Below are 57,289 nucleotides of genomic sequence, written 5' to 3'. Positions count from 1 at the left end.
TTAGCCACCACAAGGTAGGGTGGAATCAGTGCATCCAGCGCTTCCAGATCGACCTGACCCATGCGATAACTATAAGTAAGTTGCAAGGGATCGAGGGTCAAACTTTGCTGTCTTCTACTTTTCTCGTTGGTATGGAAGAGTGCAGCGAGTGCGTCCTTCACCTCGGTGTCATCAAGTATATTTTCGCTCCATGTTCTGGAAGCTACCCAGGCACTCAGATGATTTCCCGGATCTTTCAGCTTTATCAGCTCGCGCCCCCGCTTTTTATTCACAAAGTTTGCAAGGCGGTTATCAATAGCATTCGAATCGCCAACCATAAAACGGGAAGGTACATTCAATTTCATCGAGAGCGTCACCCGACATCCTACAAATTCTGTGTACCGTATCTCCCCGGCGTATTTTGTTCTTTTTAAGGGTTGAAACCACAGCTCTAACGGGCCGAGCTCAGTTTCCCGCACAAATTTTAGCCGTTTATCTCCTTGAACAAAGTGATTTTTTTCTAGAAATGAAGTGAGGTTTGGGTTGCTCATGATTCTATCTTTTAGAGAAGTATAGAAAGTACCCCTAAAATAGACTTTCTTGTCAATCTCACCCAAAACAGTTAGTAAACGGTTGGCAATGACCGAAACTACCTGCCAAAAGACCTTATTTCTCCCCTAACGACTTCACAAACAGTATCACCGATTCAATATCCGTGTCGGACAGAATCCCCTGAAATGACGGCATTTCGGGATTATAGCCCTTAACAATTTTGGCGGTTGGATTCAGGATGGACTCCCGCAGGTAGGCGTCGTCGGCGATCACGGTGGAGCCGTCTTCCAGCGGTCGTTTCGCGCCATACAACCCCTGGAAAGGCGGACCGTACATGCCCTTGGTGCGGGTACCTTCCGAGTGGCAACCGGCACAGGCCGTTTTGGTGAAGATTGCCTTGCCCTTTTCCGCCGAAGCTACCTCTTTGGGTTTTTCCAGAACGTTCCGGCGGGCTGTCAGTTGCGTGTAGTCCACATTGGTAAAACCATACTTTGCAGGAGCAATATCTTCCAGATAATTGACGGTAAACCAAAACTCATCGGCGATTTTGTGCCCGTCTTTGGCCGTTATCTGGTAATTCACTTCCATTTGCATTACCTCTTTCATTTCCGGTACCAGCAGAAGTACCTTTCTTCGGTCGGGCGACAAGTAAGCGGCCGAAACAAACATCGGCTCTTCGCCCGTCGAGCCGTCCAGCTTGTAATGGCCCGAACCGTATTCTTCGGTGCGGAGGTAGTTGTAGCGTTTAATCTGAAAATTGTCGGGATTAGTGGCCGTAACGGCGTCGAGTTCGGAGTCGAAGCTCAGCACGATGCCCTGCTTACCCGCTTCGAATTGATCGACCATATAGCTGGGCTTGCCCGTATAACGCAACCGCAGCAGCGCGCTCAGCCCCTTGGAGTTGGAGCCCCACAGATTGAAACCGGCTACATAAATCTGGCCATCCTGCGGATTAGTCGTTCCTTTGGACGTAGGAGCCGGATAGTCGGCATGAATCATGGAAAGCCCGCCCTGAATGCCTTGAGAAGTACTATCCATCAGTACCCGGAACAAACCGGGACGACCATAGGAAAAGTGAATCAAACCACCGCTTAAAGGTCCCATTTTGTCGCTGGTCACCCAGGCTTGGCCAATGCTGGACTGATCGATGTGATGAGGAATCCAGGTGAGCGGCGGGGCGATCGGTGGATTGTCCGTTCGGTGCTCCGTGGGACTTACGCCGTAGTAATCGCCCTTTTTGACCAGATAAATGGGAGATGAAGGCACAAAATTTCCCTGTTGGTCAGAGGCAGTAAGCACGCCCGTTTTGGGATTAATACCCAGATAAGGCCCGCGAAAGCCCGTCGCAATCACCTCCGCCTCGCGACCGTCGGGTGAAATTTTCAGGATGGTTCCGTTGTGCTTCGAGCCTTTCCGGAAGCCTTTGGCAACCTGGGGAGTGACGCCGGGGCCGTTGCTCAGGCTGCCGCCCTTGGCGATGTAAAATCCACCCTCGGGCACGGGAACTACGTCTCCAGCCCATTCTCTACCCTCGGGCGACTGCGACATGACGTTGGAGAAATTTTCGTAATAATCAGCCACATCGTCGCCGTTGAGATCGTGCAATCGGACAATGCCTTCCCGGCCGAAAATATAAATTTCGTCATTTACGACTTCGATGCTCATGGTCTCGTGCAGACCGGACGCGAAGCGTTTCCATTGGATATTTTGCAGGTTTCGGTCGATGCCGTCAATCAGCCAGACATCGCCCTCGAAGGTAATTACCGCCGCGCGACCGTTTTTGAAGAAAGAGACATCGGCCACCCGGACATTCCGCCTCCAGGGATTGGGTAGCGGCAGGGTGAGCTTATCCGTCACGAAGGCTGCTGTGTCGGGCGAAAGTACACCACGCGTTGTTACCTCTTCCTTCCAGTAGGCCGGACCGCCTTTCTGGACATCAGGAAACGCAATGCGAGCAGATTTACAGGCTTTCTCGAATTGTTTGATCATCCGGGCCGGACCTTTCCAGACCATCACCGTCGCTTCGGTCCCCTGAGCGGAAGGCGCAAAGCGTACTTTCAGATGGCTATTGTCCGAAACATCGGGTTGCAGCAATTTCGTGTTCTTGCCCACCAACCCGATGGCCGTGACGGTATCCTGATTAGCTCCCTGGTAGACATAGGCAAATTTTGAATTCTGCTGCGTCTTCGTCCCGTTCGTCACCTCCGCCAGTACGAGGCCCAGTGCGTCGGTCGAGCTGCCTATTTTGAAAGTGCGGACGAAGGCCGTTTCTCCGTTGAAATCCAAACTACCCGGCATTTCCATCACCTTAGTCTGCCCGACGGTGTAGTTCAGGACGACTTTATCGCCATGCGTATAGATGCCATTCCAGCGCGCTTCGGCGGCGGGTAGCGGCATCCAGTCGTTTTTGGGAGTGGGTACGGCAAAAGTCGGTGGGTTGCCTTGCAGGGCTACCCATCCCGCGTAGCTGCCCGTCGCGATCTGGGGTGCTCCCGCTATGGTGGCAAGCTTGTTGTTTTTATTGGAAAAATCGTCGTACGAAACCTGATGCATCAGGGTCATAGGCATGAACTTTCGCGTCCAGGCCACCGACCACCGCAGCAGATCGGTATCGAAGCAGACGTAGGCGCTGTCGCCCAGCCGGATGGCGAGCGTTCGCGCGGCCTGGTTATCAGTGGGGAAACCGGTGCCTAGTTTACGTGCATCGATGGAAGTGGAGATGAAGGGAAAATCAGGTTCGACGAAAGGAGCGATTTCCAGGGAGTCGGGGTTGCTGGTAATCAATTTTTGGTAGCCTGAACTACCCGACAACAGTACGAAAGCGATAAGTAGAACGCCGAACGTAATCAGACCGTAGATTTCACGCGATAATCTCAACATTGAAAAATTCCATTAAAAGTAAAATGTCTTCGTACTTAGCAGACGGAGAATATGGGGGAATACCCTAAGGACTGTCCTACTCCTTCCCAAAAAGACCCAGGTCCGACAGTTTCTCCCCGCCCTTGATCCCGAAATCCAGCGTACGGATCGGGAAGGGTATCATGATGTCGTTGGCATCGAAGGCTTCTTTGATGTGCATGATGGCCTCGTGACGACCTTGCAGAAAGGTAGGCTGGGCAGTGTCCTGCATCCAGATGCGAATGCTGAAATTGATGGAACTGTCGCCGAACTCATTGTAAAAGAGCGTGATTTCCTCATCCCTCGCCCTCACGCTCACTTTTGCGGCGGCAGCCAGGGCAATTTCCTTTACTTTCTGCAAATTATCCCCGTATGATACGCCAACGGACAAATCCAGCCGCCGTTTTCCCAAAACGGTAAAGTTTTCGATGGTATTTTGAAAAACGTCTTTGTTCGGAATAATGACCCGCTGCCCCTGGAAAGTCCGAATCATCGTGTCGCGGAGGTTGACTTCCTCCACGATCCCCATATGGTCGTTGGACTGGACGATGTCGCCCACAGCAAGCGGACGGCGGAACGACAGGAAAATCCCCGACATGAAGTTGGCCGCAATATCCTGAAAGGCAAAGGCCAGCGCCAAGCCCAGTATCCCCGCGCCCGCCAGAATGGAGGTTACGGCTTTATCGAGATTCAACACGCTAAGTACCACGAAAAACACCACCCCAATGGCAATGGCGTAAATCACCGAACCGAAGAGCGTATTGATGGTTTCGATGTGGGAAACCTTACGAATCAGTTTCAGGGCCAGCTTGCGGATAAGTTTGGCAAGGTAAAGGCCGAGCACCAGAATAACGGCAGCCAGCACGATGTTGGGCAGCAGACGGATAAATTCCTTAGCCCAAAGAGTTAGTTTGCTTGTGAGTAAGTCTACCGCTTGGTTAATATCGAGATTCATGAAGTGTGTTGCAATTTTTTATTTGAAACCTAATTTCAAACGTGTTCCGCCGCTAAATGTTTCAGCTGGTGACACATACAAAGAAAGGGGAAGTGATGGCTTCCCCTTTCTTTTATTTAAAATTCAAACTATGAACAATGTGCCATATCTGATTCATTGTCAACTGTCAATTAATCAAAAGGGGAGATCATCGTCTGAGCCGCCACTGGGTGCAAAAGCCGGGTTGGGCGGCGGGCCGAAGTCGCCGGGTGCATTGTTGGGCGTGGCAGGTTGGCCGCTGCCCGCCGCGCCTTTCTCCACTTTCCAGGCTTTCAAATCGGTGTACCAGCGCTGGTTGTATTCGCGGCTTTCGGCGTCGATGGATGCGGTCACCAATTCACCCTCAGACAAGGCAAACTGATCGATCTTGTCGCCCCACATGGTGATGCATACTTTCTTTGGGTATTGGCCTTCGGTTTCGAGAATAAACTCCTGCTTGCGCCACGTACCGTTCTTGCCTTGACCGTTTATTTCCGGCAGAATCGAGACTACGGTTCCTGATATTTCCATGAATATGATTTTTTACAAAAAATTGAATTGATACCTTGCCAAAAGTAAAAGATTTGCCCCTCATATCAAAAAAAGTGTTATTCTGGCAGGACACCTGCCCTTTGTGCTCATGAAAATTAAAATCAATGCGAGTAAGTCAGCCTGTTTAGTCCTGTTGGGGCTGGTCATGGCCTGTGCCACGGCGTCAAAAAAGCCGACTTCCGGCAGAGAAATGGATCTTTTTCTGCTGATTGGCCAATCCAACATGGCCGGCCGCGGACCGCTGGATGCTAACCCAAAATCCGCGAATCAGAATATTGCGGTGTTGAATGCCGAAAATGAATGGGTAGTTGCCCGGGATCCGCTGCACTTCGATAAGCCTACGATGGTAGGCGTGGGGCCGGGGCTGGCCTTCGCCGAGCGTTGGCTGGAGCTGAACCCGAAAACTCAAATCGGCCTGATTCCCTGCGCCGTAGGCGGCAGCGGCATCGACGACTGGCAGCCAGGCCAAAAACACGCTCAAACGGGTATTTACGCGTACGATGCCATGCTCCAACGGGTGAGCGAGGCCCAAAAGAAAGGTAAAATCAAAGCGATTCTCTGGCATCAGGGCGAGTCGGATAGTAATCCGGTGCGAAACAAAGTTTACGAAGAGAAACTCGACGAATTTTTCAGCAGATTGCGCCGCGACCTCGACGCACCCAACACGCCTATCATCCTGGGTACCTTGGGCGATTTCATCGTTAAAAAGAATCCAAATGCTTTACCAATCAACCAAATCATAACCAACTTTCCCCAAAACCACCCGAATGTGTACGCGGTGTCGTCGGCAGGTCTGAGCCACAAAGGCGACACGACGCACTTCGATACGCCTTCGGCGCGGGAATTGGGCAAACGCTACGCCGAAAAACTATGGGAAATACAGAAAAAATAGACTTCCTGGGCATCGATCACCCCGCTGTGGCGGCGGACGACGTGGAAAAACTCGCCGACTGGTACTGCGACTTTCTGGGGTACGAAAAACAGCATTGTGACTGGAACGCCCGTCCGCCCAAGCCCGTCTGGATTTTGAAAGCACCCGATGGTACTTTGCTGGAAATCATGCCCAAAGACGACACACCCCGCCAAACGCGCACCACCTGGACGCCGGGATGGTCGCACGTGGCGTTTCGGGTACCCAATCTGGAAGAAGCCGTGGCTATCCTTGATCGCAAGGGGATTGCGTGGAGTAGCGAGATTATCGATGCCATCGGCGGCGGCAAAGTGCGCTCGGCGCTGGACGGAGAAGGGAATATGATTCAGTTTTTGGAAAGATAAATCCGCTCAGAACGCTTTGTGAATGATTTGGAATAGCTTTTTTTGCTTAAAAGAATCATCGTGGTGTTGCGCAAAACGCGCAATCAAGATTATGTATGGTAAATGCTAAAACCCAAGACCACATACAGCGTACTTCCCAGGTGGCTTGATCGGCTGGACTTTTTGGGTCTGTTCGAGAAAGATCCGTTCGGCAACCTACTGATCGTGCGACGGCTGGCGATTATGATCATCGGCTGGTTTACCTACTACCGCTACACGGCGGTGAACAAAATCCGCATCAAAGGCACCGAACACCTCCTCAATCTGCCCGACCATGGGGTACTTTTCCTATCTAATCACCAGACCTACTTTGCCGACGTCATTGCTTTTTACCACATTTTCTGCGCTGTGAAATGGGGCTATAAGGATAGTATCTCACCGCCTTTTTACCTGTTCTCGCCCCGCGTCCGCAACTACTACGTGGCGGCCTCCGAAACCATGAAAGAGGGTGGTATTCTGCCCCGGCTGTTTAGTATTGGCGGGGCCATTACGGTGGAGCGTTCGTGGCGGGCCCAGGGCGAAAACGTCAAACGCAGTCTCGACAACAGCGCCCAGGACAAAATCGGCATGGGCCTCGACCACGGCTGGGTTGTGAGCTTCCCGCAGGGAACCACCAAGCCCTACGCACCCATCCGCAAAGGCACGGCTTACCTCATCAAAGAACACCAGCCTATCGTGATCCCGGTGGAAATCAACGGATTTCGTCGCGCTTTCGACAAAAAGGGCCTGCGCTTCAAGAAGCGGAATACCAAACTCACCGTGCAATTCAAGCCACCCATGCACTTTCTGCCCGACGAGTCGGTCGAAAGTATGGTCGCGCGGATCACAACCGCCATCGGGCAGGATATTCCGAAAGAAAGGATGACGTGGCTGGGGGAAGAGTAGGTAGGGTGACCGGAAAGTTCTCTTCGAGCTACCAGCTTGTCCTTTTAATTGCAGCTTTTAGAACAAAAAAAAGGCAGTCACGATTTTTACATCGCAACTGCCTGATTTTCTGAGTGGTGATGGACGGAATCGAACCGCCGACACAAGGATTTTCAGTCCTTTGCTCTACCAACTGAGCTACATCACCGCGCTCACTGGCCCCGTTTGGGACTGCAAAAATAGGTGGCCGTTTTGGATTGCCCAAACATTTTTGACAAATCTTTCAAAAACTTTTATCAAATCTGCGGCTTGGTGCGCCGGATGGCTACCTTCTCCGGCTACGGCGGTCTTCACGACGGGACTTTTTGAGGTCGTCGATCGCTTTCTTGGCCTCCTTATGCTGGCTCGACTTCCGGTCGGCCTTATCGAGGGCCAGTTTGTAGTAGCGTTGGGCTTCTTCAATGTCTTTCCTTGCCTCAGCCACTTTGCCTAGTCCTATCAGCGAGGATACGTAGTAGCCAGCGTCCAGCGACTTAGTCTGCACCGAGAAGTTGATGGCCTTTTGGTAGTAGTCGGCGGCTTCATCGTAGTTCTTCTCGTAGTTGAACTTATAATATGCCAGCACGTAGGCCGCGTTGCGTCCGCTTACGCCTTCGTAGCCCGGCATGCGGCGCTCGATCTTATCCAGCATATTGCGGGCGGCCTGCTGCGCCTCGGCAGCATGACCAGTCACGAAGGCCGAACGGCAAAAGTACCGCTCGAAGTACGGGTTGTCCGGGTAAGTTTGCCACATGTACTTGGCCATGTCGTAGGCCTTACCATACTGGTTTTCCAGGCTATAAATCTGCAAAAGGAAGTAGCGGGCCTCCACCCGGGTGTAAAAAGCATTGTTGGCCACTTTCTCCAGTTGCTGAATCCCCAGCTTCTTGTTTCCCTTTTGAAAGAAAATCAGGACCGGTTTCAGGATCGGGTACTCCTTCGGAATCCACTCAGAATAGTAGTTGTAAATTCCGTCGCCGAAGAGCAGCTCCGGACTCAGGTCGCCGTAGCCTTTACTCTTTTCGAGGTACTTCAGGGCATTTTTTCCCGCAAAAGTGGCTTTGGTCCACTGCCGCCGCTCGGCGTAGAGCCTGCCTTTGAAAGCGTAGGAAGCGGCCAGAAAAAAGGCAGGTTCCACTTTGTTTTCTTTCTGGTCGTAGAGCTTCTCCGCCAGATAAATACATGAATCCATGCGGGCCAGGAAGCGATTGTCGTAGGCGGTATTGTCGGTATTTGGTACAATCTTCCACCAATCGGCCAGGCCCATCAGGAACTGCGGCATGGGGTGGTTGGGGTAGCGGTACCTCAACCAATTGAACTCTGCCTCCGCATCGCCAAATTTGTAGTTGTACAGTTTGTTGATGGCCTCGGTCGCTTCGATCTGCACGCCGGGATTTGCCAGCAGCATATCGTAGTTCTTGTCCAGATCAGACTGCGAATAAGGCGACTGAGCCCGCGCCGAGGGCAAGGCCAGAAGCCCCAAAAACAGCAATATGAGGGAATATTTAATATTTATTTTTGACATAAAATCGGACAAAAAATCTTGTCCTAAGTAACGCAGGATCGTAATTTTCCGTTTGCGGTGGGGAGTAATTTTAAAAAAGGCGGTAATTTGGGCATCTCTGCCAAACACGTTTATGATTACCATAAAAGATAAAACCTTTGTCCCTTTTCTGGAACCTGTCGAGTTGGAAAAACGGATTGTCGAACTGGCTCGCGAACTTGATAAAGACTACGAAGGTAAAAACCCGCTGTTCATCGTGGTGCTGAAAGGCGCTTTTCTTTTTGCCGCCGAGTTGTTCAAGCACTTAAGTACCCCCTGCGAAATCACGTTCGTGCGGCTTTCCAGCTACGAGAGCATGGGGTCGTCAGGCCGCGTGAAACAGATTATCGGCCTGGAAGAATCGGTTCAGGATCGCCACGTCGTCATTGTGGAAGATATTGTAGACACCGGCTTGACGATGGCCCAGCTCACCGCCCAACTCAGCGGCCAGGGAGCTTCCAGCGTAGAAATCGCGACCCTGCTTCACAAGCCTGATGCCCTGCGTGAAGACGTGCGCATCCGGTACCTCGGCTTCAAGATTGAAAATCGCTTCGTCGTCGGCTTCGGGCTTGACTATGAAGAACACGGCAGGAATCTGGCCGGGATACATGTCTTGTATGAAAAAGGGGCAGAGTAACAAAGCGGCACGGCGCTCCGGCACAAAGTGAGTATTTGCCGAATGGCTGATCAGTCTAAGCAAGAAAATCATCTGGAATTAAAGTACCCATCATGAAACTCGTCCTCCTTTTCTCTGTCATCCTGAGCGTAGTCGGAGGACTCCTTTCTTCCTCAATGAAAGCCCAGCCCCGCCCCCGCGAGTTAAATATTAAAATTGGCGTACTACCCACCGGAAAGCTGAACGCCATTACCGACGTGGCGGGTGTGAAAGTCGGGCAGGTGACGCTGGTGCAGGGGCAGGACGTCCGCACGGGCGTAACGGCCATTTTGCCCCATGATGGCAATGTGTTTCAACAGAAAGTACCAGCGGCAGTGTATGTAGGCAACGGCTTCGGCAAACTGGCCGGCTCCTCGCAGGTCGAGGAACTGGGTACACTCGAAACACCGATTATCCTGACCAACACCCTGAGCGTACCCACCGCCGCCGATGCGCTGCTCGACTGGACGCTCGGGCAGGCAGGCAACGAAAACGCGCGCTCGGCTAATCCGGTGGTAGGCGAGACCAACGACGGCTACCTCAATGATATTCGGGGTCGTCACGTGAAAAAGGAACATGTGCTGGAAGCCATTAAAAAGGCGCAAAGCGGCGCCGTGGCTGAGGGCAACGTCGGGGCCGGAACGGGCACCGTTGCTTTCGGCTGGAAGGGCGGCATTGGTACTTCTTCCCGCAAACTACCCGAAAAACTGGGCGGCTACACAGTGGGGATTCTGGTGCAGAGCAACTTTGGCGGCGTGCTGCAAATCAACGGCGTTCCGGTAGGCGAAGAATTGGGTCAGTATTCTTTCAAAGAAACGCTGGACAAGTCGTCGGACGGATCGTGCATGATGATCGTGGCGACAGACGCCCCACTCGACGCCCGCAACCTGAAACGACTGGCCAAGCGGGCCATTATGGGCCTGGCCCGCACGGGAGGCATCGCCTCCAACGGTAGCGGAGATTACGTCATCGCCTTTTCCACCGCTTACCGTATTCCGCACGATACCGATCAGCCCACGGCGGCGGTGACATTGCTGCATAATGACTACATGTCGCCACTTTTCCTGGCGGCAATTGAGGCCACGGAGGAAGCCATCGTCAATTCTCTCTTCATGGCCACGACGTCCGAAGGTACCCAAGGCCACAAAATTCAGGAGCTTTCACGCGAAAAGGTGATGGAACTGATGAAGAAATATGGGCGGGTGAATTGACCATCCCATTCATTTATTTTCCCAGAATCATATCTGCTCCCTTCTCGCCGATCATGATCGCGACAGCGTTGGTGTTGCCCGCCACGATGCGGGGCATGATGGAAGCGTCCACCACCCTTAGCCCCTCGATGCCTCGGACGCGCAGTTTTTCATCTACAACGGCTCCTTCATCCACACCCATCTTGCAGGTTCCCACTGGGTGGTACACGGTTTCCAGGCTTTTTTTGATATGCAGAATCAGCGCCTCCTCCGAACTCAAGTCGGGCGGAGCAATGATTTCCTGGCGATAGTCGTCGAATGCCTTGGCCTGCACAATCTCCAGCGCCTTTTTAGTACCTGCCAGAAGCATTTTCAAATCGTCCTCTTCCGAAAAAAAATTGGGTTGAATTCGTGGCGCATCGGCGGCGTTGGCAGATTTCAGGCTCACATAACCGCGGCTTTTGGGTTTAAGCAAAATGGGCATCACCATGTAGCCGCCCGTGCGTGGCAATGTGTCAAGGTCGTACAGGTCGGCTACGTAATCTCTACCCAGGTGAACGGGTGAAAAATGGAACTGCATATCCACCGGATCAGGCGAGTCGGTCACTTTCAGGAAGGCGACTGCCTCCAGCGGGCTGATCGTTAGGGGGCCGCTCTTGAACAGGGTGTACTGCAGGAAGCCCCGTAGTTGGCGGGGCAAAGTCAGCTCATTATTAATCAGGGGAATTTTTGACAGGGTAGTTATCGGGAAAAACAGGTGGTCCTGTAGGTTTTGACCAACGCCGGGTAAGTGTTTTTTAACCGCAATACCGTTTGCTTTCAGCATTTCGGCGTCGCCCACGCCTGACAACATCAACAGCTGGGGCGAGTTAAAGACGCCCGCCGACAGAATCACCTCCTTGCTGGCCATCGCCTCTTGCTGCCCCGACCGGGCCGACCGGAAAACTACACCGACTGCTCTATCATTCTGGACAATAATGCGTTCCGTCAAGGCATGGGTGATGATCGTGAGATTGGGCCGACTCATGACGGGCCGCAGAAAGGCCGCCGATGCGCTATGCCGTTTCTGATTTTTGATCGTGAACTGAAGTAACCCCGCACCGCGCTGTTCGGCCCCATTGTAATCCCGGTTTTCGGGTAACCCATTCTCTACGCAGGCCGCCACAAAAGCCTCCGCGACGGGCGTCTGATACCGCTGGGCAAAAGTCACATTCAGTTCGCCGTCGTGGCCATGATACTGATTGGTAATTTGTTCATTATGTTCCGAACGTACAAAGTAAGGAAGTACCTCTTCGTAACTCCATCCGGGATTACCCAGCGCAGCCCACTCGTCATAGTCGGCCCGATTGCCGCGCACATAGGCCATTGCATTAATGGAACTACTTCCACCCAGCGTTTTGCCACGGGGCAAATACAGCCGGCGGTTCAATACGTGTTCCTGCGGTTCGGTAGAGTAGCCCCAATCGACCTCGGTGCGATTCAGTTTGGCATAAGCTGCCGGGATATGAATCTCCATTTTTCGATCCGGCCCGCCTGCTTCCAACAGTAGCACCGTAACCGCAGGGTCAGCCGAAAGTCGGTTGGCCAGAACGCAGCCTGCCGAGCCTGCCCCCACGATGATGTAGTCGAATTTCATGATTGGATATGGATGGTAAAGTAAGTCAATCGGTCGGGCTGAGGATCGAGCTGAAGCTGTACAGCCTGGCATTTCGCCAAAAATGATATCGCCCTGAATTTAGGCAAAAAACTCCCGAATCCGTCTTTTTTCCGTTCCGGCATTTATGAATACTCATCACGACAAAGCTACTGAACAAGGTACGCTTGTTTTGTCGCTTGGCAGCTTTGTACCTTTGTACATCAACTTCACCACTTTTTAATTAAAAACCCCTATGTACTTCCTTGGATTCGACGTCGGTAGTTCGTCCGTGAAAGCCTGCCTGCTGGCTGCCGACACGGGACAAGTGGTAGCCTCGGCTTTCTTTCCCGAAACCGAAATGCCAATGGATGCCCCGCAACCGGGCTTCGCCGAACAGCAACCCGAACAGTGGTGGGCCAACGCCTGCCGGGCATCGAAAGCCGTAATGCAGAAATCGGGACTTTCGCCCGATCAGGTGAAAGCCATCGGCATTTCCTACCAAATGCACGGCCTGGTGGTGGTGGACAAGGAAATGAATGTACTGCGCCCGTCGATCATCTGGTGCGATAGCCGCGCCGTGGAGATAGGCAACGCCGCCCTGGAAGCGATGGGCCCCGAGATAGTGCTGCCACATCTGCTCAACTCGCCGGGTAATTTTACGGCTTCCAAACTGGCATGGGTCAAGCAGAACGAACCGGAAGTGTACGCGAAAGTCCACAAGTTCATGCTCCCCGGCGACTACCTGGCCGCCCGCATGACAAATGAAGTAGCCACGACGCCCTCGGGATTGTCGGAAGGGATTTTCTGGGATTTTCTGGACGAACAGCCCGCCGGATTTTTACTGGATTACTTCGGTTTTGAGGCCGACTTATTGCCGCAGGTGTTTCCTACCTTCGGCAATCAGGGAGAACTTACCAGTTCTGCCGCCGAAGCTTTGGGCCTGGCAGAGGGAACACCCGTCACTTACCGTGCCGGGGATCAGCCTAACAATGCCTTTTCGCTGAACGTACTGGAACCGGGCGAGGTGGCTGCCACCGCGGGTACTTCGGGCGTAGTTTACGGCGTGAGTGACCAGTCGAAGTTCGACGCCGAGTCGCGGGTGAATACTTTTTTGCACGTCAACCACAAGCTGGGTACGCCGCGCTACGGCGTGTTGCTGTGCGTCAACGGCACGGGCATCGTCAATAGCTGGTTGCGGAACAATATCCTGAACCGTCGTTTGTCGTATCCTGAAATGAATGACCTCGCCGCGCAAGCCCCCATCGGCTCCGATGGCCTGCTGTGTCTTCCCTTCGGCAACGGCGCCGAGCGGATGCTCTGCAACAGCGATCCTGGTGCCACCTTCCAGGGTTTGCAGTTCAACCGTCACGGCCTGAGTCACCTCATTCGGGCGTCGCAGGAAGGCATTGTGTTCGCTTTATACTACGGAATGCAGTTGATGGAAAACCTGGGCGTGTCGCTCAAAAACATTCGCGCCGGGGAGGCCAATATGTTTCTCAGCCCGATTTTTCGCGAAACCTTTGCCAGCGTTTCGGGGGCAACGGTGGAGCTTTACAATACTGACGGTTCTCAGGGTGCCGCCCGGGGTGCGGGCATGGGCTTAGGCTACTATAAAAATCGCGAGGAAGCTTTTGTGGGTCTCACCGCCACGCATACTATTGAACCCGATGCCGGGCGGGTAGAAGAATACCGGGACGCTTACGGACGCTGGAAAGAGGCAAATGGTGAATCCGGCGGTGAAATTTCAAATATTTAAAAAAACGCTTGCAGATTTCATTTGCATCCACCTATCTTTGTGGCCCAATCTGGCGGAGTGGTGGAATTGGTAGACACGCACGTTTCAGAGGCGTGTGCCTAACAGCATGCGAGTTCGAGTCTCGCCTCCGTCACATTTCAAATGCAAAAAGCCTTCGCAAATGCGAAGGCTTTTTTGTGTGGTACGGCCAGCCTGACCGTAATTTATGCGCCAGCAAAAAAGCTAACAGCGACTAAACAGACTTCTTCTCACGCGCCTTTTTTGCCATCCGCACCGCTCCCATAATTACTACTGCAAAAATCAGCAGACCTACAACGCCCCAAATCCACTGCACCGCACTTTTCAGCACGACCAGGAAGACGATGGCGAACAGAAATACCGTCGCCACTTCATTCCATAACCTGAGTTGAAAAGAAGAGAACCGGAATCGTTCGGCTTTCAATTCGTAAAGCAATTTGCGGGCACCAAAATGGTAAACAAGCAGCCCGGCCACGAAACCAAGTTTAATCTGCATCCAGCCCTGGCTCAGCCAGGCCGGACTCAGGTACAGCATCGTAAAGCCCGTAGCCAGCGTAAGCCACATCGCCGGCACCATAATGGCGCGAAACAGAAGCCCTTCCATCTTGACAAACTGCCGGAACAGAATCCGGCGCTCTTCCTCGGGCCGCTCGTTGGCCTCGGTATGGTACACAAAGAGGCGCGGGATATAAAACAACCCCGCAAACCAGCTCACGATGAAAATGATATGAAGAGATTTGACGTAGAGGTACATGGTGGGCGGGCGGCTATCGGTGCTATATGGTCAGTTTCTGGATCAAAAACTTCAATTTAAAGGGCAAGGTTGTCATCGGTCAACAAAACTACCACAAATAACGCCGACGGCGTTCCACTCCAAGTTTACTTTTCCTCCCACTCCCGCCCCGTACAATAGATCGCGTTCCTGCCGTTTTTACGAATCAACACGTAAACCCGGTACCTGCCTGGTTCGACGTTGGCCTGATGAAACGATCCTTCGAAGCCCCGTGAAAAGTACCTCTGCATGTTCAGGAAGGTATCGAAGGGCAGCGCGTGCTGATTGGGCGGCGAGGCGTACACGTGGCTATCTGATTTGAGCAAAAGGTAAGGGCCGTCGGTATAGTCGCGCTCGGCGTCGATGAACTCTTTGGAATTGTACACGTGGATTTCATCACTGTGAGGAAACAAGCTGTCCAGCGCGTAATCGCCCGCACAGGCAAGCTGGTCGGTGGCAGCGTTAGGATTCCATCCCTCGGCCAGCGGGTCGGCGGACTGGTAATAGGCCCGGATTTTCTCGTAATGCGCCTGATCCATGTCGAACATGCGTACTCCCAGCCAATCGGTGTTGTAGCGGGCATTGAATTCCTGCACGATGGCTGTTCGGCGGTTGTTCACGGCCCCGGCAAAATTGGCGTAAAGAATTGCTAGGTTCAAGAAAATCCCCAAAGGCACAGCCACCAGTCCCCAGCGACGGCGCCTTGACGGTACCAGCCATGCCAAGGCGCCAAAATGCAACGACACCAGCGCCAGTGCGGTGTACATGCGGTAGCGGCCTTTAAACAAAGATTCGAAGCCTCCCAGCGGAATGCGCTTGTAAATAACGGCAAAGGACGTGATCGCCACGAACACCATCAGGATTAGGGCAAACTGCCCGGCCGGGCTAAGTATCAGCGGCTTCCCCAGCACCGAGCGGAATAGGGGCAAAATATCCCGGCGAAATAACCATAGAAATAACCCGACGATTGCTATGCCCGCTACCACGGCCAGCCCCAATGGTACGGGGTCGGTAGTGTAAGCATCCAGCGCGGCAATGGAGCCGATGAAGCCAAAAAATCCCGCCAGTCCCTCTTTCACTTGCTGGAAATCGGAAAAATCGAGGCTATCGGTTTTCTGGGGAAAGCCCAGAAAGTAGACATATCCGACCAGCAGCGCCACGCCCGCCGTGAGGAAAAATTCGCGTCGCCGCCCGGTTACCCAAAGTAAAAAAATAATAACGGGAAACACGGCGATGCCGTTTCCATAGGTATAGGTAGCCGCCAAGGCAAAAAGCCACGAAGCCCAAAGCTGGCGGGGCCGATGCGTAGCGAAGTAAAAAGCCAGCATCGCGAACAACAATAGACCGAAATTGCAAAGCGAACTCACACCCCAGAACATGTTTTCGAAGGAGTGAATGGTAAACCAGAGCCAGACAATTGGGACAAAGTACCAGAGCGATAGCCGCAGCCTGCGGAAGACGGCGTAGAAAACCGCCGCGCAGCCCGCCCAGCACAGATTACCGATGACCATCAGGCTGACCAGGTTCACTTTGCCGAAAACATAGTAGGAAAGCAGCACGAGCGAGCGGGAAAAAATCAGGCGGTGCTCGGGAAAAGGATCAGTAAGTCGTTGCCAGCGTTCGAGCCAGGAAGCATCCTCAAAACCGGGGATTATGCCCAGAATCAGGATATCGTCAAAAGCGACGTAGTTGACATTGAGGGCGATTTGCGAAAAAACAAGGCCGTAGACAAAAACCGGCAGCGCACACAGCAATGCCGCCAGCCAGGTGTTTTTTTGCAGAAAAGTAATGAATGAACGGAGAAAGGTCATGGATGGGCGTCAGCGAACAGGGAAAATCGACGCCAAAATTAGGAAAGATTCCAAGAGAACGATCATTTTGGATCGTCATCGTCCACCTCGGCGGTGGCGCGGGGGTCTTTGCTGCTATCAAAAATGAGCTTATTTTTTTCGTCCCACTCGCGTAGTACGAACGGCTCGAAGTCCTCGTCCCAGCGGCTCTTGCGGTATTGAATTTCCTTTTTACGGGCTCGGCGGTATTGGTAGTACTCCACCCAGCGGCCCACTTTTACGCCGCCGTCGTACTTGCCTTTTTGCATTAGCTGCCCCTCGTCATAAAATGAAAGATAATCACCATCAATTTCCTCAAACTGCACGGGAACGACTTCCTTGATCTTGGTGTGCGCGGAATCGTAGTAGGTAATCCGCGACTCCGCCGGGAACCCCCGGTACCAGTGCGATTTGTCCACAAGGTCGTAATTGGCATCGTAGGTCACCCAGCGCCCATCCTTGGTACCTTTGTAATAAAACCCCTCTTCGATCAAGTCGCCCGCCACGTAGCGCTTATACGGCCCGTGCAACGGCAGAGACTTCTCTTTATCCTTGATAACCGACGAGCTCAACTGCTTCTTTTTCAAATCGTACCAGCGATTGTACGGCGCGTAAGGACTAATAGGTTCGTACGCTTTCAGCACGTGAAACTCCTCGATGCGGGCGCGGTCACCGCTGCCGTACTTCACCAGTACTTTTTGCATCGGGATACCTTCATATTGTACCCGAGCCAGGCGACCTTTTTTGGCTTTACGGCGGCGTTCGGAGCGCCGGCTCTTGAATTCCTTGGCTTTCAGACCAAGATCAGGGATGGTTTCGCCCAGTAATTTGGAGAGGCTTTCCGACTTTCCCTTTCCGCCGGGCAGCGACACACTGGCCGAGGGGTCCAGTCCGGACACATCGAGTCCGGTGGATTTTTGTAATTTGGCCCGTAGCGAATCCGCCTTCGACTGCGCGTTCTGCACCCGGTCTTTGGCGGTACGCCCCCCAGCCGATTTGTTTTTCGTATCGGTTTGCGCCCAGGCCGGTGACATGAGCGCGATCCACAAAATACCCAACCCGAAGGCCGCCCTTTGTATCATGTTTTTATTCTTTTTGGCGTTCTCTCTAACTGATCGTTGCCAATTTAGGTAACGAAAACCGCCGTTCGTTATTGATTTATGAGGAGAATTTCTGGTTTGCTACTGCTTTTTGCGCTGCTTTTTTTCAGGAATAGTAACACGGTGGCCCAGAAAATTCCGCCGGGCGACGTTCCGCTAGGTGGCTGGCAGACACACTTCAACTACCGCTCGGCCCGGCACATCGTACAAGTACAGGACCGCTTCTTCTGTGCTACCTACAACGGCCTGTTCAGCTACCGGCCGTCAGACGACAGCACTTTTATTTATTCAAAAATCAACGGACTTCACGACACGGGTATCAGCAGCCTGGCCTACGAGCCAGCCAGCCGACTACTACTGTTGAGCTACCGCAACGGCAATATAGACCTTGTCGAACTTGATGAGAACGCCAAGGTACTAAATACCAGCGAATGGCCGATCCTGCGTGATGCTCCAAACCTCCCGGCCAACCGCCGCAGTTACCAAACTACCTTTCGGCAAAATCTGGCCTATGTCAGCACTGCCTTCGGCGTGGTGGTGCTCGATCCATTCCAGCGCGAGGTCCGCGAAACGTACCGCAACATCGGACCAGGCGGTTCGGAAGTGGCCGTTTTTGGTGTCGCCTTTTCCCGCGATAGCCTATTCGCGCTCAGTTCACAGGGAATTCTGCGGGCTTCCCTGAGCGAAAACGTCAACCGCCAGTTTTACGGCAATTGGCAGAAAGTACCCGCGCCTGCCGTCCTTACGTCCATCGCTGTTTTGCAGGAAAAACTGTACGCGGGAATACCCGGCCAGGGAATATTCCGCAAAGAAAAAGAAATAGACGCCTGGCAAATCGTTTATCCTGCCACCAGCCAGCGCTTTCAATTCCGTGTCGTGAACGACCGCCTCGTGACCGCGCTCGACAACCGCGTCGTGACGCTCAGCCCGCAGGACCAGGCTACCGGCTTCCGCGATCCTCTGCTGGTCGCGCCGCAGGAGGCCATTCTGGATGCGGCCAGTAATCTGTGGGTAGCCGATAGCCAAAGTGGTTTGGTCAGTAATTTCACGGGTAGTTACCAATCGTATAGCCCCGTGGCGGCGGCATCCACCGTCGGAGATACTACCATCAACAACCGTACCGACTCCGTCGTCGTGGATCGAAATGGGTTGCAGTGGATTCGGCTGCCAAATACTTTGGGAGGCGGCATTTTGGTAAAAAATCCAACGACCCAACAACAAAGGTACTTGTCAACTTCGCCCAACAACGGTGGGCTGCCCTCCTCCCGCGTCAATAGTTTGTCGCTGGACCGCAATGGTCTCGTTTGGTTCGCCGCCGACCAGGGCGTGGGGTACTTTGTGCCGGAGAGTGATCTTCTTTCGGGCGGAGCGGTCAACGCGGTGTTTCCGCTATTTGGTCAGAGGCGTTTGCTGCGCGACGCATTCAGCACGGCTATCGTTACCGAGCCGGGCAACCGCAAGTGGGTAGGAACGCGCAGTGGTCTGTACCTTTTTAGCCCCGACGGCACCCAACTCATCCGGCAATTCACCGCCGCCGATAGCCCGCTGCCTGCCGATAATATTTTGGCTCTGCAATTTGACGAGGCCACCGGGCGACTCTACGTCGACACGCCCAACGGGATGGTTTCCTACCGCTCCGATGCCACGGCTCCCAGTACTACCTTGCAGGAAATCACGATTTTTCCCAACCCCGTGCGACCCGGTTACGCGGGCGTAGTCGGCGTTAAAGGCTTGCGGGACGAAACAGTGGTAAAAATCACCGATCTGGCCGGAAGGTTGGTGTTCGAAGCCCGCTCTCAGGGCGGCACGGCCAGCTGGAATTTGCTGGATTACACCGGGCGCCGCGCCAAAGGCGGTATTTACCTGGTACTTCTGATCTCGCCCGATGGCTCAGAGAGCGTAGCGGGGAAGTTGGCAGTTGTGGAGTGAATTCACGCCTTACTGAAACTTCCCTCCTTCTGTTTTTCCTTTCCAGTCGTCCGTCCGAAACGGCACTGCGGGCAATCCTTCGGCATTGAACAGGTTGTTGTCGATAGGAGAATTGGCCCAGCCGTAGCGCACAGCGACGGGTTCCGGCACATCGGGATGCGACACGACTACCTTATCGCCCTCGATGCGGGCGGGAGCATAGTAAAACGTATGATCGCGCCCGGCGATTTCGAAGCCTTTGAGGTAGCCGTACTTTTCCTTCACCATCAAACCGCCGCCGACGTGGTCGAAAGAGATGATTGCTTTCTGGCCGCTAAATTGTACCTCCTTTAAAGTCGGACCGCTAAAAACGATATCATCCTTGCCATAAGCAATCTTCATGGCCGCCAGCGCGAGGCGGTGGCCGACGTCCTGCTTGTTGGTAGGGTGAATATTGTCGGGATTACCGATGTCGGTCGTGACGGCCATGCCCGTCTTGGGCAGGCTGAGCGTCATCGTTTGGGCTTCGCGCAGTTCGGCCCAGTCGCTGCCTTCGTTACTATTCTGGAACGGCCCGTAAGTGGCAAGTTGCACGAACAAAAACGGAAAATCGTAGCCCCAATCCTTGCGCCAGCTTTCGATCAGCAGCGGAAACGACTTGCGGTATTGGTAGGCCCGTCCGGCGTTGGTCTCGCCCTGGTACCATAGCGCTCCGGCGATAGTATAGGGAATGAGCGGGGCGATCATGGCATTGTAGATCGTGGTGCCGACGTTATTCATAAAATGATCGTAGGTACGCGGTGACTTCAATGACGGGACCATTTTCCAGCGTTCATCCACCAACGGGAGGCTTTGGCCCGCTCCCTTTACAGAGAAATCAGCCGGGCTACCCATGAACCCCATCCCGAAATAAGCGGGTTCGCGCATTGGGCCAAGTTTCACTAGCAGGGCATTTTTGCCCGACCTCCAGGTTCCCGCCGGGAGTTTCAGCGCAATGGCATCCTGGGTACTTCCCTCAAAAACTTTTTTGCCATTGATGTAAAATATAAGGTCGCCGGTATTGCGCCCGAAGTGCAGGGTAGTTTCAGTATTGGCCATTTCGGCGGGGATTTCTACGGTACGCTCGATGAAGGCCGTACCCCGGTAGCCACCAATCCCCTGCCACACCCATTGGCCCTGAGGATTTACTTGTATTTTCCACTGATTGAAGTCGTAGTCAGGGGAAAGGTACTTGCTCTCATCCACTGATTGCGGATCGAAATCAGCCGATCCATAGGCCTGAGTAATTAGCTTTTTTTCCTGCTTTTTGGCATCATCGTCCCAACTACGCGCCATCGTTTCGGGGTAATAGTTCAAGACATCCGACTCGCGCATGGCTTTTTCGCTAATCCAGCCTTCGATCTGTGAGCCGCCCCAGGATGAATGCACCAGGCCCACCGGAACGCCCAGCTGTTGGACAAGGTCCCGCGCAAAAAAGTACCCCACCGCCGAGAAATCGCCCACCGTGGCGGGAGAAGCAATTTTCCAGTCACCTGAGTTCAGGTCTTTTTCGGGCGTAAAGGCCAGTTCGTGTGCCACCTCAAAGTGCCGTATGTTGGGGTAGTTGGCCCGTGCGATCTCGACTTTCGCACTATCGGAGTTCTTTACCCGCCACTCCATGTTCGACTGCCCCGACAGCAGCCAAACTTCTCCGACCAGAATATCCGTCAGCTTCACTTCGTCCTTCCTGGTCTTTACCACCAGCTCGTAGGGACCACCCGCAGGCATGGCGGGCAGTTCGGCCATCCACTTGCCGTTGGCGTCGGCTTTGGCGGTGGCTTTCTGCTGGTTGAAGGTTAGTTCAACTTTATCGCCCTTATCTGCCCAACCCCAGACTTGAACCGGCTTCTCGCGCTGCAGCACCATGTGGTCGCCGAAGATGCGGGCCACTTTGAGTTGAGCCGTGGCAAGGGTAGTGGTAAGGAGCAGGAAAAAAATTGGAATAATCGTTTTCTTTAACATGATAAAATATTGGGTGGGTTTTGAAATCTGTATCAATTATGAAAGCGGGAATACAATAAAACCTCCTGATCTCGACTAGGATCAGGAGGTTTTACCATGCATAAATTTCGTTGCTTCAATCCGCCACTTCCGCGTTTTCCAGCACGTAGTTCATCTGGTAAATATCGTCTGCATTTAAAGCCAAAGTACCCTTAAACGTCAGCCGCTCGTCGGTCTTGAACTTGCGGGGATTTTTCTTGAACTTTAGGGCCATGACCGACTCCGGTCCCGCGCCGCCGCAGAAGAAACACGCACTGTAAGGAAAGGCCGACAGTACGTACATATTGGCATCGAGGTCAATGGGTAGAATATAGCCCGTAATACTCACCTCCTTCCCTTTCACCTTTTGCACCGCGGGACCGAAGGTCGGGTAGAGCATATACACCGCCTCGTCGGGATACCATTTTTTCTTGAAGGTAACGTCCCGCAGCGTTTCCCAGGTAAGTTTGACGGGATTGGCCGCCGGTGCGAAGGAGAGCAACGAGAAAGCGAGTATGGAGCAGAGAACAGTACGTTTCATTTTGAGTGATGAGTAGTGGCAGCATTTGCCTGATTATAAAGACTGAAACAACTTCATTGATCGAATGTTATAGCAAAAGTAAAGTCTTTTTTGTTCAAAAATCAAATACGAATGGTCCCAAAACTGGCTCAATCCTCGGCCAGGGTTCTCGAAATATTCAGGCGGTACACGCCCAGCGAAGGCAACGCTGCCGCCAATAATCCGATCACTAACGCTCCTCCCAGCAGATAAATTTCCTCCGGCAGGATGCCAAACTGATTGAGCGAATAGTGCAAATCCTGCTCGGCGGCCCTGCTAAACAACCACAGACCCACGCGACTCAGCGAGATTCCGGCCACATAGCCCATGACGGCCAAAAATAACCCTTCCAGCAATAATAACAGGAAAAGCCGGGTGCGCGAGGCGCCCATCGATAGCATGAGTGCCATCTCGTACTTACGGTCTTTCAGGGAATTATACAAAGAAACGAAAACGCTGGCTCCGGCAATGAGCATAATGACAAGCGCCAATGCCCGTAAGGTTTCTATTCCTACGCCCAGCAAAGAAAACAGGCGATTGATTTCTATGCTCGGCAGGGCAGCCTGCATGGAAGTGTTGGCGTTGATCTGCCGGGGCAGAGCCACCAACCCCATCGGGCTACGAAACTTGATGAGGGCGCTCGTCACTTCTTTTTCGTCGGCGGGACTGGGTGCCCCTTCCGCGTCGAATTCCTCGTGGGCGGGATCATTTTCTTTCACGCCCGGTGGTGGTAGTTCGGCGTGTTCGTGGATGGCCCATATGCTGCTCAGGTCAGTCAGGATGAGCTGGTCGATGACCGAGCCGTTGATTTCCAGGATACCAACGACTTTATACATTGTTTCGCCGTGGGAGTCGCCTTCCTCGTCCAGCCCGTGGGCACTGGCAAAAGTGTCGCCGATTTTCAGGCCGGAGGCTTCGGCCACTTTGCCACCCAGCGTAGTTTCCAGCGTGGTGGTGAAGAGTTTGCCTTCGGCGACCTTGCCCTCAAAATGCTGCACATAGGCGGGTGTGGTACCCACAACCCGGAAACCGCGGTAGTTGTCGCCCAGCGAAAGCGGGATGACCGTCTTGACAAATGGATTTCTTTTGAGTTGGTTGACCTCCGCCAGTGGCACGTTGCCCGTAGGCGCATCGATCTGATAAATGCTCGACAGAATCAATTGCAACGGACTGCCCTTGGCTCCTACCACCATGTCGATCCCCCGAATATTACGTCGGAACTGTGCGTCGAGTTGCTGATTCAGAAGTAACAAAAGTGAGATAATTCCGATGCCCAGCGCCAGCAGCAAGCCGCTCAGAAAACTACTCAGCTTATTTTCTTTAATGTTGGCCCAGCTGATTTTAGCAAGATTCATTTTATTGTGTAATCGTGGAATCGTTGATTTGTGTAATTGATGCTTAATCATTGTCACAAACCCGGCTTGGGTCTGCACATCAGCAGCTCTGCGTCCTTGTGTATTTATTCTTCAAAAACTACAACGTCACCCACTCACCAAAAGCCTCCTTTAACCGCTGGTCGTGGGTGACAACGATGAGACTGGCCCCGATGGAGTGAGACTGCTCTTTCAGTAGATTCACTACTTTATGGCAATTTTCGTCGTCGAGACTGGCGGTGGGCTCGTCGGCCAGAATAAGGGCCGGGTCGTTCATGAGCGAACGGGCAATACTTACGCGCTGTTGCTCGCCCTGGCTGAGTTGGTTTGGTTTTTTGAATAAATGTTCGGCAAATCCTAACTGTTCAGCGAGCTGGGCCGCTTTGTTCTTCTCTTGTTTCTTGTCCGCCAGATAATTGGCCAGCAGGATATTGTCCAGCACGCTGAGTGAACTCACAAAATGCGCCCGCTGGTATATTATTCCGATTTGCTGCGCCCTGACTTGCCCGGCCTGATGGGCAGACAGATTCCGCAAACTCCGGCCGTTCAGTGTTATTTCACCGGATGCGGGCGTCAGCAGTAAGGCCAAAAGATGCAGCAGGGTAGTTTTGCCGCTGCCTGACTGCCCCAGAATCAGCAAGGCTTCGCGCTCAGCGCAATGCAAGTCGGGAAAAGCGAACTTTTTTTGGGGCGAATAGGAAAAGGTGAGGCCGTGGCTGGCGATCATAAACGGATTGGGGTATGGTTTTCAGACCGGATCAATGAAGTCTTCTTCAACGTGGTCGAGTTTTTCAAACTCAGAATTATTACTGACGTACTCAGGTATGATTGCTTTTAAAAGGGATACCATCCCGTCACGATTTCCCAAAGGAAGCATTTTTTTGAGTTCTGAAACAGTACCCTGGGTCTTCTGAAATGAGACTGCCGGTAGTCGGGCAACCATGATTTTGGGATGATGCGTAGTCGAATGCGTCTCACCATCGCTGAGAAGTTCCTCGTACAGCTTTTCGCCGGGTCGCAACCCCGAGTAGGTTATTTCAATGTCGCGTCCTGCTTCAAGCCCCGATAGCTGAATCATCCGCCTGGCCAAATCTACGATTTTGACCGGTTCGCCCATATCGAACACGAAAATATCCCCTCCCCGACCCATGGCCCCCGCCTCCAACACCAGCTGGCAGGCCTCCGGAATAGTCATGAAGTAGCGAATTACTTCGGGATGTGTAACAGTCACAGGACCACCGGACTGAATCTGCTTTCTGAAAAGGGGTACTACTGAGCCATTGGAACCCAATACGTTCCCAAAACGAGTGATGATAAAATCAGTATTGTGCGTCAAGTGCGGGTTAAGACTTTGCACATACATCTCGGCCAGACGCTTGGTAGCTCCCATAACGTTGGTAGGGTTGACGGCCTTATCAGTGGAAACGAAAACAAACTTTTCGACGCCGTACTCTACGGCGAGATTGGCTACAATCTCGGTACCCAGCACATTGGTTTTAACGGCTTCGTATGGGTAACGTTCCATTAATGGCACGTGCTTGTAAGCGGCGGCGTGAAATACAATCTGTGGGCCGTGCAGCCTGAAAGTTCGTCGCATCCGTCCTTCGTCGGTGATGTCGGCCACCACGGCTACCACCTCGATCTGTGCTACCAGATCGGCGTAATTATTCATCAGTTCAAATTCCAGGTCGTACAGCCCGGATTCGGACTGGTCGATCAGAACGAGCTTCAACGGGGCGTAATGAACAACCTGCCGGGCAATTTCACTGCCGATGGAGCCCGCAGCGCCGGTCACGGCTACCACCTTTCCGCCAACTTCCTTTTGGACGTGCACACTATCCAACCGGATGGGTTCGCGTTCCAGCAGATCTTCAATGCGGATTTTACGGATTTGTCCGCTGCTTAGCGTTCCTTCCAGCCAATCGTTGGAAGACGGGACGACTTTTATCAGGATATTTTTTTGCAAAAAGTACTCTAAAATTTCCTTTTTCCCTGAGCGACTTATGTTTTGAACTGCCAGTACGACTTCTATTTCTTTGGCATTCTTTTTCAAATATTTCTCAAACGCCGTTTCCCGATCAACTACCCTGACCCCCGCCACCGATTTGCCCGCCAGGGTAGTATTGTCGTCGACGAAGCAAAGAATATTGTAAATTCTTTGCGGGTCTTTCAGCAACACATTCCTGGTAAGAATACCCAGATCACCCGCACCATAAATAATTACGTCCTGTGGGGCCGTACGTGCATTATTGCTGGCGATGTCACTGTACATCGATTTGACGAAAAAACGACTGGCGATCATCAGGAACAAGCAGATGAGGTACTCGATGACCAGCACCGAAATCGGAATGTACAGCAGCGTGTTCCCGGAGAGATAGGAAGCTGCATAGGATAAGAGGACGACGGCCAGGCTACTGGCCGTAACGGTCTGGAAGATTAGTCCGGCATCTTCCAGACTGGTGTGTCGTACGATGCCATGATAGGAGCGAAACGCCGAAAAGGAAATCCATCGCACCAGCAGCAGGAAGAGCAGGTAGTAGCGGTAAACCGGCCAATTGATATCAGAAAAGTCGAAATTGAAACGAAGAACGGCGGCAGCAACGAAGGAAAACGCCACGATAGCCAGGTCGATGGCCAGAATCAAACGCCGGGAAACGAAGCGATGATGGTAGCTGTCGATTACGCTCCTGAATAATCTTTCAATCATACGCAGAAACCTACCAGAGTGGATAAATTTTACCTCGACGGTTTTTTCCTAGTGGGTTTTCGAAGGTACTGGTGAGGGGTAAAGTCGCTGGCCTCACGAGATGAAGTATTTACAATACGCTAATTTAGGGTTATTTTGTTGAAAAAAGTATCTGCCCATCTGGGATTGAGCGAAAGGAAACCAATCAAGCGCTCAGGAGTTTGCTACGCTTTTTTCAAAAGCAAATCTTGCAAAGTACCTTCCAGGTCAGGAAACTCGTATTTGAAATCCGTGGTGCGCAGCCGGGCATTCTCCACGTAGCTGCTACCGAGGACAACCTCGGCCATTTCGCCGAAGGCCAGGTCGAGTGCAAACTCGGGTACTTTGGGGATCCACTGTGGGCGGTGAAGTACCTGGCTGATGAGTTTGGTGAGTTCGGCGTTGGTCACAGGCGGACTCGCCACGCCGTTGTACACGCCCTCCCAGCTCTCGTTTTCCAGCGCCTCAATGTACAGCCGGCACATATCGTCGATATGAATCCAGGACATCCACTGGTCGCCATCGCCGAGCGGTGCCCCCAGTCCAAAGCGGGCTGGGGCGGCAATTTTGGGCAGGGCACCACTTTTGTCGCTCAGCACTACGCCCGTCCGCAACTTCACGGTGCGCACGCCCAAATCTTTCACGTGGTCGGCAGATGCCTCCCACTTGACCGTTACTTCGGCCAGGAAATCATCACCCGGCGGCGATTGCTCCGTGTGCTTCACTCCTCCGGTATCTGCCCCATAATAGCCCACTGCCGACGACGATACGAAAGCTTTGGGCCGCTGACCCTGCGCCTTCATGATCCGAGCCAGTAGCTCGATGCTCTCAGTGCGACTTTTTACGATAACTTTCTTGCGCTCATCCGTCCAGCGTTCGTCGGCGATGCCCGCCCCAGCCAGGTGAATGAGGTAATCCATGCTATCGAGTGCGCGAGGGTCGACAGCCTCCTTTTCAATATCCCAGTGATACACAGAGACATCAGGGTACGTTTTTTCGGAGCGGCTCAGGTACGAGACAAGGTAGCCGCGTTCGAGCAACATTTCGGTCAGGCGACGGCCAATCAGGCCCGTGCCCCCGGTAATCAGAACGTTCTTTTTCATATGGTGGCTTTCGGCTGTCAGCTTTCGGCTGGCGGCCTTTTTAAATTAATTTCCGTATTTAAGTTCAAACTAGTACAAATCAGTTTTATTCGCAGCAAATGCCCCACTAGCCCATAATTTTCTGAAACACATTTCTCTAAAACGTAAGCACCACCCTAACCGATTGCCCGGTAAACTGTACTTTTTTAAGAATCTCGGCAGCCTGCCGGTGACTTTGACGCAGGGCAAGGTAGTTGGCCGCATCGAACAGAAGTAAGAAACCACCCTGCAACAGGATGGATTGACCAAATCCCCGGAAGCGATCCTGCTTGTCGGGCGTATTCTTGGCTTTTTCCAGTAAATAGAGACCACCCGTCATATAAGCCAGATCAAGTCCGGCGTTAAGAAGCAGCGTTTTTTCAATGGAATGCAAATCTTCGATACTTTGATCGAGAGACGTGGGTGGTGATTTCCTTTGCCGCAACGATCCGATCAGGGCTGGTGCCGCGATTCCCAGATTCACGACGTTCCAGTAGACATTCATCCGGTTAAAGTACTTGTTGCTGCCCTCGCCACGCGCCGCCGCAATGCCGCCGTAGGCGATGTTGGCCACCGCCCAGCTACTCAATACCCACATGCCCGTCGTCTGAACTTTGATTCGGCTTTGGTTCAAATCGTCCAGTGGAGTTTGCTGGGCCCGGACCGTGAGACCAATCAGTAGGAAAAAGAAAACGAAACGGCATATTTTCATGAGTTGGAATTCAGGTATTGCATCACTAAACCGTTAATTTCCCCAAAAGTTGGAACACTTCACCATCAAACAGTGATTATTCCCAGGGTAGATCAACTCTCATTAAATCCGTGCCTTGCCATTTTTAAAAGAAAATGCGAGATTGAAAAAGTTGACAGAACAATAAAATCCAATCTAATTACCTGAGAATGTACGATAAAAACCTCGGCACCAAACAAAAAGCCCTACGCATCAACCTCGACCCGCAGATTTACGGATCCTTCGCCGAGATCGGGGCCGGGCAGGAAACTGCCGCTATATTTTTCAAGGCGGGCGGCGCATCGGGGACGGTCGCCAAAACCATGTCGGCCTACGACATGACGTTTAGCGACGCCATCTACGGCACCGAGGATAGTGGGCGCTACGTCTGCGAACCCCGGCTGATCAAAATGATTCAGAAGGAATACAGCCTGCTGGAAAAACGACTGGCCGAGCAGCGGGGTGACTCGAGTCAGTTTTTTGCCTTTGCCAATACGGTGGTGGCCCTCAACTACCACAAAACCAACATCGCCCACGGCTGGATCGGGCTGCGGTTTCAGCTCAGGCCCGGCGGCGATTACAATGAGGTAGTCATTCACGTCAAGATGCTGGACGACGAAAACGTACTCCAACAGCAAGCCCTGGGTGTCATCGGCGTCAATCTGATCTATGGTTGCTTCTATTACCCGACCTCCCCCGAAACCATGGTACTGTCGCTCATGGACGACCTCAGTCCCGAGCGCATCGAAATAGACATGATGCGCGTGAGTGGCCCCGATTTCATGGAGGTGGACAACCGCCTGATCAGCCTTCATCTGGTTAAGAATGGTTTCACAAACGCAGCCCTTTTTGGTGCCGACGGCGGCGTGCTGCAACCCTCTGAGGCATTTTATAAAAAGCATATCCTGATCATGCGCGGGCGGTTGCGGCCGATCACCAACGTGCATATCGACCTCATCGAGAATGGTACCCGGCAGTTTGTTGCCGAGCCCGACGTGGATCCCGACCGGGTACTTATGGTGTCGGAACTGACGCTGCGCAATTTGCAATCGGATGAGGAGGATAACATCGATGAAAAGGATTTCCTCGACCGCGTGGACATCCTCTGCTCACTCGGCCACATGGTGATGATCTCCAACTACCACGAGTACTTCCGCCTGGTAGCCTATCTGTCAGAGCTCACCCGATTGAAAACAGGCTTGCTGCTGGGCATTCCGAGTTTGCAGAATATTTTTGAAGAGAAACACTACGACTTCTTGCGCGGCGGTATTCTGGAATCGTTTTCGACCTTATTCAGCCGAAAGGTCAAGCTGTTGATTTATCCTACGCTGCGTGCTGATGACACGATCTATTCCCTCGAAAACTTCGAGGTAGCCGACAATCTCAAGCCGCTCTTCCAGTACTTAGTTATTAACGATAAGATCGAGGACATCCGCAATTACAATCCTGAGTATATGCGCTGGACCACCGACGAGGTGCTGGCAATGGTCAAGCGTGGCGAACCGGGTTGGGAGGACCTCGTGCCGGACAGCGTGGCAGATATTATCAAGGACAAGTGCCTGTTTGGCTTTCCCTGCGTGGTGTACGATGCGCGGAAGGCGGTTGTTGCCGGGCTGCCCGACGGCACTAAAATCAGCAACGAATAATGAACCGCTTTACCACAAAAATGGGATGGCAGGAAAGTAGGTACTTTGCTGCCATCCCATTTTTGCGGCGCTACTTAAGCCCAATCAGAACATCACACATTGAACAGAGCCCCTAACTTCTCCATCGTCAGCATCACGGCCACGGGTTCGCCGCCTGGGGTACGGTTGGGGTCAGAGGATGCAAATAGCTGACTCAACAGCGTCTTTATTTCCAATGGCGACAGCTTTACCACGTAACGCGAGGAAAACCGCCGCGCCAACGCCCGCGCCAGGCTATCGGGCTTGTTAAGCTTGAGGTCGGAATAGCTCTGTTTCAGTTGCTCGACCAGTTCCTCGAAGAGATCCTGCTCGCTTTCGTTGGGCAGGTCCGCCGGGACGCCCCGCACCAATATTTCATTTGGTCCAATCTCATCGAACTCAAAGCCCAGGCCACGGATCTGGTCGGTCGTTTCGCGAACGAGCTGCATATCGGCAGGCGTCAGCCGGACAGTCTGCGGAAAGAGCAACTGCTGGCATGAGCCATTACGCTTGCTCAGCATCTGACGGTAACGCTCGTACAAAATCCGCTCGTAGGCCGCCTTCTGATCTACCAGCATGGCGCCCTCCTTTACCTGCGACAGAACATAACGATTGTGCAACTGAAACAACAGGGCGTCGGCATCGGGAGGCGAAACGGTTTCGTCGGCCAGGCGGTTGATTTTGCTGGCCAGCGTCACAGATTGCGATGAAACAGCGGGCCGCGATGCCACAGCCTGGTCGAGTTCCAGCGCAGCCTGTTGCCGGGCCGTTTCGTCCGGGCTTTTCAGGCCTTCAAACAGCTTATTCCAGTTGGTGAGGTTACCCTGTTGACGTCTGGTCCCATTCCCCTCTTTGGGCGTAGCGGCCCAGTCGGGCTGTACGGCGCGGGGTGTTGCCGCTTCCTGCGGTCGCGTATGCTGCGACAGGAAATTGACATCATCGTCAAAGTCGATGGGTGGGGCAAGATTATTAGCCCCTACGGCCTTCCGCACGGCGGCCAGGATAATAGCATAAACCGACCGCTCGTCATCGAATTTTATCTCCGTTTTGGTCGGGTGGATGTTGATATCCACATGCGAGGGATCGATCTCGATGAACAGCACATAGAACGGGTGACTCCCCTCGGGCAAAGTACCTTCGTAGGCACTGATGATGGCGTGGTGCAGGTAGCTATGCTTGATATACCGCTCATTGACGAAGAAGTACTGCTCCCCGCGCGTCTTCCGCGCAAACTCCGGCTTTCCGATATACCCCCGAACGCTGATGTAGGTTGTGTCTTCCTGGCAAAAAACCAACTGGTCGCGGTAGCTTTTACCAAACATGTCCGTAATCCGGCGCACCAGCTTTCCAGCGTACAGGTTAAAAACCTCCACATCGTTGTGATAGAGCGAAAAGCTCACCTCGGGATGCGCCAGGGCCACGCGTTGGAATTCGTCCAGCACGTGCCGCATCTCTACGGAATTGGATTTCAGGAAATTGCGACGGGCGGGGACGTTAAAAAAAAGATTCTTGACCAAAAGGTTCGTTCCCGGCAGCGTTGCCACCGACTCCTGCGTCTTTACTTCCGAACCCTCTATACGGATCATGGTGCCGATCTCGTCGTCGGCGCGGCGGGTACGCACTTCTACCTGTGCCACGGCAGCAATGGAGGCCAGCGCTTCGCCCCGAAAACCCATCGTCCTGATCTTGAAAAGGTCATCGGAGTTGCGGATTTTGGAGGTTGCGTGCCGCTCGAACGACATCCGGGCGTCGGTTTCAGACATGCCTGCGCCGTCGTCTATAATCTGAATGAGTGTTTTTCCCGCGTCGCGGATAATCACCTGTACGCTGTGAGCGTGGGCGTCGATGGAATTTTCGAGCAATTCCTTCACAACCGATGCCGGGCGCTGCACTACCTCGCCGGCTGCAATCTGGTTGGCGATGGAGTCCGGTAACAGATGAATGATGTCCGAAGTGGTCATTAACTAGCTTAAAATTTGAAGTGTGGAGCCGGTATGCCGTAGTGCTTTGGTCCTTGGCGATAGTCACCAGCGCATCCGCGAGAAAAATGAAGATGGCAGATGAATCCAGCGAATCGTGGTATTTGTCCAATAATCGGCAACCAATCCTGTCAGCAGATTGGCCCAAAATCGTTGTTGACAAATAAACGCTTTTATTTTCAAAAGTTTTGTTGAAAACTTTTCAGTAGATTCCGGAAACTTCTTCCTTGCCCCGTTGTTATATGATTAACTCAATATTAATTTTAAGAAAACTTGGAATGCCGAATGATTTTTGGCACGGCTATTGAGAGACACACTAATTGAATGAATGTGCTGCTGTAAATGTGTCACCCTAAAATCCCTCAGACGATGAAACTACCCCCTTTGAAGAAGTTAAACTACGCGATGGCCATCCAGTGGATTATCTTCCTGCCCGTCATTCTGCCCCTGTGTTTGGTATTCGGTGCCTTGCAGGGTATCGTCAACATGGTGGGTACTATGGCCCAACGCATGATCCTCGATATCGAGTCATGATTTAATTCTTTTACTGTTTTTGCTTTTTCCCAAATAGCCCGCTCAGTCGGGCTATCATTCTTTTTTCGAAGGCCCAGAAAAAGTCAAAATTCCCCAGCAGCCAGCCCCACATCAGCAATACTACCTGATACAACGGCAAAACCACCACGATTGCCAGCAGCCACCGCAACCACCCCGGTGAGGCGGCCGTAACCCCCATCCAGCCGTATAGGATTTTTTTTAGATAGAGAATTGAAAACCCTGTGCAGGCAAAGACCAGCAGAATCACGGCTACGTCCCAGCCGCTTTGGACATTCCAGCGATCTTTGAGTTTTTGCCAGAAGCTGGCTTTTGGCAGTCGGCTTTCGGCCATTTGAGTAGTGGTCAGGGTACTTTATGAATATTAGCTTGCCTTTTATTTTTTAAAAAATTGTGCTGGCCTTTATTCGTACAGGTACTTTAGTTTGTCCAGATCGATTTTTTCCGTGTCCAGCGGCAGGAATTCCTCCCAGAAGGCATCTACCGGTAACCCTGCCCTGATAAGAATGGGTTCTTTCTTGACCGGATGCTCGAAGTAGAGCCGGCGGGCGTGGAGGTTGATGCTGCCGTCGGTATTGGGTCGGTCGTAGCCATACTTCACATCACCCCGGATGGGGCTGCCCATGCTGGCCAACTGCACCCGGATCTGGTGCGGACGCCCCGTGATCGGCGTCACTTCCAGCAGGAAAAATTTATTCACCTCTCCCAGCACGCGGTAGGTCAATTCAGCCTTTTGGCTGCCCGGCGCTTCGTAGTCGAAGGCCGTGGTAACATTGCGCTTGGTATCTTTCGAGAGCCAATGTACCAGCTTGCCCTTGGGTTGGGCCGGACGGCGGCGCACGATGGCCCAGTAGGTTTTCTGAATGTCGCGCTTGCGGAACAACTCGTTCATCCGTTCTAATGCCTTCGAAGTACGGGCAAAAACTACCAAACCGCTCACGGGTCGGTCGATGCGGTGAACGGTACCCAGGAAAACGGCTCCCGGCTTGTCGTACTTGTCCTTGATGTATTTCTTCACCAGTTCCAGCAGACTCACATCTCCGGTTTTATCGCCCTGCACCAGCACACCTGCCGTTTTATTGACAATGATGAGGTGGTTGTCTTCGTAGATTACTTTGAAAGGTTGCCTGGACATGGATTGGTAATATGTTGAGTGATGCGTTGTTGGGGTTCTGTAACTAATTATATGGCAAACGGCTTTTTTCAGGAGCTTAGATAAAACGCATAGACTTCTGCTCTGGGAATAATTCTATCTCCTGACAAAATCAATTTGCTCGATTGCTCTTTCTGATCCCTTCCAAATCATGGGTCCCGACATAGTTTCCAGGGAAAAATTACCCGATACAAGCCCGATTTGTTCAAGGAAGCGCTCTTCATCTTCCACAAGGTGAGATGTACCAACAGGATAGTTATACTGGACAAGGAAATAAGCCTTTGACCCTTTCCCCTTCTGATTGTAAAGCCAGGGGCCAGTTATCAAATCAAACCGCACTGGGTACTTTTTCGCCTTGTATCGAACTTCTCCTTCATACTGCTTGGGCTCAGAACCGTATTGTACAGGAGCCAGCGCCAGAGTCAATGTGGCAAAATCGGTAAGCGTTGTATCCCTATCTAGCTTGAATTCTGCAAGAGGCGTAATGTTTTGGCGTTTTATCTGAACTTTCCTCATATCAAATGTACCAGTTATGTGTGGTACCAACTTTGTGAGGTATTCTATTCTGGTTTGCTCATCTACCTTTGGAACAAAGCCCCTATCTACTGAACACTGGCTAAAAAGGAGAGCACTCATTAGAGTTATTAACAGTTTGCTTTTCATACCATTCGTTTAATGTCCTGATATTGGTATTTTATAAGCGAGTTCATATTTAGCAATCCTCGCCAATAAATGCCTCTGCTCCGTGGGCTGTGTCCCACAGCCCATAGTGAAAAATATTTCAATTGGTTTTTTTAAACTCAACCGATACACGAGCTACATAATTTGGTAATTCTGACGTACCACTCGTATAACTTGGGGGAGGGAAAATGTAAGAAGCCCAATTCGGTGAGCTATCAGGTGGAAAAGGTGGCGCAAAAACAAGTTCGCTTCCTAACTGATTGTTCGGTTGGGTTGCATCTGTTTCCAACGTTAAATAGTACCCTTGTGGCTTTGTAAGCACATAGACTTTATTATAGGTTGTGTCTCTGGCAGGAGAGTAGAAGCCGTTAGCAGGAGCTTGCACTCTAACTCGTACTGTGTCAGGTGAAATTCGCTCTATGTGTAATGTGATCGTCTTGCCATTGATGGGATAGGACTTTATATCAGGAATACGAAATATGTTAGCCGTGTATGTGCCTGCTATGACTTTGGCAGCATCGGGAGCAAGTACAGGTTGAACACTCGGAGAATCGTGTTTGCAAGCAATACACAGAGTAAATGCAAAAATGATAAGTTGCTTTTTCATTCTGTTAAGCGTTTAGGTGATTGTTAAAACCTTTTGACCTTACTCGTGCTCTGCAAATTTGTTTTGTATTAAATATTTCTATGCCTGATAATTTACCTAAGGTTTTCGTAATTCTCAAAGAAAATTACAAACCCCGAAATCAATACGACTCCTTCTCATTCGGAAACGACTCACTCTTCACATCCTTCACATATTGCGCGATAGCATCGTGCATAATCGAGTCCAAGTCAGCGTAACGACGCAGAAAACGCGGCTTGAATTCCTTGTTGATGCCCAACATATCATGCAACACCAGAATTTGCCCATCGGCGTGGGGACCAGCTCCGATACCAATCGTAGGAATGGTGATGCTTTCGGAGGCTTGTTTCGTCAGCGCCGCCGGGATTTTTTCCAGCACTACGGCAAAGCAGCCGATTTCGTCCAGTAGTTTGGCATCATCCAGCAACTTTTGGGCTTCCTCCTCTTCCTTGGCCCGCACCGTGTAAGTACCGAATTTATAGATAGACTGTGGCGTCAAACCCAGATGCCCCATGACCGGGACACCCGCGCTCAGGATACGCATGATGGATTCCTTCACTTCCAGCCCGCCTTCCAGTTTTACGGCGTGGGCACCGGATTCTTTCATGATCCGAATCGCCGACCGCAGGGCTTCTTCCGAATTGCCCTGGTACGAGCCAAACGGCAAATCTACCACCACCAGCGCCCGGCTGACGGCCCGCACCACCGAGGCAGCGTGGTAGATCATCTGATCCAGCGTGATGGGCAGAGTAGTTTCGTGGCCCGCCATGACGTTGGAGGCCGAATCACCCACCAGAATCAGCTCTACCCCGGCGGCGTCCACGATGCCACCCATTGAGTAGTCGTAAGCGGTGAGACAGGAGATTTTCTCCCCCCGCGTTTTCATTTCCTGAATGATATGCGTCGTGACGCGCTTGATATCGGTGGCTCTGTTAACGGACATTTTTTCTTGATTGAAGGATGAAAATATCAGTTCGTCCGATTGACGACTGCAATGGCCATACCATCGTAGTCTTTAGCCCCGATGGTTTGCAATATCGTCGCGGTGACCTGCGGTGTTTCGGCCAGTAGTTGATTCAAACGCTGCACGCCCTGTACGCGTTCGTCACCACTGTCGGCATCCAGTACTTTTCCTTGTCGAATCACATTATCGCAAATGATGAGTGTCCCCGGTTTTGAAAGAGCGAGGGCGTGTTGAAAGTACTCGGCGTAGGGCGGCTTGTCAGCATCGACAAAAATCATATCGAACGGTCCTTCGCCCTCCGACTGCATCTGCGACAGAATATCCATTGCCTTTCCGACCCTTACCTCCACTTTTTCAGTAAGTCCTGCTTTCGCGATATTCTGCCGCGCCACCTCGGCATGATGTTCATCGATTTCCAGCGTGATTATTTTGCCATCTTCCGGCAAGGCACGCGCCAGCCAAATCGTGCTGTATCCACCCAGCGTGCCCAGTTCCAGGACAGTCTTCACATTCCCCAGAATAAGCAGTACTTGCAAGAATTTTCCCTGATTGGCCGACACACTGATTTGCGGCATTCCGGCCTGGTCGAGCGATCGAATCGTTTCTTTCAGCACCGCATCCTCCTGGCCCAGCAGGTTTCCGATGTACTCATCGACTTTTGTAAAGATGTCAGGATTCATGAGTGAAGTAGGGATTAGGTTTTCGAATTAATCAAATTCCAGACATTGCGCGCCTCCCCAGACAGGGTACAGGGACGGTTGGCCGTTGCCATGAGGTCAGCGTCGCAAAAGCCACTGTTCGGGATTCAGGCGGGTAGTGTTTTTCCAAACCTGAAATTGCAACGAAGATGTGCCTTCGCCGTCGGCAGCGACCGTACCGATGCTCTCACGCGCTTTCACTTTCTGCCCGGCTCGCACCGATACGCTAGCCAACTTGGCGTATACCGTCATATATTCCCCGTGCTGAATGGCGATGACGTTGTTCATGCCCGGCATTGCGGTTACGTCCAGTACAGTACCATCATAAACCGACCGCACGGGCTCGTTGGCGGCAGTCTGAATATCGATTCCAAGATTGTCGACGATCACGCCGCGTAGCACAGGATGCTCCTTGCGCCCGAAGTGATCCGACACAAACCCCCGGGCGGGCCACGGCAGCCGCGCCTGCGATGCCTTAAACGATGAGGCTAGTTTGACTTCCTCATCCGTCATACCGCCCGCATTGACGGGTTCTGCAGGTTTGGCAGGCTCCGCGGCGGGCGGGGGTACTTCACCTGCTGCAATAGCCTCTTCGCGTTTGGCTTTTTCGCGGGCCAGACGTTCGCGTTCCGCTTTCTCGCGGGCCAGCCGCTCGCGGCGCTCCCGTTCGGCACGTTCACGCATTTCGCGCTCGATCAGTCGGCGGAGGTTGGCTTCCAGCGTGGCGGCGGCGCGGCGATTGGCCACGAGTTCGGCACGGAGTTGGGCTTCTTTTTGGGAGAGCTCTTTAACTACCTCATCCTGTTTGGCTTGCAGGACGGTGAGTTTCTGCGCTTCCTCCACCCGCGAGGCCAGTACGGTTTTTTGCTGTTGCTGCTTGGCGGTAATCCGCTGCCGCTTGGCGACGAGTTCCTGCTGCACTTTTTCCATTTGCCTTACTTGGCCCTGCCGGGCTTCGGTATATTGCTGGAGGTACTTGTACCGCAGCACCAGCTGGTTGAAGTTTTCTGCCGAAAACAGGAATACCAATTGACTGAGATACGTATTGCGCTTGGCGGCTTCGTAAATCATCTGTCCGTACTCTTTTTTGAGCTTGGCCAGATCGTTAGCCAGTTCGCGGCGGGCTTTTTCCAGACTTTTCAGTTCCGAATCGAGCAGGCGCAGATCGTCTGACAGTAGGTTGATCTGTTTTTTCTGGGTGGTCACCTGCTGATTGATAGCCTGCAGCTGCCCCACACTGACTTTCTTCTCGGAAGCCGTTTTGTTCAGGATGCTCTGGATGCTTTTGATCTTCTGAGCGTTCTCCTGTTTTTCTTTTTCGAGCTGCTGGCGGCTTTTCTGAGCCATAAGGGGCGCAACGTAGCCAAACGTCAGCAGGAGAAGACAAACCAGATTTTTATACAATATCCTTTGAAAACGCATAGAATTGTCACGTAAGGACGGCCCCGCCGTTGGGACGTACCCCTTTTATTCCGCAAAGGTAAGCAGAGTTATGGTTTTTAGCCCGCCCCCTTTACTTCCGTTCGTAGCTATCCGGAATCGAAAAGGGAAAACCGGGATTGTCCTTAGTCAGATCCACGCGGCTATGTTCAAGACGGATTTCGGTTTGGACGAACGGCTGGTCGGGAGCTGGTTTTGTGTTTAAAACGATCAGACCGGCGAAAGGGAAGAGGTACTTTTCGAGTTGCTTGAAGTCAGTGTAGTCCAGCGACAGCGTGTTTTGGGATAGAGGGTCCACGGCTTTCACCCGCTCCAGTTTGCGGTCACTTTCGCCTATATAGCTATTCACGGTGATGGGTCCAGCGTTCTGGCGGAGCAGGATCGCATCGCCGGAACGGTAGAGATTCTGGCCGGGCTGACGCGGGAAGGGCAGATTGCCGGTGAGCAAAGATTGCAGCAGCGCGTAGCTGAGGTCAAACTTAAACTGGCGGCTCAACTGCGGGTAGCTGAACTGGAAGTAGTCTTTGTGGAATTTGTCCAGAACCACAATTTCCTGCGGCGAAATAAGGCCCCGTGCTACTTCAAAGCCCATCGCCGTTACTGAAAACCAGATCAGGCTGTCTTTCTTAACGCGCAGGTTGATGTTGGCGTTGTCAATGTCCTGTTTGCTGCTTTTGAAAGAAAACTTCGATTTGGCAGTCAGGTAATCGAAGTCGATTTCCTGAATCTCGAAAGTACCCTTGCGCTCATCGAAAGGTACCAGACCGGCGGTCAGCGAATCGGGCTGGGTGGATTCGGTGCCGGGGATGGCTTTGTTTTTACGGTTCTTGCAAGACGACAGACCGAGAACTGCGAACGCCAGCAGCCAGAGGATTTTACTGTTCATGCAGCGTGCCGGTGGCAATTTTCTTTTCTAACTGATCGCTGGTTTCCCCCATTTTCTTGGCTTTGTTCCACTGCTCAACGGCCTTTTCACGTTCGCCGAGCTGAAAAAGCACGTCGCCATAGTGTTCTACAATGGTGCCACTCACACCTTGTGGAGCCTGCACGGCTTTTTCCAAAATCTGTTTGGCTTTCTTGTAGTCTTTCCGCACGTAAAGTACCCAGGCGTGAGTATCCAGAAAAGTGGGATCGTCAGGATTTTTCAGTACCAGGCGCTCCGACATCTGCTGCGCCAGTTCCAATTTTTCCTTACGCAGCGACAGGAAGTAGCTGTAATTGTTGAGCACGTGATCGTTATCGGGATCGTCCTTCAACACCAGCTCATAGGCCGCGTCCGACTTTTCGTTGTCTTTCAGGCCATTGTAGGCATCGCCGAGCTGGGCGTTGATGAGCAACTTCATTTCTGGGTTGTCGATCAGGCGGCGGCTTTCTTCCAGCGACGACACGGCCCGCTTGTAGTTGCGCTTCATCAGTTGCGCCGAGCCATTGGAATACCAGATCATGCCCTGATTGGGAAACATTTCCAGCGCCAGCTCGGAGTGCGCCAGCAGGCTGTCCACCTGATTGAGTTCACCGTCCAGTTGCAGAACCGCTCCCCAGACTTCATAGATGGAGCTGTTGATACGCGCAGCCTTTACATACGTATCACGGGCCTCAGCTTTCTTGCCTTGCTTCACCAGCAAATCGCCGTATAGCACGTACGAGCGGGCTTCATTGGGGTGCGTCTCGACCAACTGCTTCGCCAGATTCACGGCATCGTCGCGGTCTTTGTCAGTTTTCAGCATGGTCAGGTAGCCCGTCAGCACACGTACTTTGGGTTCGGCATCAAGGTTGGGATTGGCAAAAACTACCTGCAACTCACGGTTGGTTTTCTCGACATCACCCTTTCGGCGGTAGATATCGGCCAGTAGCACATGGGCCTGCGCCTCGTCGGGATTGAGGCGTAGCGCCTCTTCCAGCGGGGCCACGGCTTCGTCGATAAGGTCGTTGGCCATGAGTAGTTCGGCCAGTTCTAACCGGTAAGTGAGCTCGGCGGGTTCGGCAGCGATCAGTTTCTGGGCCTCTTCGATAGCCTTATCTATTTTGTTGTCGCGCAGGTAAAGCTGCTGCTTCTGATGCGTGATTTCTTCGGTGACGCCCACGGCCTTTTCCAGACGGTCGTAGGTGTCGATGGCCTTGTCAAACTGATCACTGAAAATGTACATGGCCGCCAGTTCCACGCCGTAAGGAATACTGGAAGGGTCTTTCTTTACCAGAACTTCGAACAACTTGGCAGCCTCACCGTATTTTTTCTGTTTGGTAAAAACCTCCGATAGCTGTTCGATGTAATACGCGTTTTCGGGTTCCGCTTCATAAGCCAGCTTGGCGTGGGGCAAGGCTTCGGCGGCGCGGTCGAGTTTCAGCAGGGCCGAGGCCAGCATAAAATGGCTTGCCGGATCGTTCGGGCTCATGTCTACCAGCTTTTCGAAGACAGGAAGCGCCCGTGACGGCTCGTCCATCATCATATACTTCATGCCCTCGATAGCCGTCCCCTCGTCTTCCAGGCGGGTCGCGATGTCCTTTTCCGGCGTTTCCTTATCTTTATCACGCTTGCGCTTTTGGGCCTCGCAAGGCATCACACCCAGCGTCCACGCCAGCATTGCCGCACCCACGAAGGTTTTTACTATTTTATAAAACATAAAAGTGGAGTTGCATCCGGTTTTGAGGGAAGTATCGCTTTGAGGCCGGTAAATATCGCCTTTGCCTTCCAAAAATAACTAAAAATGTGGGAGTTTATTGCCATTCGGGCGAATGGAAACTAGAAGGGGACACTACAACCTCAGTGATACTTGAACCAAGTGCCGCTTACATCACGGAAAACGCACAGGCATTCATTTCGCACGCGACTAAGCAGCCTCCTACATCATCGCCATCGTGAACTGATCACGGATTTCGCCGGGATGCACTTCCAGCACATTGGCCAGCACCAGCAGAATCAGTGTCCGCGAGGCCATATTCCGGGGGATACCGACCGAAGTAGCGAAAGAATCCACAGTAACGCTCTGTTGAGCGTCGAGCAACTGCATCAGTTTCTTTTCCTTCTCGCCGTAGTTGAAGCGGATGTCGCGGCTACGACGGGTACGGCGCATGATCTCGCGAAGTTCGGGACTTGCCTGCACTGATTTGTCCTTTACCCGCACGTAGGTTTTCTTTTTTCCCAAGGCATCCAGCACAGCGTGAGGCTTATCGGCACTACGGCTGATGTGGAACACCAGGACGTCGCGCTCGTCGGTGAGCGGCACGCGCTCGATACGATAAGGGATTTCAGGCGTACAGTACTTCTGAATGGCTCGTTCCAGGATGTATTCGTCCTCGTCGGCGTATTTAAGGCCCTTGATGCTTTTGTCGTCGCCAATGCCGACGAGCAGTTTGCCGCCCCCGGAGTTGGCGAAGGCCACTATTTCTCGGACAATTTTCTCGGGATGACTGGATTTAAGCTTAAATTCCAGGTAGTCACCCTCGCCCTGCCGGACTAATTCCCGGAGTGTTCGTAGGTCCATCATTCGTGGGAATTGGATGGAAGTTAGGTTTTCTAAAAGTAGGTACTTTTGTGTTTTAAAAAAACAGTTAACCCCATTTTTTTCTCAACATTTCTTCACTTCAAAATGTTTTTCAGGGGAATCCCGTTCCCCTGAAAAGGGGCTGAGGTATTTTTTGATTTTTTAACAGAACGTATGAATTTGTTTTTCAATATATTACTAATGCTGGCAACCTTTGTGTTTATGGAAGGTTTCGCCTGGTTTACGCACAAGTACATTATGCACGGCGTCATGTGGCGCTGGCATGAGTCGCACCACGCACCACACAAGCACTGGTGGGAGCGCAATGACTGGTTCGGTATCATTTTCGGCATTACGGCCACGCTGCTAATCGTGCTGGGGTCGGAAGTGGATTCCCTGCGATTCCTGATGTGGATCGGCTTCGGCATCTCGCTGTACGGGGTGGCCTATTTCGTCTTCCACGACGTAATCGTTCATCGCCGTATCAAAACCAAGTACCAGCCACGAAGTACCTACATGAAGCGGATCATGAAGGCGCATTACATTCACCATAAAGTGCACGAGCGGGAAGGCGCAGAAGCCTTCGGGTTCCTCTACGCCCCGAAGAAATACGAAGCTAAGGCCATGAGCAAGGCGAGAAGGTCGGAAGAGGTAAAATGAAAAAGACGCCACTGGGCGTCTTTTTATCAAAAGATATAAATCAAGAAGACGCTCGGCTTATGGACAAACCCAAGCCGACAGTCAATAGCTGTTAACCAACAGCCACGTCAGTATTCGTCCTCGTTAAAAAAGAAGTCTTCCTTGGTAGGGTAATCGGGCCAAATCTCCTCGATGCTTTCATAGGGCTGCCCATCGTCTTCGAGTTCCTGCAGGTTTTCCACAACCTCCAGCGGCGCTCCGGTACGAATGGCAAAATCGATGAGTTCGTCCTTGGTAGCTGGCCAGGGCGCATCTTCTAAATAGGATGCCAGTTCTAATGTCCAGTACATAATGTCAAATTCAAATTTAGTGTTCAGTTCATTTTTTGGAGTGCAAAAGTATGAAATTCTGCATCTTCCGGTAATTTTTAACAGGTTTTTTTAGAAAAAATTCTTGTTCTTATTAATTTATTTTTTATGGGCGCACAAGTGCCTGATTTACAACTATATGTCTACTTCATTTATAAACCTGACTATGACTCGTTTTGTAGACAAGGATTTATTTTTGCGATAAAACGGATTTAGAAACTAATCGAAAGTCCTGTTTACAGGACTGGCATTGCGGAGAAAAATAACAAAACAATCATGAAAGTCGAAGTCTGTGCCTATTCTTTAGAATCCTGCCTCAATGCCCAGCAGGCCGGAGCCGACCGCGTGGAGCTGTGCGGTGGCCTGGGCGAAGGCGGCACCACACCCAGCGCGGGCCTGATCGCAGCGGTACGCGAAAACATACAAATCGACCTGTACGTAATGATCCGTCCCCGGGGCGGTGACTTCGTCTATGACGAATCGGAAATGGACGTCATGCGCCGCGACATCGATATCGCCAAATCCCTGGGGGCCGACGGTCTGGTGCTGGGCGTTTCATTACCGGATGGTAAAGTCGATGTAGCTCGTACACGTGAGCTTGTACAGTACGCTCAGCCGCTCGGCGTGACGTTCCACCGCGCCTTTGACCTGACCCCCGATCCGTTCAGTGCCCTTGAATCGGTTATTGAAACGGGTTGCGAGCGCATTCTGACTTCCGGCCAAAAGCCAACTGCCCCGCAGGGGGCAGCCTTGCTGACAGAATTGGTGAAGCAGGCCAATGGCAGAATTGAGATCATGGCGGGCGGCGGTGTATCGTCGGCCAGCGCTGCGCAATTGGCCGCTGCGGGCGTAAACGCGCTCCACCTGACGGGGAAAGCTTTTCGACCCGGCCGGCAGACCTACTTTCCGGCGGAGATTTCGATGGCGGGCGAGATTCCCGATGAACGGAGCGTCCTTTTCTCCGACCCCGAACGGGTGGCGGCGGTGGTGCGGCTGGTTAGCTGAAGAGCCGCTATTTTCCCGCTAAAAAGCCGTATTTTTGGGTTTTAAGAATAGTTAAAAAATGCCATGCGAAAAGAATACATGAGCGGGGAGGGCGAAAGCTTGTCCAGTACCGAAAAGGAAATAGAGAGGGCGCTGCGGCCGCTGTCGTTTGATGATTTCACGGGTCAGGAGAAAATTCTGGAAAACCTGAAAATATTCGTGAAAGCGGCCAAACAGCGCGGCGACGCCCTGGATCACGTACTGTTGCACGGCCCGCCGGGCTTGGGAAAAACGACGCTCTCGCACATTGTAGCCAATGAACTTGGGGCTAATATTAAGGTAACTTCCGGCCCGGTGATGGACAAACCCAGCGACCTGGCCGGGCTGCTCACCAACCTACAGCCCCACGACGTGCTGTTCATCGATGAGATCCACCGCCTCAACCCGATTGTGGAGGAATACCTCTACTCCGCAATGGAGGATTACAAGATCGACATTATGCTGGACAGTGGTCCGAACGCCCGCTCGGTACAGATCGGCCTGAATCCGTTCACGCTTGTGGGCGCCACTACCCGCGCCGGACTACTCACCTCGCCGCTGCGTGCCCGTTTCGGCATCAATGCCCGGCTGGAATACTACGATGCCAAACTGCTAACGACCATCGTGCTGCGTTCGTCAGATCTGCTCGGTTCACCCATCGACGATGAGGCAGCCTACGAACTAGCCCGCCGCAGCCGGGGAACACCCCGCATCGCCAACAACCTACTGCGCCGCACCCGTGACTTCGCTCAGGTAAAGGGCAAGGGCCACATCACGGTAGCTATCGCCGAAATGGCTCTTACCGCTCTGGACGTGGACCAAAATGGCCTGGACGAAATGGACAATCGCATCCTGACTACCATCATCGAAAAGTTCAAGGGTGGCCCGGTCGGATTATCAACCATTGCCACGGCCTGCAGCGAGGAAGCAGAAACCATCGAGGAAGTTTATGAGCCGTTTCTGATCCAGGAAGGGTACCTTAAGCGCACGGCCCGCGGCCGCGAAGCCACCGAAATGGCTTATCGCCACTTGGGCATTCTGCCCCGGCACCGGACGGGAGAACTTTTTTAGTTGGTAGTTCAGGAAATTTGCTCTGCAATAGCCATGTCGCTTTGTCCCTCCAATATCCCTTTAATTCTTAACGTTATCGTAACGTACACTTATCGTACCTTTGCAGCCTAAAATCAATTAAAGGGAAAATGCCAGTGTCGGACATCGTATTGAAACCACTCGTGCGCGTGCCCTGCGCCATCATCGAGCGCAACGGAAGAGTGCTGGCCGCGCAGCGTAGCGCGGGTGGTTCACTGCCCATGAAATGGGAATTTCCCGGCGGCAAGCTGGAAGCCGATGAAACCGAAGAAGAAGGGCTGATCCGCGAAATCAGGGAAGAACTGTGTGTGGAAATCCGCATTGGCGAAAAGCTGCCTGTCACCGACCGCGATGACATCTGGCGTACCATTCGGCTGGTACCTTTCGTCTGCGAGTTGACTTCCGAGGAAATTATCCTGACTGAACACGAGCAAATTCTCTGGCTCTCGCCTGGCGAACTTCCTGAACTGGATTGGGCCGAGGCCGACCGGGACGTGTTGGCAAACTACTTCAAATATCTTGACGACAAGCGCAGCCAGCCTAAATTGCGGCTGACTCGTCGCCAGCCGCAACCTTTCTCTATTTTTCCCGGAAAAACAACGTAAGCGGTACGCCGGTAAAGTCAAAATGCTCACGCATCCGGTTTTCGAGGTAGCGAACGTAGGGCTCCTTGATGTACTTGGGGTGGTTGCAGAAAAACACGAATGTCGGTGAGGGAGTAGGCAACTGGATCATGTACTTGATCTTGATGTGCTTGCCTTTGAAAGCGGGCGGCGGGTAGTTGGCGATCACCTGTTGCATCACTTCATTGAGCTTGGAAGTCGTGATTTTGCGGTGCTTGTTCTCATAAACCTCCATTGTCTTCTCCATCACCTGAAAAATCCGTTGCTTTTCAAGTACCGACGCGAAGATGATCGGCATGTAGTTCATCGGAGCCAGGCGCTCGAGCATAGCCTTCTGCAAATGGTCGGCAGTTTTAGATTCTTTCTCCACCGCATCCCACTTATTGACCATAATCACGATGCCTTTCTTGGCTTTGTCGGCCTGACCGATGAGCGTCATGTCCTGGCCTTCCAAACCGTTTTGGGCGTCCAGCATTACGATACAAACGTCCGATTCCTCCATGGCCTTGACGGAGCGGATGGTAGAGTAAAACTCAATATCCTCCTTCACCCGTGACTTCCGGCGCATTCCGGCGGTATCGATCAGGATATATTCCCGGCCAAAAGCCTTGTAGGGCGTGTGGATGGCGTCACGCGTAGTACCCGCAATGTTAGTCACGATACTACGCTCCGTTCCTGTCAAAACATTCAGGAAAGAGGATTTCCCTACGTTGGGACGGCCCACAATAGCGATACGGGGAATGCCCTCCTCGGGGTTCTCGACCCCCTGCACGTCGAAGTACTTTACGACTTCGTCCAGCAGATCACCGGTACCATATCCGGTCTGGGATGAAATAGGAAAAATCCCCTCGCCCAGCCCTAACTCGTAGAATTCCGCCGAAGAATGGTAGCGTTCGAGCGATTCGGCTTTGTTGGCCACCATCAGCACGGGCTTCTTGTAGCGGCGCAGCACATTGGCAAATTCCTTGTCAAGTTCGGTCAGCCCGGCCATCGTGTCCACCATAAAAAGTACCACCGACGATTCCTCGATGGCCAGCTCTACCTGATCGCGGATGGCCCCCTCGAAGATATCCTCTGAACCCACCACATAGCCCCCTGTGTCGATGACGGTGAAGTAGTGTCCCGTCCATTGGGCGTGGCCGTAGTGGCGGTCGCGGGTCACGCCGCTCTCGTTGTCCATGATCGCCTTGCGTTCTTCGATCAGGCGGTTAAAAAGGGTAGATTTGCCCACATTGGGGCGCCCTACTATTGATACTATATTTGCCATATTATAATGTCGGAATTATGGAATGTCAGAATTGGTGACGGGATCGCCCGGCGATAGGGCTTTCGCCAGCTATCAGTTATTCCGACGTTCACCAATTCAAAATTAAGATTCGTTGTATCCAAACTGCCGTAGCTTGTCGTCTTTGCTGCGCCAGTTGGGTTCCACTTTTACAAAAGTTTCCAGGAAGACTTTCTTGCCGAAGAATGCTTCCATATCCTGCCGGGCCTGCGTCCCGACAATCTTGATCATGGAGCCTTTGTCGCCGATCAGGATCCCTTTCTGGCTCTTTCGCTCCACCATGATCTCTGCCCGGATGACGATGATATCGTCTTTCTCCTTGAATTCCGTTACCACCACCTCACTGCTGTACGGTATTTCCTGACGGTAGTTGAGGAAAATCTTTTCGCGGACAATTTCGGAAGCGAAGAAACGCTCCGGCTTGTCGGTAAGTTCGTCCTGGGCGAAATAAGGTGGATGATGCGGCAGCCGGGTGATCAGGTTATGGAAGAGCGTCGCGACGTTGGCGTTCAGCAAAGCCGAAATCGGGATGATGGCGGCAGGATGAATGGCCTCTTCCCACTCGGCAGTTTTGGCTTTCACCGTCTCCTCATCGGACAGGTCGATTTTGTTCAAAACCAGTACCACGGGAGAATCCGTACGCCTTAGCAACGGAACTACCTCGTGCCCCACAACCTTTTCGCCCACCTCGACCACAAAAAGTACTACATCGGCATCTTCCAGTGAGCCTTTCACAAAGGTCATCATGGAATCATGCAGCTTGTAAGCCGGCGTGACCACGCCAGGCGTGTCGGAATACACCATTTGGAAGGGTGTTCCTTCGTGGGTCCCATTCAGGATACCCATGATGCGGTGGCGGGTAGTTTGCGCCTTGGAAGTGATGATGGAAAGCTTTTCGCCTACCAGAACGTTCATCAGGGTAGACTTGCCCACATTGGGCCGACCGACAATGCTGACGAAGCCCGCCCGGAAGTCAACCGGCGTAGCTTCAGAAGTAATTTCTGACATAGATGATCAGGTATATTGAATACCAGAGGTTTAAATAATATTTTGCAAAGGTAGTTGTTTTTTATAAAATTTCCTCCCATATTTGCACTCCGATTCAATGGCGCGGGATGGAGCAGTTGGTAGCTCGTTGGGCTCATAACCCAAAGGTCGCTGGTTCGAGTCCAGCTCCCGCTACGAAGAAAAAGCTCTCAGAGAAATCTGAGGGCTTTTTTGTTTTTACCCATGCAGCCAACCTAAAAAGCTTCATAACCCAAAAGCCGCGGGTTCGACCGGGCGGGCGATCCCGGCTATCTCTCTCCCGCTGCAATAAACAAGGTCGCCATCAAAAAATGGCGGCCTTGTTTTGTTTTCCCAGGTTCTTGCTTACATTGAGAATCAGAAACCAAGCATACATCCAAAAGAATTCATCCATGACTGGAAGCAGTATAAAAAAGATCTTTTTGATTGCTTCGGTTAGCCTAGGGAGCCTGAATGGTAACGCTCAGGAAGAAAAGACACACGGCTCTTTCCGGGAAGAATTCAACGATACGCCGCTCGAAAATTTCCGGTATGGCTCCGCCGGAAGTAAGGCTGATTTTAAATGGAAGACTGCGATAGCCTCGCCCTCGGAGCCTAGGACGAAGGTACTTTCGCTCAAACTAGACCCCGGCGAGGTGGCAGGAGCGGGAAAAGGTCCAGAAATCATTTCAAAAGACTTCACCCATTTCGGAACGTACTCTGCCCGGCTCAAAATTCCAGACGTTAGAAAAATTCAGCCCAACGCCGGGGCGGTCGTGGGGTACTTCACTTACCATGTCGATAGCATTCCCGGATTGAGTGAGATAGATTTCGAATGGCTTATTGCTGACCCGGAGATCATCTATGTCGGTACCTGGACGGGGCAACGGGATTCTTTGGTTCGGATTGGCCGTACGATCAATCTGGCCAAAGGCGATATCCTCTACACAATCCATAAAGTGAGGCACGATGGCCAGCCCACCCCGCTGACCGGAAGCCAGAACCAACCCGAAAACATCGTCGCCCTCGAAGACTACGATGCATCGGCCCGCTTTTACACCTACGGTTTCGACTGGTACCCCGACCGCCTGCGCTGGTGGATGCTCCACCCGACTACGGGAAACAAAATAGTACTGTGGGATTATCAGGGATCGCAGTTGGGAATCCCGCAAAACCATTCTCGCTACCGGATGAACTTTTGGCACACCAACAACTGGTCGGTCGAGACCAACCCCAATTCAATTGAAAAACCGCGCGACCGCTATGAGCTGGAAGTAGACTGGATGTCTTACGAACCGATGAAGGAAAAAGGCAACGAGAAATAATTGTTCCCCACTTCGTAAACAATTCTATATTATGAAAAAAATACTAGGTCTGTTTTTCGCACTCTGGTCCTTTCAGGCATCGGGCTGTCATTGTTCTTACCCTATTCTTGCTGAGAACTACCAAAGTTCTGGCTACGTGGCTTTGGTGAGAATAATGAAAGCGACGCCCGATCCCGAGAGTGACAGCTATCTCAACGTAGAAATTGAGCAACTGAACCTGTATAAGGGTAAAGGTACCCCAACTCTGAAAATAAACACTATGGCTAACACTTCTTGCGCGTTTTCGCTACCGGAAGGCTCCACCTGGCTGGTTTTTGCCAAGTTGGACCAAAAGGGAATTCCCGGTTTCGGGCCGTGTTCAGGCAGCCAACAGCTCGATCGCTTTGATCCCATCCAGCATCCTAAGGCCGCCAGTAATGACAAAAAGAGTATTGAGCTGAAACTAGCGACGCTGGATTTTATAAAAAAAAAGAATTTGGATTCTTTCAATCCCTATCATTTGACCTTATTTAGTTTGGGTGGCTGCGATGAAAACATAAAGGGTTATGAAAATCAACGCAGGTTTGCTGTTTACGAAATAGACGTAAGCGAAGATTTGTCTATCAAAAAAATAACGGCGCTTCAGGAATTTAATAACGCAGAACTTGCCCAACGCCTTTTGGAATGTTTGCGTAAAAATACTCGGATTAATAACACTAACACCAAAGGCATACCCACCAAAACGAAGATGTTTGTAATTTACTATCACTATCCGGCTGAAGGAAATGATCCAAGCTTTGTAGGTAAATTTGACTTATAGTATAAAGTTAATCCATAAGCTCGGAGGTCAAAAATCGTAAAAGTGCCAACTACTCCATAATAACCCGCCTTTCAGGACTGATTTTTTCCTGCCCGGCCAAGCCATTTCCTTCGTATACATTGCTTTTTACCGTCCCGTCTTTGGTAGCATACGACTCTACCCCGAATCCGTTATTATACTGAATCCGGTTGCTCCGAACCGTTATCTGGCTCGAACCTTTGTCCAGAAACTCCATCATCACGCCGCTGCGGTCGTTGGCTTCGATCAGGCTCTTCTCGACCATTACGTTTTCCGATTCGGCGATCAGGACGCCGTAATACCCGTTGCGGGCTATTTCGGTATCGGTAACCTCGACATCCCGGCAGTGACTCAGCGAAAGGCCGCTTCCGAAGGGCGAGGTATCCAGTCGACTACCCTTAATAGAAACCTTGTCGCAATAAGTCAGGAGTAAGTTGTGCTGCAATTTTGGCCCCGGCACCACGTACGAGCCATTCTCCGTGAAGTCGCAGTCCGTGACCGATACATTGGAAGCACCACTCACGAACACGCCGTTGTACGTACAATTCTGGACGGTGAGATTGATGAAATTGAGGTTTTTCATTCCACCCCGCTGCGGGGAAATAAACAGGACGCCCCCGCGCTTGGCCGTACTACGGAACGAACGGCGGGTGTTGGGGTCACTCCCTACCTCAGCCTTGGTGGCACCTTCCAGCACAAAATCCCGGAGCGTGACGTCTTGCAAGTCGTCGCTCGCCCCTACAATGGCATCCCTTTCGTCGGAGTTTGGGTCGAGGAAAAGCATGGTTTCGATCCCTTCACCCGCCAGCGTCACCCCGCTCGGGATTTTGAGCGTAGTTGGCAACGTGTGCAAACCCGCCGTCGCCACTACCCAGCGGCCACTGCCCGCTGCGGTATCCAATGCGTCCTGAATAGAACCTCCCGGCTGCACCCGCAGGGCATCAGCGGGAATTTTGGCAGCAGGGGTAGTTATGGCGCCCGCGATGTACCCAATCGTACTCATGGTAGGCCCAGCCGGTTTACTAACTATCTTATCCAGCGGTTTGCGAACGGAGGTGAGGATAGAGCGGGAAGCCTTTGGACGGACCGAGTCGGCAGCCATCTTGGTATAGGGTAGCTCGATTCCCCGGGCTGAATAGTGCTGGTAGATATACTCGTAATCGTCCCGCAGCGTTTTGGCGCGCTGCGAAATCTCCCCGTAAGAATGCGGCGGCTCGCCAAGCAGAAACTTCGCGGTGTACTCATACCCCAGGGCCAGACGGTGATCGGCCATCGAGAAGACGTCCACTCCTTGCGTAAAGGCGATTTGAGCAGCGCCGGCAAATTCCCCTAGCCCCAGTTGAACATGGGCCTGATCGCGCGCCGTTTCCTGACATTGTCCGCTGGGGTAGATGTATTTGAACAAACTTCCGTTTACGGGCCCGTGTAAAAGGTGATCCATGGCCTGATTGAACAAAGGCCGATTGTCGGTAAAAACGGCAATGGCTAAAATGGAATGAATGATCGCCCCATCCCAGTTGCCATTGGCTTGCGGAAAATAGTACCGCAACAGCGGGTAGTACACCGTCATCATCAGGTGCGTAAACTGGTCTACGCCCTTTTGCTGCCAGCCCGAAGGCGTGTAGCGTAGTATTTCGGCGGCATTGCAAAGTACATGACCTGTCCAGGCGGCTAGTAATTTCGCGTCGTTGTAATCGAAATCCCACAATGTCGACGACCAGGCATCCAGAATTTCAATAGCCTTGTTGGCATAAGCTTTATCGCCGGTGATGTACCAAACCACGGCGCAATTGTAGGCCATTTGCGCTCCTTTGGAAAGGTCGTTCCCTCCAATGTTGGGCTTGCCGTAGGGACCTCGCAGCACGTGGGCATAAGGCGTGACCACAAATTCAAGGTCGGTTTCCGCTTTAAGCCGCTCGAAGGCACTCTTATAAGGTTCCTGGCCTTTCAGTACCTGCGCCTTCATATAGTCCAAATCGGCCCTGGTCTGGTTGATCCCGGGATGCGCGAAGTTTTGGCCCGCCGAGGTTGGAGGAAAAATGGCTACTGCTAACACTAGTAAGCCGACCAGATAGAAAAAATTTGTGTAATGTCTCATTACCCATTAAGACGAAAAAATGGGCTGGTGTACCTTAAAGTTGTGAGGGCTCATCCCGGATTATATTTCGGGCTGGCGATGAGTGGAATTGGGGCTAGCTAGTTTCCTCTCCAGAAAAAAGATAAAAACGATCCCAAGCGTGTAAGCCACGATATCCTCCCAAGCGAAAGAAGTACCAATGACCGTCCTTGCCAGGTTCGAATTCTGAAGCCCCAGTATTTCGACAATGTTCAAGTACTGCAGCGTTTCCACAAAATACGAAAACAACAGCGCCACAATTGAGGCCGCCACGATTGAAATATCCAGAAACGATTTGATGAAGCAGTAAACGAGAATTACTACTAAAAAATCGCCGAAGAACGGCCGGACAAAGCTATCGTGGACGAATAAGGCAATACAAACTTCAACTAAAAATAAGATTATCGTGAATAAAAAATATTTTGAGTTGAAGCGTAGCATACTGGACATTTTTGATTTACCTAGTTCCTGCTTATTTACGAGCGCCCTTGACCGACTGCGTCCTGCCGGCAGGTACTCTTTATGATTCAATCCTTCCCAAAACTATTTGTAATAATTCTAAATTTTTTACAAACTACCAACCCGTAGAATTAATTGAATAGTTTTGGTCGTTAAGGCCTCATGAGTTCGTCCATTTTGGAGTTATGAAGAGTTTCCTCGTCTGTTTCCTGTCTTTTAACCTCTTGATCGGCAGCCTGCTGCCGGGCAATGGTTGGCACGAACTGGCCAAGCTCCCTGATTTGGTGCAACACTATCAGCTTCATTTACAGAAAGCCGATGGCGATATCAGCTTTCTGACTTTCCTGCAAATGCATTACGGGGCGGGGTCGGAGCACAAAGGCACGGAAGATCACAGCAAACTACCCTGCCTGAATCTTCATGCTTCGGTACTCCTATATTTGCCCACCCTGCTTGTTCTGGAAGTAGCTGACGTCAAGACAGCCGTTTTTTCGCGTCTGAAAAATTTCTTCTGGAATAACCTATACTCATTCCAGTTTAAGAGCATCCTGCTCAATCCGCCTAAATTATAGGCTGCCTACGGCGCAACTATGCGCTAAACGGAGAATAGCTTGTTTCTCCCTATCCAATTTTCTTTCTAAAATCTTCGTCTGTGTACCGCAATGGTAAGCATTCCGCTTTGTGGAATGCCCGGCGCGCAGCACAATACCTTACAAAATGTCATTTGAATCCATCATTCGTTTCAGCGTACGCCACAAGCTTATCGTCGGAATGTTGGTACTGGGGCTGATCGGCTGGGGAGCGTATGCGCTCTCGAAACTACCCATCGACGCCGTACCCGATATTACCACCAACCAGGTCGTGGTACTCACACAATCGCCCGCGCTGGCGGCGCAGGAAATGGAGCAGTACATCACCACGCCCGTAGAGCTGAGCCTGGCCAACGTGCAAGGCGTAGAGGAAATCCGATCCGTTTCGCGTCTGGGGTTATCGGTGATCACCGTAGTTTTCGACGACGCGATGGACATCCTCAAAGCCCGCCAACTGGTGGGCGAGCAACTGTCGCAGGCATCGCAAAACATCCCCGCCGAGTTTGGCAAGCCCTACCTGGCCCCTATCACTACCGGCCTGGGCGAGATTTACCAGTACACCCTCGTACCCCAGCCTGGCTACGAAGATCGCTACGACCTCACCGAACTCCGTACCGCGCAGGACTGGATCGTGAAGCGGCAGCTTGCGGGTATTCCCGGCGTAGTGGAAGTGAGCAGTTTCGGCGGCCATGTGAAGCAGTATGAGGTCAGTATCGACCCCGAGCGGCTGCGCGCGGCGGGCGTCACGCTGGCGGAACTCTTCGATGCTGTGCAGCGCAACAATGGCAACACGGGCGGCAGTTACCTTGAGAAAAGCAGCCAGGCCTTCTTCATCCGCGGTGAAGGTGCGGTAAAAAGCCTGGACGATATCGGTAATATCGTGCTCAGAACTGCCAATGGGGTACCCTTACTGGTGCGCAACGTAGCCGACGTGAAGTTCGGCTCCGCCGTGCGCTACGGAGCCATGACGCGCGACGGCCAGAGCGAAGCCGTGGGTGCCGTGGTGCTGATGCTTAAAGGCGCCGACGCCGAGCGCACCATCAAACTGGTGAAGGACCGCGTAGCCCGCATTCAGAAATCGCTGCCCGAAGGCGTGCGTATCGAGCCGTTCATCGACCGCACCGAGCTGATCGACCGTGCCATTAGCACCGTCAAGAAAAACCTGCTGGAAGGCGGGCTGATCGTCATATTCGTATTGGTGTTGCTGCTGGGCAACTGGCGGGCCGGGCTGATCGTGGCGTCGGTGATTCCGCTGGCAATGCTGTTTACCTTCGGGATGATGCATGTGTTCGGTGTGTCGGCCAATTTGATGAGTCTGGGCGCGATCGATTTCGGGCTGGTCGTGGATGGGTCGGTGATTGTAGTTGAAGGAGTGTTACACTATCTGCATGGACATTGGAAAACGGGCGATAATCTAACCCAGGATCAAATGGACGATACCGTTCAGACCAACGCTTCCCGCATTTTGAAATCGGCCGTTTTTGGGCAAATCATTATCCTGATCGTCTATATTCCCATCCTGTCCTTATCAGGAATCGAAGGCAAGATGTTCCAGCCGATGGCGATGACGGTCAGCTTCGCTATTGTGGGCGCGCTGTTACTTTCCATGACCTATGTTCCGGCAGCTACGGCTTTGTTTTTGAAAAAGAAAATTAAAAATGAGCCCAACTTTTCGGATCGGCTGGTCGGGAAAATGTACGCTGGCTACGAGCCCATCGTGCGGCGGGCTTTGGATTTTCGCGTCGCGGTCGTCGTGGTGGCGGTCGTTATTCTGGCAGGAAGTGCGTGGCTCTTCAGCACATTGGGCGGCGAGTTCATCCCCCAACTCGATGAGGGCGACATTGCCATCGACCTCAGAATGCCCACGGGAACTTCCCTGACCGAAACCATCCAAGCCTCCCTCAAGGCCGAACGTGCGCTGCTCCGAAACTTCCCCGAAGTCCGCCAGGTCGTGGGCCGCATTGGGGCCTCGGAAGTACCCACCGACCCGATGCCCGTTGAAATGACCGACCAGATGATCAACATGAAGCCGCGCAGCGAGTGGACCTCGGCCAGCAGTCGTGAAGAAATGTCCGAAAAGATGAAGGAAGTACTGGAGCGCGAAGTACCGGGTGTGATGGCTGAATTCACCCAGCCCATTCAGATGCGCTTCAACGAAATGATAACCGGCGCACGCTCCGACGTGGTCGTAAAAATATACGGTGACGACCTGAACCTGCTTTTTGAGCGGGCCAACGCTGCCGCTGCACTTATCACGCCCATTGATGGGGTGGCTAGTTGCCGTGTCGAACCCATCGTCGGTCTGCCACAGATCAACGCCGTGTACCACCGCGATCGCCTGGCGCAGTACCATCTCGACGTGGCCGACATCAACCAGCTCATTCGCTCATCGTTCGCGGGTGAAACGGCGGGCGTAGTCTTCGAGGGAGAGCGCCGCTTCGACCTCGTAGTGAGGCTCGACAGTGCTCACCGCACCGACCTCACCGACCTGCGTAACCTGTATGTATCACTGCCACAGGGCGGGGCGGTACCTCTGGGCGAGTTAGCCGAAATCACTTACCAGGAAGCGCCCGCCCAAATCTCACGCGACGATACCAAGCGCCGTATCACCATCGGCATCAACGTTCTCAATCGCGACGTGCAAAGCGTGGTGCAGGAAATTCAGGCCAAAATTGAAAAAGGCGTCGTGTTGCCCGAAGGGTACTACTATAGCTATGGAGGAGCGTTTGAGAACCTGCAACAGGCCAGCGATCGGCTGCTCATTGCTGTGCCGCTGGCCCTGGCCCTGATCTTCGTGCTGCTTTACTTCACCTTCGGATCGCTGGTTGAGGCTTTGCTCATCTTTACCGCCGTTCCTTTCTCGGCAGTGGGCGGCATCTGGGCGTTGTGGCTGCGCGATATGCCGTTCAGTATTTCGGCAGGCGTGGGCTTTATCGCGCTGTTTGGGGTAGCGGTGCTTAACGGAATCGTTTTGATCAGTTATTTGAATCAATTGGAAAAAGAAGGAGACCGAAACCTCCTCGACCGGATTTTGCATGGTGTGCAGGCCCGCTTCCGCCCCGTCATCATGACGGCCTCAGTGGCATCGCTGGGTTTCTTACCGATGGCGCTCTCCACTTCGGCGGGCGCCGAGGTGCAGCGACCGCTAGCAACGGTAGTGATCGGCGGCTTGATAACGGCAACCCTGCTGACGCTGGTAGTACTGCCGGTGTTGTATAGTCTGGTAAAGGGAAGAAGGGAGGATGGACGAAAAGGAGGAGAGAAAAAGGGGGCGCTGCCAAACTACCCCCTCATACTCTGTGGCTTTGTCGCTTTGTCACTTTGTGGCTATTCCAACCGTGTTCATGCGCAGCGGGTAGTTTCTCTTACCGAATCCATTGAAGAGGCGATGGGTCAGAATCTGTTGATCAGATCCGACCAGCTTGGGATTCAGCAGCAGCAGGCTTTGCTGCCTTCTTCGTTCAACCCGCCCAAGACGGCCGTAGATGTGCAATACGGACAGACGCAGGCACGGCCCCTGGATTATACGGTGACGGCGATTCAGTCATTTTCGGCACCGGGATTGTACAGGGCGCAGCGGGAAGTGTTCGAAGGAAACGTGCAGAGCGCGCAGTACCAGTTGGCCGTGACGCGCGTACGGCTGGCGAATGAAGTCAAGCGGACATACTACCAATTGCTTTTCGATCAAAAGCTTCTGGATGTGCTGAACGAGCAAAGCACACTTTTCGGAGAAGCGGCCCGAGCAGCCGATGTCCGTTTCCGTACGGGAGAGTCTAATCGGCTGGAGGCAGTTACGGCCCAAAGCCGGGCGCAGTACCTCAGCCAACGCCTCCGCAACGCACTTCGCGAACGTCAGGTACACTATGCCGCCCTGCGTCTTTTGCTCCAAACTCCGGATAGCCTTCGCATCGACACGCTGATTGCCTTGAAACGTCCGGTCAGCGATTCGATCGCTGCCCTTGTGGCGGTGGAAAACAATCCGCAAATCGATATTTTGAAACAGCAGATTACCAATACCGGCTTTCAGACCAGGCTGGAACAAAAGAGTTTTCTGCCCGATTGGCGGCTGGGTTTACTGAATCAGTCCATCGAGCGTACCTACGGCTATAGTGCCATACACGTAGGCGTATCTTTTCCGCTTTTCACCAAAGCCCTCAGGGCCAGGGTGCAGTCTACACGCATACAGCAACAAATTCAGGAAACGCAACTCAACTACACTGTCCGGCAACTCGCCACAGAGCTGGAAGCCGCCCGTACGCGGCAGCAAAGCCTGGCTGCTACCCTGGATTATTACGAAAATGTAGCCTTACCGCAGGCGACTCTCATCCGCCAAACCGCGCTGACCGCCTACACCAGCGGGGAGATCGGCTACGTGGAGTTTTTTGCCGCCGTTCAGCAGGCGTATTTGTTGCAGGAAGAATACCTCAACAGCGTTCTGGAGTACGATATTAATCTGATCCGGATCGAGGAGATTATGGGAATCGAATAGTTGATTCGACCGGCCGGTCAATGCACCGACGCGGGCCTGCTGTCTCAGGACGGCGAAAAAATAAAAGCATAGACACCAGTATACCGTCAATTTTTATGAACCGAAATAACACATTCAA

Annotated in this window: 50 protein-coding genes and 3 tRNA genes (2 of these 53 only partly in view); 20 read left to right on the top strand and 33 right to left on the bottom strand. The window is 52.4% G+C overall.

What is annotated here, in order from left to right; genetic code table 11:
- The 4 genes from IE117_RS23270 to IE117_RS23255 all read right to left on the bottom strand — a co-directional run.
- Nucleotides 1-530: the 5' portion of a hypothetical protein gene (locus IE117_RS23270; protein ID WP_189567901.1), read on the bottom strand. The gene continues 175 nt to the left of window position 1, outside the view; the window shows 530 of its 705 coding nt (coding positions 1-530); its start codon is at nucleotides 528-530; the stop codon falls past the left edge of the window.
- 115 nt (nucleotides 531-645) lie between these two features.
- Nucleotides 646-3,411 carry a DUF6797 domain-containing protein gene (locus IE117_RS23265; RefSeq protein WP_189567899.1) on the bottom strand — a complete coding sequence of 922 codons (2,766 nt, stop codon included), beginning with the start codon at nucleotides 3,409-3,411 and terminating at the stop codon, nucleotides 646-648.
- 76 nt (nucleotides 3,412-3,487) lie between these two features.
- Nucleotides 3,488-4,384, bottom strand: a complete 897-nt coding sequence (locus tag IE117_RS23260) for a mechanosensitive ion channel family protein (RefSeq protein ID WP_189567897.1) — start codon at nucleotides 4,382-4,384, stop codon at nucleotides 3,488-3,490.
- A gap of 174 nt (nucleotides 4,385-4,558) precedes the next feature.
- Nucleotides 4,559-4,933, bottom strand: a complete 375-nt coding sequence (locus IE117_RS23255) for a DUF3127 domain-containing protein (RefSeq protein ID WP_189567895.1) — start codon at nucleotides 4,931-4,933, stop codon at nucleotides 4,559-4,561.
- Between the two features lie 109 nt (nucleotides 4,934-5,042).
- On the opposite strand from IE117_RS23255, the gene IE117_RS23250 reads away from it, so the two are divergent.
- From IE117_RS23250 to IE117_RS23240, 3 genes are all read left to right on the top strand, one after another.
- Nucleotides 5,043-5,846, top strand: coding sequence for a sialate O-acetylesterase (locus tag IE117_RS23250; RefSeq protein WP_189567893.1), 804 nt, complete (start codon nucleotides 5,043-5,045; stop codon nucleotides 5,844-5,846).
- On the top strand, nucleotides 5,825-6,229 hold the full coding sequence (locus IE117_RS23245; RefSeq protein ID WP_189567891.1) for a VOC family protein: 405 nt from the start codon (nucleotides 5,825-5,827) through the stop codon (nucleotides 6,227-6,229). The genes IE117_RS23250 and IE117_RS23245 overlap by 22 nt, the downstream gene beginning before the upstream one ends.
- 102 nt (nucleotides 6,230-6,331) lie before the next feature.
- Nucleotides 6,332-7,153 carry a lysophospholipid acyltransferase family protein gene (locus IE117_RS23240; RefSeq protein ID WP_189567889.1) on the top strand — a complete coding sequence of 274 codons (822 nt, stop codon included), beginning with the start codon at nucleotides 6,332-6,334 and terminating at the stop codon, nucleotides 7,151-7,153.
- A gap of 114 nt (nucleotides 7,154-7,267) precedes the next feature.
- On the opposite strand, the gene IE117_RS23235 is transcribed toward IE117_RS23240, so the two are convergent.
- Together IE117_RS23235 and IE117_RS23230 are read right to left on the bottom strand one after the other, a co-directional pair.
- Nucleotides 7,268-7,340 (bottom strand) — tRNA-Phe (locus IE117_RS23235).
- A 117-nt stretch (nucleotides 7,341-7,457) separates the two neighbouring features.
- A complete protein-coding gene (locus IE117_RS23230; protein WP_229581363.1) occupies nucleotides 7,458-8,696 on the bottom strand; it encodes a tetratricopeptide repeat protein in 1,239 nt (412 codons plus the stop codon).
- 112 nt (nucleotides 8,697-8,808) lie between these two features.
- Between IE117_RS23230 and hpt the strand changes: the two genes are divergently transcribed.
- Both hpt and IE117_RS23220 read left to right on the top strand, forming a co-directional pair.
- Nucleotides 8,809-9,351 (top strand): hypoxanthine phosphoribosyltransferase, encoded by a 543-nt coding sequence (gene hpt, locus IE117_RS23225; RefSeq protein ID WP_189567887.1) that lies wholly within the window; start codon nucleotides 8,809-8,811, stop codon nucleotides 9,349-9,351.
- Between the two features lie 92 nt (nucleotides 9,352-9,443).
- Nucleotides 9,444-10,580: a DmpA family aminopeptidase gene (locus IE117_RS23220; RefSeq protein WP_189567886.1), complete on the top strand. Its 1,137-nt coding sequence runs from the start codon at nucleotides 9,444-9,446 to the stop codon at nucleotides 10,578-10,580.
- A 13-nt stretch (nucleotides 10,581-10,593) separates the two neighbouring features.
- Here IE117_RS23220 and IE117_RS23215 read toward each other — a convergent pair whose 3' ends face one another.
- Nucleotides 10,594-12,195 (bottom strand): GMC family oxidoreductase, encoded by a 1,602-nt coding sequence (locus IE117_RS23215; RefSeq protein ID WP_189567884.1) that lies wholly within the window; start codon nucleotides 12,193-12,195, stop codon nucleotides 10,594-10,596.
- Between the two features lie 253 nt (nucleotides 12,196-12,448).
- On the opposite strand from IE117_RS23215, the gene IE117_RS23210 reads away from it, so the two are divergent.
- A complete protein-coding gene (locus IE117_RS23210; protein ID WP_189567883.1) occupies nucleotides 12,449-13,951 on the top strand; it encodes a xylulokinase in 1,503 nt (500 codons plus the stop codon).
- Nucleotides 13,952-14,002: 51 nt separating this feature from the next.
- A tRNA-Leu gene (locus IE117_RS23205) sits at nucleotides 14,003-14,084 on the top strand.
- A 99-nt stretch (nucleotides 14,085-14,183) separates the two neighbouring features.
- On the opposite strand, the gene IE117_RS23200 is transcribed toward IE117_RS23205, so the two are convergent.
- The 3 genes from IE117_RS23200 to IE117_RS23190 all read right to left on the bottom strand — a co-directional run bounded on the left by IE117_RS23200 (nucleotide 14,184) and on the right by IE117_RS23190 (nucleotide 17,652).
- Nucleotides 14,184-14,723 (bottom strand): CopD family protein, encoded by a 540-nt coding sequence (locus IE117_RS23200; protein WP_189567882.1) that lies wholly within the window; start codon nucleotides 14,721-14,723, stop codon nucleotides 14,184-14,186.
- Nucleotides 14,724-14,848: 125 nt separating this feature from the next.
- On the bottom strand, nucleotides 14,849-16,552 hold the full coding sequence (locus tag IE117_RS23195) for a glycosyltransferase family 87 protein (protein ID WP_189567881.1): 1,704 nt from the start codon (nucleotides 16,550-16,552) through the stop codon (nucleotides 14,849-14,851).
- Nucleotides 16,553-16,614: 62 nt separating this feature from the next.
- Nucleotides 16,615-17,652 carry a toxin-antitoxin system YwqK family antitoxin gene (locus IE117_RS23190; RefSeq protein ID WP_229581361.1) on the bottom strand — a complete coding sequence of 346 codons (1,038 nt, stop codon included), beginning with the start codon at nucleotides 17,650-17,652 and terminating at the stop codon, nucleotides 16,615-16,617.
- A 78-nt stretch (nucleotides 17,653-17,730) separates the two neighbouring features.
- Here IE117_RS23190 and IE117_RS23185 point away from each other — a divergent pair, with 78 nt between their 5' ends.
- Complete coding sequence (locus tag IE117_RS23185) at nucleotides 17,731-19,599, top strand: PorZ beta-propeller-like domain-containing protein (protein WP_189567880.1); 1,869 nt, start codon at nucleotides 17,731-17,733, stop codon at nucleotides 19,597-19,599.
- A gap of 9 nt (nucleotides 19,600-19,608) precedes the next feature.
- Here IE117_RS23185 and IE117_RS23180 read toward each other — a convergent pair whose 3' ends face one another.
- From IE117_RS23180 to IE117_RS23150, 7 genes are all read right to left on the bottom strand, one after another.
- The gene (locus IE117_RS23180) at nucleotides 19,609-21,579 is read right to left on the bottom strand and encodes a sialate O-acetylesterase (RefSeq protein WP_189567879.1); all 1,971 of its coding nucleotides are present in this window, start codon (nucleotides 21,577-21,579) and stop codon (nucleotides 19,609-19,611) included.
- Between the two features lie 115 nt (nucleotides 21,580-21,694).
- Nucleotides 21,695-22,138 (bottom strand): DUF3299 domain-containing protein, encoded by a 444-nt coding sequence (locus tag IE117_RS23175; protein ID WP_189567878.1) that lies wholly within the window; start codon nucleotides 22,136-22,138, stop codon nucleotides 21,695-21,697.
- 128 nt (nucleotides 22,139-22,266) lie between these two features.
- On the bottom strand, nucleotides 22,267-23,511 hold the full coding sequence (locus IE117_RS23170; protein WP_189567877.1) for an ABC transporter permease: 1,245 nt from the start codon (nucleotides 23,509-23,511) through the stop codon (nucleotides 22,267-22,269).
- A gap of 118 nt (nucleotides 23,512-23,629) precedes the next feature.
- On the bottom strand, nucleotides 23,630-24,256 hold the full coding sequence (locus IE117_RS23165; RefSeq protein WP_189567876.1) for an ABC transporter ATP-binding protein: 627 nt from the start codon (nucleotides 24,254-24,256) through the stop codon (nucleotides 23,630-23,632).
- A gap of 21 nt (nucleotides 24,257-24,277) precedes the next feature.
- A complete protein-coding gene (locus IE117_RS23160; protein ID WP_189567875.1) occupies nucleotides 24,278-26,236 on the bottom strand; it encodes a polysaccharide biosynthesis protein in 1,959 nt (652 codons plus the stop codon).
- A gap of 203 nt (nucleotides 26,237-26,439) precedes the next feature.
- The gene (locus IE117_RS23155) at nucleotides 26,440-27,357 is read right to left on the bottom strand and encodes a TIGR01777 family oxidoreductase (RefSeq protein WP_189567874.1); all 918 of its coding nucleotides are present in this window, start codon (nucleotides 27,355-27,357) and stop codon (nucleotides 26,440-26,442) included.
- Nucleotides 27,358-27,493: 136 nt separating this feature from the next.
- Nucleotides 27,494-28,087: a DUF6992 family protein gene (locus IE117_RS23150; RefSeq protein WP_189567873.1), complete on the bottom strand. Its 594-nt coding sequence runs from the start codon at nucleotides 28,085-28,087 to the stop codon at nucleotides 27,494-27,496.
- Nucleotides 28,088-28,275: 188 nt separating this feature from the next.
- Here IE117_RS23150 and IE117_RS23145 point away from each other — a divergent pair, with 188 nt between their 5' ends.
- On the top strand, nucleotides 28,276-29,751 hold the full coding sequence (locus IE117_RS23145; protein WP_189567872.1) for a TonB-dependent receptor: 1,476 nt from the start codon (nucleotides 28,276-28,278) through the stop codon (nucleotides 29,749-29,751).
- A 92-nt stretch (nucleotides 29,752-29,843) separates the two neighbouring features.
- Here IE117_RS23145 and mutL read toward each other — a convergent pair whose 3' ends face one another.
- Nucleotides 29,844-31,730: a DNA mismatch repair endonuclease MutL gene (gene mutL, locus IE117_RS23140; protein ID WP_189567870.1), complete on the bottom strand. Its 1,887-nt coding sequence runs from the start codon at nucleotides 31,728-31,730 to the stop codon at nucleotides 29,844-29,846.
- A gap of 387 nt (nucleotides 31,731-32,117) precedes the next feature.
- Between mutL and IE117_RS23135 the strand changes: the two genes are divergently transcribed.
- Complete coding sequence (locus tag IE117_RS23135) at nucleotides 32,118-32,282, top strand: hypothetical protein (protein WP_189567862.1); 165 nt, start codon at nucleotides 32,118-32,120, stop codon at nucleotides 32,280-32,282.
- A 10-nt stretch (nucleotides 32,283-32,292) separates the two neighbouring features.
- Here IE117_RS23135 and IE117_RS23130 read toward each other — a convergent pair whose 3' ends face one another.
- From IE117_RS23130 to IE117_RS23085, 10 genes are all read right to left on the bottom strand, one after another.
- The gene (locus IE117_RS23130; protein WP_189567860.1) at nucleotides 32,293-32,634 is read right to left on the bottom strand and encodes a DUF6787 family protein; all 342 of its coding nucleotides are present in this window, start codon (nucleotides 32,632-32,634) and stop codon (nucleotides 32,293-32,295) included.
- Nucleotides 32,635-32,703: 69 nt separating this feature from the next.
- Nucleotides 32,704-33,435: an RluA family pseudouridine synthase gene (locus IE117_RS23125; protein ID WP_189567858.1), complete on the bottom strand. Its 732-nt coding sequence runs from the start codon at nucleotides 33,433-33,435 to the stop codon at nucleotides 32,704-32,706.
- A 114-nt stretch (nucleotides 33,436-33,549) separates the two neighbouring features.
- Entirely contained in the window at nucleotides 33,550-34,116 is a 567-nt protein-coding gene (locus tag IE117_RS23120) for a hypothetical protein (RefSeq protein ID WP_189567856.1), read from the bottom strand.
- A 118-nt stretch (nucleotides 34,117-34,234) separates the two neighbouring features.
- Nucleotides 34,235-34,741 (bottom strand): hypothetical protein, encoded by a 507-nt coding sequence (locus tag IE117_RS23115; RefSeq protein ID WP_189567854.1) that lies wholly within the window; start codon nucleotides 34,739-34,741, stop codon nucleotides 34,235-34,237.
- 139 nt (nucleotides 34,742-34,880) lie between these two features.
- Entirely contained in the window at nucleotides 34,881-35,702 is an 822-nt protein-coding gene (panB, locus tag IE117_RS23110; RefSeq protein ID WP_189567852.1) for a 3-methyl-2-oxobutanoate hydroxymethyltransferase, read from the bottom strand.
- A 26-nt stretch (nucleotides 35,703-35,728) separates the two neighbouring features.
- The gene (locus tag IE117_RS23105; RefSeq protein WP_189567850.1) at nucleotides 35,729-36,403 is read right to left on the bottom strand and encodes an O-methyltransferase; all 675 of its coding nucleotides are present in this window, start codon (nucleotides 36,401-36,403) and stop codon (nucleotides 35,729-35,731) included.
- A 96-nt stretch (nucleotides 36,404-36,499) separates the two neighbouring features.
- Nucleotides 36,500-37,843, bottom strand: coding sequence for a murein hydrolase activator EnvC family protein (locus tag IE117_RS23100; protein WP_189567849.1), 1,344 nt, complete (start codon nucleotides 37,841-37,843; stop codon nucleotides 36,500-36,502).
- A gap of 91 nt (nucleotides 37,844-37,934) precedes the next feature.
- Nucleotides 37,935-38,747, bottom strand: a complete 813-nt coding sequence (gene lolB1 / locus IE117_RS23095) for a lipoprotein insertase outer membrane protein LolB1 (RefSeq protein ID WP_189567847.1) — start codon at nucleotides 38,745-38,747, stop codon at nucleotides 37,935-37,937.
- The gene (locus tag IE117_RS23090; protein ID WP_229581358.1) at nucleotides 38,737-40,482 is read right to left on the bottom strand and encodes a tetratricopeptide repeat protein; all 1,746 of its coding nucleotides are present in this window, start codon (nucleotides 40,480-40,482) and stop codon (nucleotides 38,737-38,739) included. The genes lolB1 and IE117_RS23090 overlap by 11 nt, the downstream gene beginning before the upstream one ends.
- 219 nt (nucleotides 40,483-40,701) lie before the next feature.
- Nucleotides 40,702-41,343, bottom strand: a complete 642-nt coding sequence (locus tag IE117_RS23085; RefSeq protein ID WP_189568093.1) for an AlbA family DNA-binding domain-containing protein — start codon at nucleotides 41,341-41,343, stop codon at nucleotides 40,702-40,704.
- Between the two features lie 201 nt (nucleotides 41,344-41,544).
- Here IE117_RS23085 and IE117_RS23080 point away from each other — a divergent pair, with 201 nt between their 5' ends.
- Nucleotides 41,545-42,003, top strand: coding sequence for a sterol desaturase family protein (locus IE117_RS23080; RefSeq protein ID WP_229581356.1), 459 nt, complete (start codon nucleotides 41,545-41,547; stop codon nucleotides 42,001-42,003).
- A gap of 107 nt (nucleotides 42,004-42,110) precedes the next feature.
- Here IE117_RS23080 and IE117_RS23075 read toward each other — a convergent pair whose 3' ends face one another.
- Nucleotides 42,111-42,332, bottom strand: a complete 222-nt coding sequence (locus IE117_RS23075; RefSeq protein WP_132122348.1) for a DUF2795 domain-containing protein — start codon at nucleotides 42,330-42,332, stop codon at nucleotides 42,111-42,113.
- Between the two features lie 294 nt (nucleotides 42,333-42,626).
- Between IE117_RS23075 and IE117_RS23070 the strand changes: the two genes are divergently transcribed.
- The 3 genes from IE117_RS23070 to IE117_RS23060 all read left to right on the top strand — a co-directional run bounded on the left by IE117_RS23070 (nucleotide 42,627) and on the right by IE117_RS23060 (nucleotide 45,067).
- Nucleotides 42,627-43,355: a copper homeostasis protein CutC gene (locus tag IE117_RS23070; RefSeq protein WP_189567836.1), complete on the top strand. Its 729-nt coding sequence runs from the start codon at nucleotides 42,627-42,629 to the stop codon at nucleotides 43,353-43,355.
- 63 nt (nucleotides 43,356-43,418) lie between these two features.
- On the top strand, nucleotides 43,419-44,444 hold the full coding sequence (gene ruvB / locus IE117_RS23065; RefSeq protein ID WP_189567834.1) for a Holliday junction branch migration DNA helicase RuvB: 1,026 nt from the start codon (nucleotides 43,419-43,421) through the stop codon (nucleotides 44,442-44,444).
- A gap of 134 nt (nucleotides 44,445-44,578) precedes the next feature.
- The gene (locus IE117_RS23060) at nucleotides 44,579-45,067 is read left to right on the top strand and encodes a (deoxy)nucleoside triphosphate pyrophosphohydrolase (protein WP_229581353.1); all 489 of its coding nucleotides are present in this window, start codon (nucleotides 44,579-44,581) and stop codon (nucleotides 45,065-45,067) included.
- Here IE117_RS23060 and der read toward each other — a convergent pair.
- Nucleotides 45,042-46,352 (bottom strand): ribosome biogenesis GTPase Der, encoded by a 1,311-nt coding sequence (gene der, locus IE117_RS23055; RefSeq protein WP_189567830.1) that lies wholly within the window; start codon nucleotides 46,350-46,352, stop codon nucleotides 45,042-45,044. The two genes, IE117_RS23060 and der, sit on opposite strands and share 26 nt — an antisense overlap.
- A gap of 102 nt (nucleotides 46,353-46,454) precedes the next feature.
- The gene (era, locus tag IE117_RS23050) at nucleotides 46,455-47,378 is read right to left on the bottom strand and encodes a GTPase Era (protein WP_189567829.1); all 924 of its coding nucleotides are present in this window, start codon (nucleotides 47,376-47,378) and stop codon (nucleotides 46,455-46,457) included.
- A 101-nt stretch (nucleotides 47,379-47,479) separates the two neighbouring features.
- On the opposite strand from era, the gene IE117_RS23045 reads away from it, so the two are divergent.
- From IE117_RS23045 to IE117_RS23035, 3 genes are all read left to right on the top strand, one after another.
- Nucleotides 47,480-47,552 (top strand) — tRNA-Met (locus IE117_RS23045).
- Between the two features lie 236 nt (nucleotides 47,553-47,788).
- Nucleotides 47,789-48,700 carry a glycoside hydrolase family 16 protein gene (locus IE117_RS23040; protein ID WP_189567827.1) on the top strand — a complete coding sequence of 304 codons (912 nt, stop codon included), beginning with the start codon at nucleotides 47,789-47,791 and terminating at the stop codon, nucleotides 48,698-48,700.
- Nucleotides 48,701-48,731: 31 nt separating this feature from the next.
- Nucleotides 48,732-49,499 (top strand): hypothetical protein, encoded by a 768-nt coding sequence (locus IE117_RS23035; protein ID WP_189567825.1) that lies wholly within the window; start codon nucleotides 48,732-48,734, stop codon nucleotides 49,497-49,499.
- A 49-nt stretch (nucleotides 49,500-49,548) separates the two neighbouring features.
- Here the strand turns inward: IE117_RS23035 and IE117_RS23030 are convergent, their stop codons facing one another.
- Nucleotides 49,549-51,615 carry a right-handed parallel beta-helix repeat-containing protein gene (locus IE117_RS23030; RefSeq protein WP_189567822.1) on the bottom strand — a complete coding sequence of 689 codons (2,067 nt, stop codon included), beginning with the start codon at nucleotides 51,613-51,615 and terminating at the stop codon, nucleotides 49,549-49,551.
- 60 nt (nucleotides 51,616-51,675) lie between these two features.
- Nucleotides 51,676-52,074: a ribosomal maturation YjgA family protein gene (locus IE117_RS23025; protein ID WP_189567821.1), complete on the bottom strand. Its 399-nt coding sequence runs from the start codon at nucleotides 52,072-52,074 to the stop codon at nucleotides 51,676-51,678.
- Between the two features lie 203 nt (nucleotides 52,075-52,277).
- Here IE117_RS23025 and IE117_RS23020 point away from each other — a divergent pair, with 203 nt between their 5' ends.
- From IE117_RS23020 to IE117_RS23010, 3 genes are all read left to right on the top strand, one after another.
- A complete protein-coding gene (locus IE117_RS23020) occupies nucleotides 52,278-52,664 on the top strand; it encodes a hypothetical protein (RefSeq protein ID WP_189567819.1) in 387 nt (128 codons plus the stop codon).
- A gap of 145 nt (nucleotides 52,665-52,809) precedes the next feature.
- Nucleotides 52,810-57,171: a CusA/CzcA family heavy metal efflux RND transporter gene (locus IE117_RS23015; RefSeq protein WP_189567817.1), complete on the top strand. Its 4,362-nt coding sequence runs from the start codon at nucleotides 52,810-52,812 to the stop codon at nucleotides 57,169-57,171.
- Nucleotides 57,172-57,266: 95 nt separating this feature from the next.
- Nucleotides 57,267-57,289, top strand: partial view of an efflux RND transporter periplasmic adaptor subunit gene (locus IE117_RS23010; RefSeq protein ID WP_189567815.1) — the start only. Its footprint extends 1,159 nt past the window's final position; 23 of the gene's 1,182 nt are visible here — the first part of the coding sequence; the start codon lies at nucleotides 57,267-57,269; its stop codon lies beyond the right edge, outside the window.

This window comes from Persicitalea jodogahamensis (assembly GCF_014651615.1).
Taxonomy (GTDB): Bacteria; Bacteroidota; Bacteroidia; order Cytophagales; family Spirosomataceae; genus Persicitalea; species Persicitalea jodogahamensis.
Note: the sequence above shows the minus strand (reverse complement) of the source record. Positions and strands in the feature narration are given on the sequence as shown.

Coding starts and splice junctions, on each gene's coding strand:
- IE117_RS23265 (WP_189567899.1), bottom strand. CDS start 3,411: ATGTTGAGATTATCGCGTGAAATCTACGGTCTGATTACGTTCGGCGTT.
- IE117_RS23260 (WP_189567897.1), bottom strand. CDS start 4,384: ATGAATCTCGATATTAACCAAGCGGTAGACTTACTCACAAGCAAACTA.
- IE117_RS23255 (WP_189567895.1), bottom strand. CDS start 4,933: ATGGAAATATCAGGAACCGTAGTCTCGATTCTGCCGGAAATAAACGGT.
- IE117_RS23250 (WP_189567893.1), top strand. CDS start 5,043: ATGAAAATTAAAATCAATGCGAGTAAGTCAGCCTGTTTAGTCCTGTTG.
- IE117_RS23245 (WP_189567891.1), top strand. CDS start 5,825: ATGGGAAATACAGAAAAAATAGACTTCCTGGGCATCGATCACCCCGCT.
- IE117_RS23240 (WP_189567889.1), top strand. CDS start 6,332: ATGCTAAAACCCAAGACCACATACAGCGTACTTCCCAGGTGGCTTGAT.
- IE117_RS23230 (WP_229581363.1), bottom strand. CDS start 8,696: ATGTCAAAAATAAATATTAAATATTCCCTCATATTGCTGTTTTTGGGG.
- hpt (WP_189567887.1), top strand. CDS start 8,809: ATGATTACCATAAAAGATAAAACCTTTGTCCCTTTTCTGGAACCTGTC.
- IE117_RS23220 (WP_189567886.1), top strand. CDS start 9,444: ATGAAACTCGTCCTCCTTTTCTCTGTCATCCTGAGCGTAGTCGGAGGA.
- IE117_RS23215 (WP_189567884.1), bottom strand. CDS start 12,195: ATGAAATTCGACTACATCATCGTGGGGGCAGGCTCGGCAGGCTGCGTT.
- IE117_RS23210 (WP_189567883.1), top strand. CDS start 12,449: ATGTACTTCCTTGGATTCGACGTCGGTAGTTCGTCCGTGAAAGCCTGC.
- IE117_RS23200 (WP_189567882.1), bottom strand. CDS start 14,723: ATGTACCTCTACGTCAAATCTCTTCATATCATTTTCATCGTGAGCTGG.
- IE117_RS23195 (WP_189567881.1), bottom strand. CDS start 16,552: ATGACCTTTCTCCGTTCATTCATTACTTTTCTGCAAAAAAACACCTGG.
- IE117_RS23190 (WP_229581361.1), bottom strand. CDS start 17,652: ATGATACAAAGGGCGGCCTTCGGGTTGGGTATTTTGTGGATCGCGCTC.
- IE117_RS23185 (WP_189567880.1), top strand. CDS start 17,731: ATGAGGAGAATTTCTGGTTTGCTACTGCTTTTTGCGCTGCTTTTTTTC.
- IE117_RS23180 (WP_189567879.1), bottom strand. CDS start 21,579: ATGTTAAAGAAAACGATTATTCCAATTTTTTTCCTGCTCCTTACCACT.
- IE117_RS23175 (WP_189567878.1), bottom strand. CDS start 22,138: ATGAAACGTACTGTTCTCTGCTCCATACTCGCTTTCTCGTTGCTCTCC.
- IE117_RS23170 (WP_189567877.1), bottom strand. CDS start 23,511: ATGAATCTTGCTAAAATCAGCTGGGCCAACATTAAAGAAAATAAGCTG.
- IE117_RS23165 (WP_189567876.1), bottom strand. CDS start 24,256: ATGATCGCCAGCCACGGCCTCACCTTTTCCTATTCGCCCCAAAAAAAG.
- IE117_RS23160 (WP_189567875.1), bottom strand. CDS start 26,236: ATGATTGAAAGATTATTCAGGAGCGTAATCGACAGCTACCATCATCGC.
- IE117_RS23155 (WP_189567874.1), bottom strand. CDS start 27,357: ATGAAAAAGAACGTTCTGATTACCGGGGGCACGGGCCTGATTGGCCGT.
- IE117_RS23150 (WP_189567873.1), bottom strand. CDS start 28,087: ATGAAAATATGCCGTTTCGTTTTCTTTTTCCTACTGATTGGTCTCACG.
- IE117_RS23145 (WP_189567872.1), top strand. CDS start 28,276: ATGTACGATAAAAACCTCGGCACCAAACAAAAAGCCCTACGCATCAAC.
- mutL (WP_189567870.1), bottom strand. CDS start 31,730: ATGACCACTTCGGACATCATTCATCTGTTACCGGACTCCATCGCCAAC.
- IE117_RS23135 (WP_189567862.1), top strand. CDS start 32,118: ATGAAACTACCCCCTTTGAAGAAGTTAAACTACGCGATGGCCATCCAG.
- IE117_RS23130 (WP_189567860.1), bottom strand. CDS start 32,634: ATGGCCGAAAGCCGACTGCCAAAAGCCAGCTTCTGGCAAAAACTCAAA.
- IE117_RS23125 (WP_189567858.1), bottom strand. CDS start 33,435: ATGTCCAGGCAACCTTTCAAAGTAATCTACGAAGACAACCACCTCATC.
- IE117_RS23120 (WP_189567856.1), bottom strand. CDS start 34,116: ATGAAAAGCAAACTGTTAATAACTCTAATGAGTGCTCTCCTTTTTAGC.
- IE117_RS23115 (WP_189567854.1), bottom strand. CDS start 34,741: ATGAAAAAGCAACTTATCATTTTTGCATTTACTCTGTGTATTGCTTGC.
- panB (WP_189567852.1), bottom strand. CDS start 35,702: ATGTCCGTTAACAGAGCCACCGATATCAAGCGCGTCACGACGCATATC.
- IE117_RS23105 (WP_189567850.1), bottom strand. CDS start 36,403: ATGAATCCTGACATCTTTACAAAAGTCGATGAGTACATCGGAAACCTG.
- IE117_RS23100 (WP_189567849.1), bottom strand. CDS start 37,843: ATGCGTTTTCAAAGGATATTGTATAAAAATCTGGTTTGTCTTCTCCTG.
- lolB1 (WP_189567847.1), bottom strand. CDS start 38,747: ATGAACAGTAAAATCCTCTGGCTGCTGGCGTTCGCAGTTCTCGGTCTG.
- IE117_RS23090 (WP_229581358.1), bottom strand. CDS start 40,482: ATGTTTTATAAAATAGTAAAAACCTTCGTGGGTGCGGCAATGCTGGCG.
- IE117_RS23085 (WP_189568093.1), bottom strand. CDS start 41,343: ATGGACCTACGAACACTCCGGGAATTAGTCCGGCAGGGCGAGGGTGAC.
- IE117_RS23080 (WP_229581356.1), top strand. CDS start 41,545: ATGCTGGCAACCTTTGTGTTTATGGAAGGTTTCGCCTGGTTTACGCAC.
- IE117_RS23075 (WP_132122348.1), bottom strand. CDS start 42,332: ATGTACTGGACATTAGAACTGGCATCCTATTTAGAAGATGCGCCCTGG.
- IE117_RS23070 (WP_189567836.1), top strand. CDS start 42,627: ATGAAAGTCGAAGTCTGTGCCTATTCTTTAGAATCCTGCCTCAATGCC.
- ruvB (WP_189567834.1), top strand. CDS start 43,419: ATGCGAAAAGAATACATGAGCGGGGAGGGCGAAAGCTTGTCCAGTACC.
- der (WP_189567830.1), bottom strand. CDS start 46,352: ATGGCAAATATAGTATCAATAGTAGGGCGCCCCAATGTGGGCAAATCT.
- era (WP_189567829.1), bottom strand. CDS start 47,378: ATGTCAGAAATTACTTCTGAAGCTACGCCGGTTGACTTCCGGGCGGGC.
- IE117_RS23040 (WP_189567827.1), top strand. CDS start 47,789: ATGACTGGAAGCAGTATAAAAAAGATCTTTTTGATTGCTTCGGTTAGC.
- IE117_RS23035 (WP_189567825.1), top strand. CDS start 48,732: ATGAAAAAAATACTAGGTCTGTTTTTCGCACTCTGGTCCTTTCAGGCA.
- IE117_RS23030 (WP_189567822.1), bottom strand. CDS start 51,615: ATGAGACATTACACAAATTTTTTCTATCTGGTCGGCTTACTAGTGTTA.
- IE117_RS23025 (WP_189567821.1), bottom strand. CDS start 52,074: ATGCTACGCTTCAACTCAAAATATTTTTTATTCACGATAATCTTATTT.
- IE117_RS23020 (WP_189567819.1), top strand. CDS start 52,278: ATGAAGAGTTTCCTCGTCTGTTTCCTGTCTTTTAACCTCTTGATCGGC.
- IE117_RS23015 (WP_189567817.1), top strand. CDS start 52,810: ATGTCATTTGAATCCATCATTCGTTTCAGCGTACGCCACAAGCTTATC.